The organism is Marinobacter iranensis (genome assembly GCF_029207565.1).
GTDB lineage: Bacteria > Pseudomonadota > Gammaproteobacteria > Pseudomonadales > Oleiphilaceae > Marinobacter > Marinobacter iranensis.
The window spans coordinates 115,091-172,761 of record NZ_JANCMW010000005.1; the positions used below are offsets into that span (position 1 = coordinate 115,091).

At 58.0% G+C, this 57,671-nt stretch carries 45 protein-coding genes and 3 tRNA genes (2 of these 48 running past the window's edge); 20 read left to right on the forward strand and 28 right to left on the reverse strand.

The window, feature by feature from the left end; genetic code table 11:
• Together NLU14_RS10025 and NLU14_RS10030 are read right to left on the reverse strand one after the other, a co-directional pair.
• Positions 1–1,036, reverse strand: the 5' portion of a protein-coding gene (locus NLU14_RS10025) for a phospholipase effector Tle1 domain-containing protein (protein ID WP_275706245.1). It extends 869 nt beyond the left edge of the window; 1,036 of the gene's 1,905 nt are visible here — the first part of the coding sequence; its start codon is at positions 1,034–1,036; its stop codon lies beyond the left edge, outside the window.
• 65 nt (positions 1,037–1,101) lie between these two features.
• Positions 1,102–2,106, reverse strand: coding sequence for a virulence RhuM family protein/type II toxin-antitoxin system death-on-curing family toxin (locus tag NLU14_RS10030; RefSeq protein ID WP_275706100.1), 1,005 nt, complete (start codon positions 2,104–2,106; stop codon positions 1,102–1,104).
• A 168-nt stretch (positions 2,107–2,274) separates the two neighbouring features.
• Here NLU14_RS10030 and NLU14_RS10035 point away from each other — a divergent pair, with 168 nt between their 5' ends.
• Together NLU14_RS10035 and NLU14_RS10040 are read left to right on the forward strand one after the other, a co-directional pair.
• Positions 2,275–3,093 carry an SDR family NAD(P)-dependent oxidoreductase gene (locus NLU14_RS10035; RefSeq protein ID WP_275706101.1) on the forward strand — a complete coding sequence of 273 codons (819 nt, stop codon included), beginning with the start codon at positions 2,275–2,277 and terminating at the stop codon, positions 3,091–3,093.
• Positions 3,094–3,137: 44 nt separating this feature from the next.
• Positions 3,138–4,184, forward strand: a complete 1,047-nt coding sequence (locus NLU14_RS10040; RefSeq protein WP_275706102.1) for a Gfo/Idh/MocA family protein — start codon at positions 3,138–3,140, stop codon at positions 4,182–4,184.
• Positions 4,185–4,267: 83 nt separating this feature from the next.
• Here the strand turns inward: NLU14_RS10040 and NLU14_RS10045 are convergent, their stop codons facing one another.
• From NLU14_RS10045 to NLU14_RS10065, 5 genes are all read right to left on the reverse strand, one after another.
• Entirely contained in the window at positions 4,268–8,116 is a 3,849-nt protein-coding gene (locus tag NLU14_RS10045) for a DUF3427 domain-containing protein (RefSeq protein ID WP_275706103.1), read from the reverse strand.
• A gap of 109 nt (positions 8,117–8,225) precedes the next feature.
• Positions 8,226–11,084, reverse strand: a complete 2,859-nt coding sequence (fdhF, locus tag NLU14_RS10050; protein ID WP_275706104.1) for a formate dehydrogenase subunit alpha — start codon at positions 11,082–11,084, stop codon at positions 8,226–8,228.
• 10 nt (positions 11,085–11,094) lie between these two features.
• The gene (locus NLU14_RS10055) at positions 11,095–12,810 is read right to left on the reverse strand and encodes an NADH-ubiquinone oxidoreductase-F iron-sulfur binding region domain-containing protein (RefSeq protein WP_275706105.1); all 1,716 of its coding nucleotides are present in this window, start codon (positions 12,808–12,810) and stop codon (positions 11,095–11,097) included.
• Positions 12,811–13,081: 271 nt separating this feature from the next.
• A tRNA-Cys gene (locus NLU14_RS10060) sits at positions 13,082–13,155 on the reverse strand.
• 66 nt (positions 13,156–13,221) lie between these two features.
• Positions 13,222–13,297, reverse strand: a tRNA-Gly gene (locus NLU14_RS10065).
• A 183-nt stretch (positions 13,298–13,480) separates the two neighbouring features.
• Here NLU14_RS10065 and NLU14_RS10070 point away from each other — a divergent pair.
• Genes NLU14_RS10070 through NLU14_RS10085 form a run of 4 tightly spaced genes read left to right on the forward strand, consistent with a single transcriptional unit; the run spans position 13,481 to position 16,965 of the window.
• Positions 13,481–14,605 carry an MlaE family ABC transporter permease gene (locus tag NLU14_RS10070; RefSeq protein WP_275706106.1) on the forward strand — a complete coding sequence of 375 codons (1,125 nt, stop codon included), beginning with the start codon at positions 13,481–13,483 and terminating at the stop codon, positions 14,603–14,605.
• A complete protein-coding gene (locus NLU14_RS10075; protein WP_275706107.1) occupies positions 14,602–15,417 on the forward strand; it encodes an ABC transporter ATP-binding protein in 816 nt (271 codons plus the stop codon). The genes NLU14_RS10070 and NLU14_RS10075 overlap by 4 nt, the downstream gene beginning before the upstream one ends.
• 1 nt (position 15,418) lies before the next feature.
• The gene (locus tag NLU14_RS10080; protein WP_275706108.1) at positions 15,419–16,357 is read left to right on the forward strand and encodes an MlaD family protein; all 939 of its coding nucleotides are present in this window, start codon (positions 15,419–15,421) and stop codon (positions 16,355–16,357) included.
• On the forward strand, positions 16,354–16,965 hold the full coding sequence (locus tag NLU14_RS10085; RefSeq protein ID WP_275706109.1) for an ABC-type transport auxiliary lipoprotein family protein: 612 nt from the start codon (positions 16,354–16,356) through the stop codon (positions 16,963–16,965). The genes NLU14_RS10080 and NLU14_RS10085 overlap by 4 nt, the downstream gene beginning before the upstream one ends.
• Before the next feature lie 11 nt (positions 16,966–16,976).
• Here NLU14_RS10085 and pgsA read toward each other — a convergent pair whose 3' ends face one another.
• From pgsA to NLU14_RS10110, 5 genes are all read right to left on the reverse strand, one after another.
• Positions 16,977–17,534 (reverse strand): CDP-diacylglycerol--glycerol-3-phosphate 3-phosphatidyltransferase, encoded by a 558-nt coding sequence (pgsA, locus tag NLU14_RS10090; RefSeq protein ID WP_275706110.1) that lies wholly within the window; start codon positions 17,532–17,534, stop codon positions 16,977–16,979.
• Positions 17,535–17,541: 7 nt separating this feature from the next.
• Positions 17,542–19,419 (reverse strand): excinuclease ABC subunit UvrC, encoded by a 1,878-nt coding sequence (gene uvrC / locus NLU14_RS10095; RefSeq protein ID WP_275706111.1) that lies wholly within the window; start codon positions 19,417–19,419, stop codon positions 17,542–17,544.
• On the reverse strand, positions 19,403–20,068 hold the full coding sequence (gene uvrY, locus NLU14_RS10100; protein WP_275706112.1) for a UvrY/SirA/GacA family response regulator transcription factor: 666 nt from the start codon (positions 20,066–20,068) through the stop codon (positions 19,403–19,405). Before uvrY ends, uvrC begins: the two co-directional genes overlap by 17 nt.
• 103 nt (positions 20,069–20,171) lie before the next feature.
• Complete coding sequence (locus tag NLU14_RS10105; RefSeq protein WP_275706113.1) at positions 20,172–20,432, reverse strand: YheU family protein; 261 nt, start codon at positions 20,430–20,432, stop codon at positions 20,172–20,174.
• 97 nt (positions 20,433–20,529) lie between these two features.
• Positions 20,530–22,137, reverse strand: coding sequence for a methyl-accepting chemotaxis protein (locus NLU14_RS10110; protein WP_275706114.1), 1,608 nt, complete (start codon positions 22,135–22,137; stop codon positions 20,530–20,532).
• Positions 22,138–22,247: 110 nt separating this feature from the next.
• On the opposite strand from NLU14_RS10110, the gene NLU14_RS10115 reads away from it, so the two are divergent.
• From NLU14_RS10115 to NLU14_RS10125, 3 genes are read left to right on the forward strand one after another with little or no spacing between them, the layout of a single operon-like run.
• Complete coding sequence (locus tag NLU14_RS10115) at positions 22,248–22,847, forward strand: DUF938 domain-containing protein (protein ID WP_275706115.1); 600 nt, start codon at positions 22,248–22,250, stop codon at positions 22,845–22,847.
• Between the two features lie 31 nt (positions 22,848–22,878).
• Positions 22,879–23,154 carry an acylphosphatase gene (locus NLU14_RS10120; protein WP_275706116.1) on the forward strand — a complete coding sequence of 92 codons (276 nt, stop codon included), beginning with the start codon at positions 22,879–22,881 and terminating at the stop codon, positions 23,152–23,154.
• 11 nt (positions 23,155–23,165) lie between these two features.
• On the forward strand, positions 23,166–24,113 hold the full coding sequence (locus NLU14_RS10125) for an AEC family transporter (RefSeq protein ID WP_275706117.1): 948 nt from the start codon (positions 23,166–23,168) through the stop codon (positions 24,111–24,113).
• Between the two features lie 12 nt (positions 24,114–24,125).
• Here the strand turns inward: NLU14_RS10125 and NLU14_RS10130 are convergent, their stop codons facing one another.
• Positions 24,126–24,716, reverse strand: a complete 591-nt coding sequence (locus NLU14_RS10130; protein ID WP_420845055.1) for a GNAT family N-acetyltransferase — start codon at positions 24,714–24,716, stop codon at positions 24,126–24,128.
• A 270-nt stretch (positions 24,717–24,986) separates the two neighbouring features.
• Positions 24,987–25,077, reverse strand: a tRNA-Ser gene (locus tag NLU14_RS10135).
• Between the two features lie 215 nt (positions 25,078–25,292).
• Between NLU14_RS10135 and NLU14_RS10140 the strand changes: the two genes are divergently transcribed.
• The 4 genes from NLU14_RS10140 to NLU14_RS10155 all read left to right on the forward strand — a co-directional run bounded on the left by NLU14_RS10140 (position 25,293) and on the right by NLU14_RS10155 (position 32,294).
• Positions 25,293–28,571 carry a carboxyl transferase domain-containing protein gene (locus tag NLU14_RS10140; protein ID WP_275706118.1) on the forward strand — a complete coding sequence of 1,093 codons (3,279 nt, stop codon included), beginning with the start codon at positions 25,293–25,295 and terminating at the stop codon, positions 28,569–28,571.
• Positions 28,572–28,655: 84 nt separating this feature from the next.
• Positions 28,656–29,186 carry an isochorismatase family protein gene (locus tag NLU14_RS10145; protein ID WP_275706119.1) on the forward strand — a complete coding sequence of 177 codons (531 nt, stop codon included), beginning with the start codon at positions 28,656–28,658 and terminating at the stop codon, positions 29,184–29,186.
• A gap of 575 nt (positions 29,187–29,761) precedes the next feature.
• Positions 29,762–30,823 (forward strand): Glu/Leu/Phe/Val family dehydrogenase, encoded by a 1,062-nt coding sequence (locus NLU14_RS10150; protein WP_275706120.1) that lies wholly within the window; start codon positions 29,762–29,764, stop codon positions 30,821–30,823.
• A gap of 64 nt (positions 30,824–30,887) precedes the next feature.
• Positions 30,888–32,294, forward strand: a complete 1,407-nt coding sequence (locus tag NLU14_RS10155; protein WP_275706121.1) for a sodium-dependent transporter — start codon at positions 30,888–30,890, stop codon at positions 32,292–32,294.
• Between the two features lie 54 nt (positions 32,295–32,348).
• Here NLU14_RS10155 and NLU14_RS10160 read toward each other — a convergent pair whose 3' ends face one another.
• Genes NLU14_RS10160 through NLU14_RS10170 form a run of 3 tightly spaced genes read right to left on the reverse strand, consistent with a single transcriptional unit; the run spans position 32,349 to position 35,345 of the window.
• Entirely contained in the window at positions 32,349–33,536 is a 1,188-nt protein-coding gene (locus NLU14_RS10160; RefSeq protein ID WP_275706122.1) for an MFS transporter, read from the reverse strand.
• Between the two features lie 7 nt (positions 33,537–33,543).
• Positions 33,544–34,371 carry a CheR family methyltransferase gene (locus NLU14_RS10165; RefSeq protein WP_275706123.1) on the reverse strand — a complete coding sequence of 276 codons (828 nt, stop codon included), beginning with the start codon at positions 34,369–34,371 and terminating at the stop codon, positions 33,544–33,546.
• A 41-nt stretch (positions 34,372–34,412) separates the two neighbouring features.
• On the reverse strand, positions 34,413–35,345 hold the full coding sequence (locus NLU14_RS10170; RefSeq protein WP_275706124.1) for a chemotaxis protein CheV: 933 nt from the start codon (positions 35,343–35,345) through the stop codon (positions 34,413–34,415).
• Positions 35,346–35,542: 197 nt separating this feature from the next.
• Between NLU14_RS10170 and flgA the strand changes: the two genes are divergently transcribed.
• From flgA to NLU14_RS10185, 3 genes are all read left to right on the forward strand, one after another.
• Entirely contained in the window at positions 35,543–36,247 is a 705-nt protein-coding gene (gene flgA / locus NLU14_RS10175) for a flagellar basal body P-ring formation chaperone FlgA (protein ID WP_275706125.1), read from the forward strand.
• 183 nt (positions 36,248–36,430) lie between these two features.
• The gene (gene flgM / locus NLU14_RS10180; RefSeq protein WP_275706126.1) at positions 36,431–36,757 is read left to right on the forward strand and encodes a flagellar biosynthesis anti-sigma factor FlgM; all 327 of its coding nucleotides are present in this window, start codon (positions 36,431–36,433) and stop codon (positions 36,755–36,757) included.
• A gap of 7 nt (positions 36,758–36,764) precedes the next feature.
• Complete coding sequence (locus NLU14_RS10185) at positions 36,765–37,235, forward strand: flagella synthesis protein FlgN (protein WP_275706127.1); 471 nt, start codon at positions 36,765–36,767, stop codon at positions 37,233–37,235.
• A 43-nt stretch (positions 37,236–37,278) separates the two neighbouring features.
• On the opposite strand, the gene NLU14_RS10190 is transcribed toward NLU14_RS10185, so the two are convergent.
• Positions 37,279–38,016, reverse strand: coding sequence for a cyclic di-GMP-binding domain-containing protein, MshE-related (locus NLU14_RS10190; RefSeq protein ID WP_275706128.1), 738 nt, complete (start codon positions 38,014–38,016; stop codon positions 37,279–37,281).
• Positions 38,017–38,239: 223 nt separating this feature from the next.
• Between NLU14_RS10190 and NLU14_RS10195 the strand changes: the two genes are divergently transcribed.
• From NLU14_RS10195 to NLU14_RS10205, 3 genes are read left to right on the forward strand one after another with little or no spacing between them, the layout of a single operon-like run.
• Positions 38,240–38,857, forward strand: coding sequence for a peptidylprolyl isomerase (locus NLU14_RS10195; protein ID WP_275706129.1), 618 nt, complete (start codon positions 38,240–38,242; stop codon positions 38,855–38,857).
• Between the two features lie 26 nt (positions 38,858–38,883).
• On the forward strand, positions 38,884–40,791 hold the full coding sequence (gene mnmC, locus NLU14_RS10200; RefSeq protein WP_275706130.1) for a bifunctional tRNA (5-methylaminomethyl-2-thiouridine)(34)-methyltransferase MnmC2/FAD-dependent 5-carboxymethylaminomethyl-2-thiouridine(34) oxidoreductase MnmC1: 1,908 nt from the start codon (positions 38,884–38,886) through the stop codon (positions 40,789–40,791).
• A 60-nt stretch (positions 40,792–40,851) separates the two neighbouring features.
• Positions 40,852–41,484: a CBS domain-containing protein gene (locus tag NLU14_RS10205; protein WP_275706131.1), complete on the forward strand. Its 633-nt coding sequence runs from the start codon at positions 40,852–40,854 to the stop codon at positions 41,482–41,484.
• A gap of 22 nt (positions 41,485–41,506) precedes the next feature.
• On the opposite strand, the gene NLU14_RS10210 is transcribed toward NLU14_RS10205, so the two are convergent.
• From NLU14_RS10210 to NLU14_RS10230, 5 genes are all read right to left on the reverse strand, one after another.
• Complete coding sequence (locus NLU14_RS10210; protein ID WP_275706132.1) at positions 41,507–44,248, reverse strand: hypothetical protein; 2,742 nt, start codon at positions 44,246–44,248, stop codon at positions 41,507–41,509.
• Positions 44,249–44,385: 137 nt separating this feature from the next.
• Positions 44,386–46,419, reverse strand: coding sequence for an NAD-dependent DNA ligase LigA (ligA, locus tag NLU14_RS10215; RefSeq protein ID WP_275706133.1), 2,034 nt, complete (start codon positions 46,417–46,419; stop codon positions 44,386–44,388).
• A complete protein-coding gene (gene zipA, locus NLU14_RS10220; RefSeq protein ID WP_275706134.1) occupies positions 46,416–47,468 on the reverse strand; it encodes a cell division protein ZipA in 1,053 nt (350 codons plus the stop codon). The genes ligA and zipA overlap by 4 nt, the downstream gene beginning before the upstream one ends.
• Before the next feature lie 141 nt (positions 47,469–47,609).
• Positions 47,610–51,104: a chromosome segregation protein SMC gene (gene smc / locus NLU14_RS10225; protein ID WP_275706135.1), complete on the reverse strand. Its 3,495-nt coding sequence runs from the start codon at positions 51,102–51,104 to the stop codon at positions 47,610–47,612.
• A gap of 1 nt (position 51,105) precedes the next feature.
• Entirely contained in the window at positions 51,106–51,789 is a 684-nt protein-coding gene (locus NLU14_RS10230) for a GntR family transcriptional regulator (RefSeq protein ID WP_275706136.1), read from the reverse strand.
• Positions 51,790–52,061: 272 nt separating this feature from the next.
• Between NLU14_RS10230 and NLU14_RS10235 the strand changes: the two genes are divergently transcribed.
• Positions 52,062–52,991, forward strand: coding sequence for a GGDEF domain-containing protein (locus NLU14_RS10235; protein ID WP_275706137.1), 930 nt, complete (start codon positions 52,062–52,064; stop codon positions 52,989–52,991).
• On the opposite strand, the gene rluB is transcribed toward NLU14_RS10235, so the two are convergent.
• From rluB to sucD, 5 genes are all read right to left on the reverse strand, one after another.
• Positions 52,992–53,960, reverse strand: coding sequence for a 23S rRNA pseudouridine(2605) synthase RluB (rluB, locus tag NLU14_RS10240; protein WP_275706138.1), 969 nt, complete (start codon positions 53,958–53,960; stop codon positions 52,992–52,994).
• Positions 53,961–53,996: 36 nt separating this feature from the next.
• Positions 53,997–54,659 carry an SMC-Scp complex subunit ScpB gene (scpB, locus tag NLU14_RS10245; protein WP_275706139.1) on the reverse strand — a complete coding sequence of 221 codons (663 nt, stop codon included), beginning with the start codon at positions 54,657–54,659 and terminating at the stop codon, positions 53,997–53,999.
• 39 nt (positions 54,660–54,698) lie between these two features.
• Positions 54,699–55,544: a segregation and condensation protein A gene (locus NLU14_RS10250; RefSeq protein ID WP_275706140.1), complete on the reverse strand. Its 846-nt coding sequence runs from the start codon at positions 55,542–55,544 to the stop codon at positions 54,699–54,701.
• A 29-nt stretch (positions 55,545–55,573) separates the two neighbouring features.
• Positions 55,574–56,788, reverse strand: coding sequence for a tryptophan--tRNA ligase (locus NLU14_RS10255; RefSeq protein WP_275706141.1), 1,215 nt, complete (start codon positions 56,786–56,788; stop codon positions 55,574–55,576).
• Positions 56,789–56,967: 179 nt separating this feature from the next.
• Positions 56,968–57,671, reverse strand: the 3' portion of a protein-coding gene (gene sucD / locus NLU14_RS10260) for a succinate--CoA ligase subunit alpha (RefSeq protein ID WP_275706142.1). The gene runs 169 nt beyond the window's last position; 704 of the gene's 873 nt are visible here — the last part of the coding sequence; the start codon falls outside the window, past its right edge; the stop codon is at positions 56,968–56,970.

A 57,671-nucleotide genomic window follows, 5' to 3' on the forward strand; every position in this document is an offset into this window, starting at 1 on the left:
ACGCTCTGGCCAACGCCCCTTTGTATTCGCCGTGCAAAGAGCCCGTTGTGTTATAAACCTCTCGGCTGACCAAATGCCGTGCTGTTGCCGCGCCCCTGCTAAAACCAAAGACATCCAGAACCAACTCATCTATCGGCTCGTAAACAGAACGAGTAAGTTGCACTACGAGGTCAGCAGCCCCTTCCTCAATTTTTCTGAGAATGCCTTGCTCCCCAAGTCCCAACCCCATACTCAGGCTATCATCCGGCTCACCAAACTTGGTGCCCACCCCCGAAACATAAACAGAGAGTCGGTGAATGGGAGAGCCTTCTTGCTCTACCGTATCCTTGAAGTAAAGCGTTTCCAGCTTCGAGATGTTGGTTTCGGCGTTGAGGTAACTGCCCTCCATGACCTGCGACAGTTCACTGCTGCATTCTTCTTCCGATATGGCTCCGGCGGCATTGGCTGTCAGGCATTTATCAAGCTCCTGCTGGTAAGCGCGGGTGTTGCCGCGATTATTACCTGTACCATCGAAAAATATGCCAGCTTCTACCCGAACTTTGGCACGATCTTCTTCAGCGGGAGAATCATCTGCTGATTCATCAGGCAAGCCTTCGTCAATCAGTGCGCCTTTCTGGGCGGCAAGGCGCACAAATTCCTGCGGGTCTTTGTCCAGCAACGCTTTGGCGCCCGCAGTAAGCTGGCCTTTGTCATCCAACGCACCAGCCATGGCAAAATCCACAACCGGCGCGGCATTAGTGGCAACACCCAAAATCACTCGTGGATTGCCACTGACTATAGAACCGCCGTGACTGGTGGGGCTACCCAGATAGGCGACGGGCATACCATCGGCCAGCGCCAACGGATAACCTTGGGTAATAACAGCACCGCAGCCGGTGACATCACCAACCCGGGCAATGGGTTTACCTTCAACAAGAATGCTGGAGCCGTTTGGCATGACGGGAGAAGAACCGTGCCCTTTGATCGGGCAAACATGCGTATCGCCTACGCAAGCGGCAATGAGATTGCTCATGGTCAGAGTTCCTTTCTGTGGCAGGCAGCTTCCTGGCTACCCGTGATTAAACATCGCTCAAAGTCCCTGAGTGTAGCAATGTTGGGAGGCTAACTCACCTCCCCGGCCAGCATGTTCATGACCAGGCGGATCATGGTGTCTTTGTTTACAGGGTTGGATTCGGCCACCAACAGCGTGAGCGCGGCCAGACCCACATCATTGATCACCGGCTCGCCGCTAGCATTAAACAACCGGTGATTACGATGAAGAAAGTCCACAAATAGAAAAGCCGCACTGCGTTTGTTGCCATCGGAAAACGGGTGATTCTTGATCACAAAGTACAACAAATGTGCCGCCTTTGCTTCCACACTGGGATAGGCCGGTTCACCAAAGACGGACTGGTCCAGATTGCCAAGCAGGGAGGCCAGGCCATCACCCCGGTCACGAGCAAACAGCTCAGTGGCTTCGCCCCGGGTCATTAATTCGCCTTTCAGGCCGTTCAGAGCCGATCGCGCCTCTTTCACCGACGGCAATGTGCCACCGGCTTGCGACTGCGGATCGGTGAGCAAGCCTTCATCGTAACGTTGCAAAAGAAGAAAGGTCTGAGCGTAGCGGCTAACGATATCCACCAGGCCCCGGCCACTGTCTGTATCCAGCGCCGGACTTTGGGCGGCCTTGCGAACAAGAGTCAGAGCCGCTTCCAGTTCCTGGGCGTTTTCTTCGAAGCGCTGGCGGTTCAGGGTCCAGCCTTGGATGAGGTGGTCACGTAGAATGCGGGTGGCCCACTGGCGAAACTTCACTGCGCGGCGCGAATTGACTCGATAGCCAACCGAGATGATTGCGTCTAGGTTGTAGTGTTCGAGTTGCCTCGTGACCTGTCGCTTTCCCTCGATTCGAACCGTTTCCAAAATGGAAACAGTTGCCTCCCGTTCAAGTTCGCCATCTTGATAGATATTTTTCAAGTGCTTGGAGACGGCTGCCTTCTGCACGTCAAAGATCGATGTCATCTGATCCTGGGTCAGCCAGACAGTTTCCTTGTCAGCATCCAGGCGAACCTCGACCACCTGATCGGCGTTTTCGTAGATGACGATGGGGCTGCTGTTTTCTTCACTCATACTATTTCTCCATCCTTGAGGGTCTACAATTGAATTCCTCTGCTGGAACGTTGGCCCATGCCAATGCCGCAATAAACCGACCAACGAGTCTAAGGTCCTGAAGACGTTAATGGTAGCAGCAGGCAATAAGGCACGTTAATTGACTAGAATCCTAATGCGAGTACTGTGATGACGAAACTAGCCCTGATAACCGGTACCAGCGCCGGAATTGGCCGTGAGGCCTGCGCCCTCTTTGCCCGGAAAGGCTATAGGGTTATCGCCCTGTCCCGACAGCCAAGTGGCGTTGAGTTCGCAGATCTGGAGATGGCTCTGGATCTTGAGTCCTTTGACCAGATAGAGGGTCTTGCGGGCGCGCTGGACAACGAAATCGCGAGCGCCGAGCGGGTTATTCTGGTCAACAACTCCGGTTACGGACAGTTTGGGGCACTTCGCAATCTGTCTGAATCCATGTGGCAAAAGCAGTTCAGCACCCACGTATTTGGCCCCATCAAGCTGGCTGCTGTCTGCCTGAGGCTCTGCGAACAACACGCCATACCCTTGCGGGTCATCGCGGTTAGCTCTGTTCTTTCCATCGCGCCCCAGAAAATGAAAGGCGCTTACTGTGCCGCCAAAGCCGCGATGAACACTGCCCATGAAAGCTTCTGGTTTGATGAACAGGGCAGCAAAAGCCTGGAAAGTGTCTCGCTTGTGCTCCCTGGCCCCGTGGTGACCCGGTTCAGAGAACATGCCCTGGCCGCTCTGCAGCCTTTGCTTGGCCGAGCAAGCGCCGTGCACCGGGAAAAGTACAAAGCAATGGAAGCAGCGCTCGCGCCAGGCGCCAGAATCAAGCCCTTTACAGCCAGTGCGTCGGACGTCGCGAAAAAGATTTACAGGGCTGCAGAAGCGGGACGTCCAAAGCCTCGATACCTGGTTACACCCCAGACCTACGCTGCCGAATTTATCACCCGGTTTGTTCCCCGGTCGATCCAGCGCATGCTCTTCAGCTAGTGTTACCACATACTCAAAGCCAATCCTGTTCAAGGAGACCCACCATGGAAGATCGCAAAGTACGCTGGGGTATCATTGGTACCGCCGAAATTGCCACCAAGGTGGTGGCGGGAATGCACGACGCGATAAATGCCGAGGTTGCCGCCGTCGCGAGCCGTTCTCTCGACCGGGCCCAAGCCTGGGCAGACGAGCACGATGTACCTAAGGCTTTCGGCTCCTACGATGAGCTTCTAGCGGATGACAGTATCGACGCCGTTTACATCCCGGTCCCCACTGCCCTTCGCAACGAATGGATCAAGAAGGCCGCTCGCGCCGGGAAGCACGTTTACGCCGAGAAACCTCTTGCCGATGGCATTGAAGAAGCCATCGACGTCTGCAAAGAAAACGGCGTCCAGTTCATGGACGGAACCATGTGGCTGCACAGCACGCGCACCCGGGATATTGAAAAGCGTATTGCAGACGGCGACATTGGCGAAGTCAGACGAGTGACCAGCGCATTCACGTTCAAGGCTCCCTCCACGGAATGGTATGAAGGCGGCAATGGCCGCACAGATAAGTCGCGAGAACCAATGGGCTGTCTTGGTGATCAGGGTTGGTATCCGATCAGTGCTATCCTCTGGAGCTTTGGGTACGAACTGCCCGAAAGAGTCCAGATGAACTTCGTCTCAAAAAACTCGATCGATACCATCGTCGCCTGTGGTGGCACTCTGTGGTTCTCCAACGGGCGGATGGCAACCTTTGATGCGGGATGCGAACTGGCACACCGCTCTCAGGTAGAAACGGTTGGCGACGCCGGCCTCATCCGGATTGACGATCTGGTCGGCGGACAAGGCAGAAGCGGTAATTTCGCAGCCTATGGAGAGCGATTCACCGGAAGCTCTAGGTACATCCTGGGTGATGTGGATGGCAGAGACACCGAACAAGAAGTGGAGCCGTGTGACCACGTGGTGAAGCTCGTCGAGAAATTCTCTGACATTATTCTGACAGGTGATCTAGAGGACGAGTGGCCGAAGCGCAGCCTGGCCTGTTACCGAGTGATGTCGGCGCTTTTTGAGTCGGCAGAGTCAAACGGTTCCATTGTCTCATTGTGAAAATTTTTCAGGGCCCGGCGCTCTGGCGAAGGGGGCTAAGAGTTTTACTTCCGTAGAAGAGCAATGTGCTCAATCATGGGGCGTTAATCCCTCGAACTAAGTCTGAAAGTCACGCTTATTGGACTGCTCCCCTCATGGCTCTGATACTCAACGGGACCAAAATAAGTGAAGGGCGCCGCTTTGCCATTACGCAGCTTATTTTCGCGGACAAATAGGTGCACTGAGAGCTCGAGCTTTTTGTGGTCAATCAATTCCCGTCCGCGCTTGTTCTGGGGCGTGGTCGAGTTCTGACTCTGCCAATGAAAAGTGTGCTCATCAATCCAGTGATCAACGTAGCGGTGCTGAGCGTCTTTACCCTGTTTGTTGAGCGTCACGAGCAAAATATGAGCACTCGCGTCTTTTAGAAATATATGACCGCTTTGCCAATTGCCAGGATTAAAAGTCGCCCCGAATAACTCCGGAATCTCCTCTCTCGGGATTTCCTGTCCGACAGCCATTTCCAATGGATCTATAATCTCGCAAAAGCGTGCGAACGTTCGAAACTGTTCGAGAAGCTCTGGAGTGACAATAATGTCTTCATACTCTGGGTTAGCAGCTTCGAGCCGATATTCACCTATGGGGGATTTGCCAACCGTCCGAAGGAGGTATTGTGTGTCGCCTGTCTCATCCATCCGTTCAATCGCGAGCGTTTTCCCAGTGATCGATCCAGCTTGGTTGGGGTTGATCTGCTCAAGCAACAGATAATCACCATCTTGAATCGGCTGCTTGCCGCCGTTCATGGAGTTTCCCGATGCTCTGGCAATGAAATGACGATTTGGCTCTATTCGCCCGTGTCCCAATCCTATGGATCTGTACTCCGGCTCCTCAGCGTGACTGCTTCTAAAGTGGCCACAAGCGATCTTCAAGGATGGGAAGTAAGGCAACTCCGTTCCAGAAGGAGGGATCGGGACTACATTTTCAGACGACGACTGCTCTTGCTTGGAAGACTGCCGTGCTTCATAGGAGGCCAGGCGATAATCAATCAACTCCTGCACCATCTCCTCGAAAGGCGGAATCTGATCACCTTCCAGCCCAATAACTGGCTTAAACTGATCGTTCTCAATCTCAAAAACAGCTGGAGACTTATTGGTCCAATGATCGACAGGGTTTTTCTTCCAGTATTGCTGCCAGTGCGCCGAGGAACCATCGACGTCCTTTACTGAAGCAGCAATTTCTTGATACAGCCTCGGGCGGCGTTTCAGTGTCTCCCAAGATGCTTGGGCCAGTTTCGAGAGCCTTGGTGGACTACGCCATCCACCTAACTGCTGGAACGCGTCCAGCAGTATCATTTTGAATGATTTGCTCATGGCCGTCGTTTCAACTTCCAGCAAAAACGTTTCGTAGCGGGACAAGAGCTCTGTCTCAATCTCGGTGAGATCGTCCATGTCCCGAACCAATCCAAACCAGCTTCCGTGCAACTTGCGAGTTTTAGCGATACTGGAACCGAAATGATAGTACTCGGTGAGTGTTGGACGACGACCCAAGGTATCTTTCAATACCTGATAGTCCTTTTCAGCGCCCTGATGATCAAGACCTTTCAGGAAGTCGATCACCTCCAGATCGTAATTGATAAAGCATCCGTCTGGCAGGTCCAACTGATTCATTTCAGCTTTCCTGGCAAACTCTGCTAACTGTCGGTGATTCATCGCCTGGCCAATGAGCGCCTGAGGTTTATGCAGGAAACTCTGGTGGTTACCCACAAAATCCAGAATCACAAGCTTGTCTTTCCCAGTGGACACGCTTTTCCGTAGGCCCCGGCCAATTTGTTGAAGAAACAGGATCTTGGACTCCGTCGGGCGCAATAGCAGCACCGTATCAATGGCAGGCAGATCGACACCCTCGTTGAACAGGTCGACAGAAAAAATCACATCGAGCTGACCGTTTTCCAACTTCTCCAAAGCCTCACCACGAGACATCTCAGATTCACCATGAACGGCTGCCGCCCTGATTCCGTTTTTTGCAAACCTGCTCGCCATAAAATCGGCGTGGGCCCGTGAAACGCAAAAGGCCAGGGTCCGGCTTTGCTTCACTTCACTCCATACCTTGAGCACATGTTTGGCGCGCCCATAAGTAGCTAGCTTATTGGCAAGCAAATTGGGATCAAACTTCCCGTTACGCCAAGGGATCTCCGTATAGTCGACCGTCTCGTCGTAGATGCCGTAGTAATGAAACGGCACCAGGAATTGGCCCCTGACGCCCTCAAACAACGGGTATTCGAAAACCAAGTTGTCGTCACACAGCGACAGGATATCCGACCGGTCTGTCCGGTCTGGGGTTGCCGTTAATCCCAGGAGAAATTGCGGCGCAAAGTAACTCAAAAGCCGATGATAGACGGGCGCTGCCGCATGGTGGAATTCATCGACAACAATATAATCAAAATGCCGGGGGTCAAATCGATCGAGATGCGTTTCTTTGCCGAGCGTTTGCACCGATGCACAAAGGATGTCGACCGTTCTATCGCGCTGCTTACCCATGTAAAAGCCAACGCGGCTATTTGGCTTGATCCGCAGATAGGTCTCGGCCGCTTGATAAAGAATTTCTTCGCGGTGGGCGACAAAAAGAATCCGACGGGCGCCCATTTGAACGGCGTCAAAGGCGGAGAGCCAGGTTTTACCTAAACCCGTTGCTAACACCACCAAACCCCTTCGGTAGCCTTCTACGCGAGTAAGATCCAGTGCCTCTAGCGCTTCCTGTTGCACTTCATTAGGTGTTGGTACTTCCTGTTTCTCATCACTGCCCGGTTCCAGTGACTGTTCTGGTGGCTTCCTCCGTTTCTCGTACTCATCGATCCAGTTGTCAGTTAACGGCACAACATTTGGGTGCTGAAACAGTTCATCAAACCTGCTGGCAGCCTCGAGGTACCCAGAGTCGGGCGGGAAATCCACCTGATAATTCCATTCCAACCCGTCCTGAAGCGCTTGTCGGCTGATATTGCTAGAGCCGATAAACGCCCTGCCCCACATTTGCTGATTCTGAACATGGCCAGCGAAGAGGTAAGCTTTCAAATGAAAACTACTCCCCTGGCTTTGGTAAACACGTACCTGAGCTCCATGGTCATGCAACAGGACAAGCTTTCTTAGCGCCTCCGAATCGGTGATGTCCAGATAATCGCTTGTGAGAATGCGGATACGGGCAGGATCAGATTCGCGCTGCAGCGCGCTCACTAAATCTGGGAACAGGAGATTCAAGCCGGTGGTTTTTACAAAGGCCACCGCCATATCTACCTGATCAGCAGCTTTAATCGCCTGGCACAATTTGGGCAGGAAATGATGCTCTTTCCCGCCTGTCGTCAACTTTTTATGTGAAGCCGATGACTTGGTTAAAAGGATATTCAGCCACTGCTCATCTCTATCGGGCCGCTGATCATCAGTACGCCACATACGACAAGCTTCATATTCTTTCAGGTCCTGAATCCACTGCTCGGCAATCGATTCATCAGCATCGGTAAAGTGCCGGCCATTGTGGTTGCGTTCCCCCTGGCCAATCTTGAAACTCATGTAGAAAACGCCATCCGGTTTCAGGGCATTCCACAACCGGCCGATGGCTTCGGGTACCTCGGCAAGTGGCAAGTGAAGGAGGCTTGCACAGGCCCATATACCATCGTAAGTACTGGATTCGCGGATATCCGCGAAATAGCGATGCTGAACCGATAAGCCGGTCTTTTCGCGGGCTAGCGAGACGATGGCGTCTGAACCATCAAAGGCAGAAACACGGTAACCCTTATGATCGAAAAACAACGCATCCCGGCCAGAGCCACAGCCCGCGTCCAGAATGTGTCCACCTTTGGGAACTTGCGGCAGGAACTCCTGGTAAAGCTCTTCCATGCTGACTTGAAACGTTGATTCCCCAAATGCATCGGCATTGTTGTTGTAATAGGCCAGCGTGTCCTTCATTAAATGGTTCTCTTGCGAATAATTAGCCTGAAGTATATCTGGACCAGGCTACCAGGCGGACAAGACGCGGCCAACAGACTTTTGGGTGCTATCTACATCAAGCAGGCTATTAGGCCGGGCTCAATCTACATGCTGCATACTTGAACTCCGGAATCTTCCCGAACGGATCCAGCGCCGGATTGGTGAGCAGGTTGGCTGCTGCCTCCACAAAGGCGAAGGGTACGAACACCATGCCCTCGGGAATAGTCTGGTCGGCCCTCACCGTCAGGTTGATGCTGCCGCGCCGGGTGGCAATCTGAATCGTATCACCCGATGCTACGCCCAGGCGAGCCAGCTCCGCTGGTGACAGAAAAGCGGCAGCTTCGGGCTCCCGCTCGTCCAGAACCAGGCTGCGCCGTGTCATCGCGCCGGTGTGCCAGTGCTCGAGCAGTCGCCCGGTGGTTAATACGATGGGATAGGACTCATCCACCGGCTCGTCCGGCGGCAACGGTCGAGTCGGCGAGAATCTGGCTCGGCCACCGGCGCGCGGGAAAGCATCGGAGAAGACAATGTCCTGCCCTGGCTCGTCGTCGGCGGGACATGGATAGGTCACCGAACCTTCGCGCTCCAGGCGGGACCAGGAGATATGATCGAGTGAGTGCATACCCTGCTTCATCTCGGCGAAAACCTGCTCCGGGCCGGCATAATTCCAACCCAGCCCGAAATGCCGGGCAATTTCCTGAATAATCCACCAATCGGGCTTTGCCTCTCCTGGTGGTGCCAACGCGGCACGGCCCATTTGTACCTGCCGATTGGTGTTGGTGACAGTGCCTGATTTCTCCGACCAAGCGGCGGCAGGCAGGATGACGTCGGCAAACTGGGCAGTCTCCGTAACAAACAGGTCCTGCACCACCAGATGCTCCAGGGCACCGAGCGCGGCCCGGGCATGGGTCAGGTCCGGGTCAGACATCGCGGGGTTTTCGCCAAGGATGTACATACCCTTGATTGTGCCAGCCGTGATCGCGTCCATAATCTCCACAACGGTGAGTCCGGGCTCGGGGTCCAGATCTGTGCTCCAGAGTTCTTCGAACGCGGCGCGCAGTTGGGCATCCCCCACCGGTTGGTAGTCCGGCAATACCATGGGGATCATGCCAGCGTCCGAGGCGCCCTGAACGTTGTTCTGACCCCGCAATGGATGCAGGCCAGTGCCAGGCCGGCCAGTCTGGCCGCATGTCAGGGCCATTGAGATCAGGCAGCGGGCGTTGTCGGTACCGTGCACGTGCTGGGAAATACCCATGCCCCAGAAGATCATCGCCCTGTCGGCACCCGCGTAGGCTCGGGCCACTTCGCGAATGACTTCAGGGGCAACGCCACAAAGCGGGCTCATTACCTCTGGTGTCATATCCACGACACTTGCTGCCAACGCTTCGAAGCCTTCGGTGTGGGCATCAATGTAGGCCTGGTCATAGAGTCCTTCGCTGATGATCACATTGAGCATGGCGTTAAACAGTGCCACGTCCCCTCCCGGCGAGAAACGCAGGCTGCGCCAGGCATAGGCGTCCAGTGCCTGACCACGGGGGTCAATAATGATCAGTTTGGTGCCGTTTCGTGCCGCCTGCTTGAAATAGGTGGCGGCCACAGGGTGGTTAACGGCAGGATTGCAGCCGATGAGGATCACCACATCCGACTGAAGCGCCTGCATAAAGGAGGCGGTCACAGCGCCAGAGCCCAGGCACTCCATCAGCGCCGCCACGGAACTGGCGTGGCAGAGCCGTGTGCAGTGGTCAACATGGTTGGAGCCGAAACCGGTGCGCACCAACTTCTGGAACAGCCAGGCCTCTTCGTTGGAGCATTTGGCGCTGCCGAAGCCGGCGAGCGCGCTCGGGCCGTGCTTGCCTTTGAGTTCAGTCAATCCCGTTGCCGCCTGATCCAGTGCCTCTTCCCAGCTCGCTTCTCTAAAGTGGGTCAAGGGGTTGACCGGATCAAAGTCCGGGTCGAGGCCTTTGGGCACGCCCTCCCGGCGGATCAGAGGCCGGGTAAGCCGTGCCTGGTGCGCGGGGTAATCGAAGCCGAAGCGGCCCTTGACGCAAAGCCGGCCCTGGTTGGAGGGCCCATCCTTGCCTTCAACAAAAAGAATGCGCCCTTGTTGCCCGTTTTCCTCGGCAGGCTCGTCTTTCACGTGATAGGTCAACTGGCAGCCCACCCCGCAATAGGGACACACGGAATCCACCATGCGATCAGCCACCGCCGAGTCTCCACGGCCTTTATCATCGATCAGGGTGGCGGGCATCAGCGCCCCGGTTGGGCAGGCCTGCACGCATTCGCCGCAGGCAACACAGGTGCTGTCTCCCATGGGATCATCAAAGTCGAAGACGACCTTGGACGCCGCGCCACGGTGCGCCAGCCCGATAACGTCGTTGCCCTGCACTTCACGGCAAGCGCGCTCGCATAAACCGCAGGTGATGCAGGCGTCCAGGTTGACGCTCATGGCGGAATGGGTGCTGTCATGGCCCTTGGCGTGCGGCAGCGATTCCAACCGCGCTTCCACATGGTGAACCGTGGGTTCCTCGCGATCTGAACGGGCCGGGAGGCGCTGGCGTACTGCACCGGCATCAATGGCCAGTTGATCCGCCGTTTGCCAAAAATGGCTGGACCGGTCCGGGCTCTGCGCTTGCTCTGGCTGGTCCGCCAACAATAATTCCAGAACCGCTTTACGGGCCGCATGGACACGGCTGGAACCCGCACTGCGCACAACCATGCCGGGCGCCGCCTCGCGAATACAGCTTGCTGCAAGCACCCGCTCACCTTCCACTTCCACCATGCAGGCGCGGCAATTGCCATCCGCCCGGTAGCCTGGCGAGTCTTTAAAGCAGAGGTGCGGGATGGTCTCACCGGCGCGTTTGGCCACCTGCCACAGGGTTTCGCCGGGATAGGCCTGAACTTCAACGTCGTCCAGTGTCAGGGAAAAGCTTGTGTTGGGATTGCTCATGACAGGCTCCCTACCCTTTGGCGATCAGGTTTTGGCTGGCGAGTTCGCTACGGAAATCCCGCAGCAGGCTCAGCACCGGATTGGGAGCGGCCTGGCCCAGGCCGCAGATCGAGGCATCCGTCATCACCCTGGCCAGTTGCTGTAGCGTTTCTTCGTCCCAGGTGTTGCGTTCCAGCAACGTGAGCATTTTTTCGGTGCCCACACGGCAGGGCGTGCACTGCCCGCAGGATTCATCCGCGAAGAAGCCCAGAAGGTTGGCAGCCGCGTCAGCCAGGTTGTCCTGATCCGACAGAATGATCACAGCAGCGGAACCGATAAAACAGCCGTGTTCCTGCAGCGTGTCGAAGTCCAGGGGAATGTCGGCTTTGCTGGCGGGCAGTATACCGCCGGAGGCTCCGCCGGGCAGATAGGCCACAAGGTGATGCCCTTCAGCCATGCCGCCGCAGTATTCCTCGATTAACTCATTGAGAGCGATGCCCGCAGGCGCGACATGAACGCCGGGCCGGGCAACCCGTCCGGAAACCGAAAAGCTGCGAAGACCGCGACGACCATGCCGCCCCTGGCTGGCAAACCATTCGGCGCCCTGTGCATGGATGCGCGGAATCCAGTAAACCGTCTCAACGTTATTCACCAGAGTGGGCCGGCCAAAGAGCCCTTTCTGTGCAACGAAGGGCGGACGATGGCGAGGCTTTCCGGGTTTGCCCTCCAGGGACTCAATCAGGGCGGATTCCTCACCGCAGATATAGGCCCCAGCGCCACGGCGCAGGATGATAAAACCCGGCGCAACAATTTCGACCGCTTCCAGCTCGGCAATAGCTTCGGTCAGCACCCTGTGCAGCCCGGGATACTCGTCCCGCAGATAAATGTACAGGGCCTTCGCCTCAACCGCCCAGGCGCTGACCAGTGCGCCCTCCAGGAATCCATGGGGTTCATATTCCAGGTAATAACGGTCCTTGAAGGTACCCGGCTCGCCTTCGTCGGCGTTAATCACCGCGTAGCGTGGCCCCGGCTCGGCCCGCACAGCCTGCCACTTGCGGAAGGTGGGAAATCCCGCGCCGCCCAGTCCGCGCAGGCCGGCGTGCTCGAGTTCACTGGTGAGCGTTTCAACACTCACCCTGCCCTCCTGGCAATCCATCAGCAGTTGATAACCCCCGGCCGAACGATAATCCGCCAGACGCTGCCAGGCGATTTCCTCCGGCTGAACCTGCCCCTGTTCCACCGCCGCAGCCACACTCATGGCGTTGGCGTACCGAACATGATGATGCCCCACGGCCACCACGGGCGCCGTGTCGCAGCGCCCCATGCAGGGCGCGCGCCGTACCCTCACCTGGGTAGGGTCAGCCCCCGCAACCAGAGCCTCATGCAGCGCCTCCGCTCCGGCCAGGCGACAGGAGAGCGAGTCACACACCCGCAGGGTCAGGGCAGGCGGAGGCGCTTGTTCGTCATGAATAACATCGAAGTGGGCGTAGAAGGTGGCCGTTTCATAAATGGCGGCCATGGGCAGGTTCATGAAAGACGCCAGGGCCCGGAGCCGGGACATGGAGAGGTAACCGTAGGAGTCATGCAGTGCATGCAGGTGTTCAATCAGACGATCGCGCTGGCGCAATGACGAATCACTACGTTCGTCACCGATCAGGCCCCGCAGCTCCGACAGCAAAGCCGGCTCGAGTTGCCGGCCCCGAAGCGCGGACCGCCGGCGTTTTACCACTTCTTCGTCTGTGCTCATTGTTTTTGTCCAGGCCTCAAGGTACCAAAGGCAGCCTGGCTGGCTGACCTGACCACTTAGCATTCATTCAAGCATATCCGGTCGGATTGCCGCCAGCAGCCTGTCGGACTCGCACCGGACTACGTCGTTTTTAGTTGGCCTGTTCATTTGGCTCCCGGCGCTGACCGTTACAACACGGCTCAAGGTCGACGCCGAAAGCGGGCATGTGATGCGCTACGGGTCACCGGTAGGAAAAATTATGGGTTCTGGAAATCAGGAACGAATAAAATAATGGAGGCGCGGGTCGGAATCGAACCGGCGTACACGGAGTTGCAGTCCGCTGCATAACCACTCTGCCACCGCGCCGGTAAAAGTTCGAAGGGGATTCGACACTTTTATGCTCTCAGGTGGGCATTGAGAGACTGTGTTAATTGGAGCGGGAAACGAGATTCGAACTCGCGACCCCAACCTTGGCAAGGTTGTGCTCTACCAACTGAGCTATTCCCGCTTGATCAACGAGGGCGTATTCTACGGATTCGGCCGTTTGCGTCAACCTCTTTTTTCAACTTTCTGTTTTGGTTCAGATTCTGATCGATTTCACATGAAGGCAATGCGGCCTCAATATCATATTTCAGCTAGTATCAGGGGTACGTAATAACCATTTCCTGATCATGAATCACAGGATTCCCAGATGCCCTCACCTGGCAAGCTTGAATTCCAGACCGACGGCCTGATTGTCTCGGGTGACTGGACGCTGGCGCACTACGCCCGCCTCAAGCGTGAAGTGCACACCGGCATGGCAGCGGAAAGCTTGGCCGGGCGCTCCGTTGAACTCACGTCCATTGATGCGCTGGATACGGCCGGAGCGTCGCTGCTGGCGGATCTTCTGGGTGCGCAAAGACTTTATGACCTGACTGATGAGGCACCCGATCTTCCTTCCGAACGCCGGGAGCTGTTGCGCCTCGTTGCCAAAGCCATGTCGAACCCCGACGGAGAGCTGCCCCCCCGTGGCTCTGCCATCACTGAATTCCTCGCAGGTATCGGCCGGCAGGTTGAAGGTTACTGGCAGCAGCAACGCCTGTTGATCGGCTTTACCGGGCAGATACTGGCAACACTGGTCACCATCCTGCCCACGCCCTGGCGGTGGCGGATGACCTCGCTCGTTGCCCATGTCCATCAGACCGGGTTGAATGCCCTGCCCATTGTTGCCCTGCTCACTTTTCTGGTGGGAGCCGTGGTCGCGTTTCTGGGCGCGACAATCCTTGATGATTTCGGCGCCACCATCTACACCGTGAACCTGGTGGCATTCTCTTTCCTGCGGGAATTTGGTGTGTTGCTTGCCGCCATCCTCCTTGCGGGCCGCACGGCCAGTGCCTTTACGGCGCAACTCGGCTCCATGAAAGCCAACGAGGAGATCGACGCCATACGCACCTTCGGGCTAAGCCCGGTTGAGTTGCTGGTGATCCCCCGGGTACTGGCAATGGTGATCTCCCTGCCGATCCTGACGTTTGTGGGAATGATCAGCGGCATTATTGGTGGCTCGCTGGTGTGCGTGATGGCGCTTGATATCTCGATTCCGCAGATTCTGAATATCCTCGAGAACAAGGTCAGGGTTATTCATTTCCTGGTCGGGTTGGGCAAGGCGCCCGTCTTCGCTTTTGTGATTGCCGTCATCGGCTGTCTGGAAGGCTTCAAAGCCAGCGGCAGCGCCCAGTCTGTCGGCGAGCACACCACATCCGCCGTGGTACAGTCCATCTTTATGGTTATCCTTCTGGATTCCGTAGCAGCAATATTCTTCATGGAGATGGGCTGGTGATTCGAAGCACGGCACAACAGGATGTGATCATCAGTGTCAGGGGCCTGTGCAATCGCTTTGGCAGCAATGAGGTCCACAAGCATCTTGACCTGGATGTCTATCGCCGGGAAATACTCGGGGTTGTGGGCGGCTCCGGGACGGGCAAATCGGTACTGTTACGCAGCATAGTGGGGCTCCATACGCCGGACTCCGGCACCATAGAGGTGTTTGGCGAGCAACTGCAGACACTCTCCCAGGAGCAGCGGTCCCGGGTCGAACGACGATTTGGCGTGCTGTTCCAGAGCGGGGCGCTGTTTACCTCGCTGACGCTGGAGGAGAACGTTGCGCTACCGTTGATCGAGCATGCGAAACTGTCGAGGATGGACGCGGAGCATCTGGCGCGGGTCAAGCTTGCGTTGGTGGGGCTTCCCGGCCATGCCTCCGGAAAATACCCGGCGCAGTTGTCAGGCGGCATGGTCAAACGGGCTTCACTGGCTCGGGCCCTGGCGCTGGACCCGGAAGTCCTGTTTCTGGACGAGCCCACCGCCGGGCTCGACCCCATTGGCGCGGCCGCATTCGACCGGTTGATTGTCACGCTACGGGATGCCCTGGGGTTCAGTGTGTTCCTTGTCACCCATGACCTGGACACGCTCTACAGCACCTGTGACCGGGTTGCCGTACTGTCCGCCCAGCGGGTACTGGTTGCCGACAGGCTGGCGGTGGTCGAGGCCACCGACGATCCCTGGATCCGTGATTACTTCCACGGTCCACGGGGCCGTGCGGCCAATCGTGCCAGGCCAACGATGGCGAATGAGCTTGGAGAGGAGCGCTGACATGGAACCCAGAGCACATCATGTCCTGATCGGGCTGTTCACATTGCTTTCGCTCGCCTGTGCACTGGTGTTTGCCCTGTGGCTTGGCAAGGCTTCCACCGACCGCGACTACGCCTGGTACCAGGTGATCTTTGATCGGGGCGTCAGCGGTTTGTCGGAGGGCAGCCCGGTGAAGTACAGCGGCATCGAAGTAGGAGACGTAGCGGAACTGAGGCTGGACCCGGAGGACCCACGCAACGTCAGGGCACTGATCCGGGTTTACGAGGATGTTCCTATCAAGGAGGATACCCGTGCCGGCCTTGCCCTGACCAATATTACCGGCAGCATGAGTATCGATCTCAATGGCGGCACCCCCGGCAGTCGCAAACTTACGGGAAGCCGTGAATCGCCACCGGTGATCCACGCCGAACCGTCAGCCTTCACAACCCTGATGGCAACCAGCGAGAAACTGTTCGCCAAGCTGGACCGGGTTCTAACGAACGCCAACGCCATGGTGTCCGAGGAAAATGCCCGCAACCTGACTCGCAGCCTGAAGAACATTGAAGCCTTGTCTTCCGGCCTGATGGATCAACGCACTGAACTGAGAAACCTGGTAACCAGTTTTGATCAGCTCAGTGAACAGACCGAAACCACGCTGGAGACCTTCCGTCAGTTTGGGCTGACCGCCAACTCCCTGCTGGACAACGAGGGGCGGCAAATGGTTACCACGGCCCAGCGGGCGATGGATTCCCTGGAAACCGCCACCGCCCGTCTTGAGGCGCTGACAGCCCGCAACGAGGGTTCGCTGGACCAGGGGATGCAGGGAATTGGTGAGCTGGCACCGGCCATGCGGGAACTGCGCACCACACTGAGAAACCTGGACAGCCTGATATACCGTTTCGAGGACGATCCTGCCGGGCTGTTGCTGGGCCGCGATCCGATACAGGAGTTCAACCCGTGACACTGACTTTTCCACGCACGCTGCTGTGCATGGCGGTTGCCGCCTCACTGTCTGCCTGTACCCTGTTCCCGGAGCGGCCGGCCAACCGGATATTCCAGTTACCCGCCCCCGCCATCGCGAAGGCAGCAGATGCCAAACAGCAGGAGAGAACATTAAGGGTTGGTACACCCCAGGCCGAAAACCCCATTAATAGCGCCCGCATTCTGGTCAGCCCGGGAGGCAACAGGAGTAATGAGATCCAGGCCTATCAGGGCGTGCGATGGAGTAACAAGGCCCCGGTCCTGGTTCGGAATCATCTTATAGAAGCCTTTCGAAGGGATGGAAGGCTGGCTACTGTCATCACAGATACCAGCCCGGCCAGGAGCGACCTGACCCTGGCCGGTCACCTCACCGCATTCCAGAGCGAGTACCAGGATGGTGCTCCGTTCGCCCTGATACGGCTGGACATCCAGCTTATCGACGAACGCACCCGCAACACCCTCGCCAGCAAGCGCTTTGAGCATAGGCACCCGGCAACGGGCGAAGAGGTTGAAGCGGTGGTGGAGGCTTTTGGCGAGGCCAGCGGGGAGCTGGCCCGGGAAGTGGTTGACTGGACGCTGGAACAGTAGCGCCAGGCCCGTCAGCTCCCGCTCTTCTCCGGAAACAGATCCGGCCAGGCGGCCTTCAGGTAGAGGATCATCGACCAGAACGTCAGCACGGCCGCAAGATACAACAGCACCGTACCGGTATGGGCCCATACAACGCCCGGCGGGAACGCCAACAGCATGACAATGGCCACCATCTGGGCCGTGGTCTTGATTTTGCCGATATAGGAAACAGCAACACTCGCCCTGCTTCCAATCTCCGCCATCCACTCCCGTAGTGCCGAAATCACGATTTCCCGACCGATAATCACCGTGGCGGGAATGGTCAGGACAAAGCTGGCGTGGGCTTCGATCAGCACGGTCAGCGCCACTGCAACCATGAGCTTGTCCGCAACCGGGTCGAGGAAAGCACCGAAGGGGGTGCTCTGGTTCAGCTTCCTCGCCAGGTAACCATCCAGCCAGTCGGTCGCTGCGGCCAGCGCAAAAATACCGGCGCTGACGAGGTAGCTCCACTGTGCCGGCAGGTAATAGATGATCACGAACACCGGAATCATCAGGATGCGGGAAAGTGTGAGAATGTTCGGTAAGTTCATGCTGTCCCTACTCGTCATGCAGTACTGCGTAGATGGTTTCCGCCAGGTTCCTGCTGATTCCCTGAACCTTGGACATTTCGTTAATACTGGCCTTGCGAAGCTCCTGGATACCGCCGAAGTAACGGATCAGGTCCCGGCGACGCTTGGGCCCGACCCCCTCGATGCCTTCGAGGGTAGACTGCCGCCGCTTCTTGTCTCGCCTGGCGCGATGGCCGGTGATGGCAAACCGGTGCGATTCGTCACGGATATGCTGGATCAGGTGTAGGGCCGGGGAGTCCGCGGGTACCCGGTACAGGCCACCTGTCATGGCATCGATCAACTGTTCCATGCCCGCGCGCCGCGTTACACCCTTGGCGACGCCAATCAACGGAATATCCAAAACACCAAGCTCATCAAACACTTCCCGGGCAATGTTCAACTGGCCCTTACCACCGTCGATGAACACCAGGTCCGGGCGCTTGCCCTCACCCGCGACCATACGCTTATAGCGCCGGGTCAGCACCTGGCGCATGGCGCCGTAGTCATCCCCACCGGTAACGCCCTCGATGTTGTAAAGGCGGTAGTCGCTTTTCAGCGGCCCATTCTCGTCGAAAACCACGCAGGATGCGACCGTGTTTTCACCGTGGCTGTGGCTGATGTCGAAACATTCCATGCGGGATGGGGTTTCCGGCAGTTCCAGCAAGTCCCGCAATGCCAGGAGGCGACGATAGACGGTCTCCTTGCTGGCCAGGTGAGTCAACAGCGTCTGCCGGGCGTTGGTCATGGCCAGTTCCAGCCAGCGTCTGCGCTCTCCGCGCACATTTTTGCGCACCCGGGTGTCCCGCCCGGCAGACTCCGTCAGCGCCTGCGACAACAGCTCCTGCTCATCGACATCCACTGGCACCAGCACATCGGGCGGAATTTCCCGGCGTGTACTGCCACCAAAATAGTATTGCCCCAGAAATGCACTCAACAACTCGCCTTCCGACTGCTCGATGCTATAGCGCGGGAAGTAATCCTTGGTGCCCAGCACCCGTCCCCCGCGGACGACGATAACCACGATACAGACCACACCGGCATCCTGGGCAATGGCCACAACATCCGCATCGCCGCCCTCGCCGTCCACGCTCTGCTGTTCCTGCACGTGGCGAAGATGGTTGATCTGGTCCCGGTAGGCGGCCGCTTTCTCGAACTCCAGGTTTTTCGACGCCTTTTCCATGGCCGCCATCAGGTCCTGCAGGATGGCGGGGTTCTTCCCCTCCAGAAACATGGTGGCGTGGCGCACGTCCTCACGGTAATCCTCGGGGGAAATAAACCCGACACATGGGGCCGTACACCGATTGATCTGGTATTGCAGACACGGGCGAGTCCGATTCCTGAAATAGCTTTCGCTACAATTTCTTATACGGAATATCTTCTGTAGAACATTAAGACTTTCCTTGACCGCGCCGGAGCTCGGAAACGGCCCGTACCAGATCCCCCCGCCCTTTTTGGTTCGCCCACGGCGAAACGTCAGGGACGGGTAATCGTCGTGGGAAGACAGGTAGATATAGGGATAGGATTTATCATCCCGCAGCAGGATATTGTAGGGGGGCCGCAGGGATTTGATCAGGTTCTGCTCAAGCAGCAACGCTTCGGTTTCGCTGCCGGTGATGGTGACCTCGATCGACTCTATCCGGGAAACCAGCGCCTCGGTTTTCGGGGCCAGGCCGGTCTTGCGGAAGTAGCTGGTAACCCGTTTCTTGAGGTTGCGTGCCTTACCGACGTACAGTACGTTGCCCGTGGCATCGTACATCCGGTAGACGCCGGGCCGCTCAGTCAGCTGCTGCAGGAAGCTTTTGGTGTCGAACTTCCTGTTGTTTCCTGCCTCGGCAGTGTCCGCCGGGGAGTCAGACCTTGTCGGCATCAAGCAATCCGAGCCTGACCGCCATCAGCGCCAACTCAACGTCACTGGAGATTTCCAGTTTCTCGAAAATCCGATAGCGGTAACTGTTTACGGTTTTGGGGCTAAGGCAGAGCTTGTCGGATATGTCCTGCACTTTCTGGCAGTCCACCACCATCATCGCAATCTGCATTTCCCGCTCGGAGAGTCTGTCGAATAGCGACAACTCACCGTCTTCATCCCTTGCGTCGCCGCCGCCAAGCTGTTTGAGAGCCATTTTCTGGGCGATTTCGGGGCTGATGTATCGTTGGCCGGAGTTAGCCATGCGAATAGCCCGCACCATTTCCTTGATGTCAGCACCCTTGGTGATATACGCCGAGGCGCCAGCCTGCATCACTCGCGTAGGATAGGGATCGTCTGCACAGGCGGTTACAACGATGACCCTGATGGCATCATCAATACGCAGGATACGGCGCGTGGCTTCCAGCCCGCCAATACCCGGCATGCGGATATCCATCAACACGATGTCGGGGCTGTCCTTACGCACGAAATCAATGGCGTCCTCGCCTGAGGAGGCCTCACCGATGACTTCAATATCGGGGTTGTCCGCCAGCATCCGGGTAATACCGGACCTGACCAGTTCATGGTCGTCTACAACCAATACCCTGATCAAAACTCACCTCGCACGCGGCTTCTTATGGGAATTCAGGAATTGTACCGGTTAAGGGTGCCCGGCGGTAGGTGAATCCATCATTACCGGGAACCTGTCCCCGTTATTACGTCATTCTGCCCGGGGTACCCAGGCTTGCGGTATTCTCGACCGGATCGAACCAGACCACCAGATCCCCTCGCCGAACGGCGGACTTGACACGCTCCCGCTCCGCCATGGGATTCTCGGTGTCATTGAGGCCGTGGTAGCGAGTGCAGTACTCATCAACAAGCCCGTCAAGCTGGTCTTCCGAGAGCAGCTCCGCGTCCACCACAAATTTCTCTTCCCGGGGATCGGGCTGGGGCTCCTGGCCCGCGTCGTCGGTCATTATCTGCTCCGCATCAAACCCTCAATGGTAATGGGTTTAATACGATTGTAGAAGGCCGATACCTGTGCTTTTCCACTCAAAGTCCGGGTTATGGCGTTCAGGCTGCCCTGAACCGCGAGATCAGCTGGCGCATGGTCACTGATTCCTGACGCAGGTATTCGCTGATCTGGCGGGTGTTGTCGACGCTGGTGATCAGCGAGCCTGAACTGTCATCAAGGGCCCGAGATCGGCGTTCCACCCGACCAATTTCGTCTCTTTGAACCGCGACCGCATCGCTGATTTCGGAACTCCGGCTTTCCAGTTCGGTGAATTGGCTACCCAGTCGCTGCAGGTGGTCTTTCAGCGCTTCAAGGTTTTCGCGGTTGCTGCCGCCGGCGTTGCGCATTTCATCCAGCAGCCCCTCTACCCCTGAAACGCCTGAAACAAGGTCCGTCACCCACTGTCGGATTTCTTTCGTTGAGTCGGAGGTGCGCCGCGACAGCGTTCGAACCTCGTCCGCCACCACTGCGAAACCACGGCCATGCTCACCGGCCCGAGCTGCCTCGATGGCGGCATTCAATGCCAGCAGGTTGGTTTGCTCGGCAATGTCAGCGATCACACCGATGACGCTCTCGATATTGCCCGACGACTCGCTCAACGCCTGGATTGAGCTCGACACCCGGCCAATGACCTCCACCGTGTGCTCGGCGGCCTGTTCACTGTTTTTGAGTCCATCCTGGACCCCCGCATTGGCAGCGACAGCCTCACGAACCGTGGTCGCCGAATTCTCCGCCGCAGTCTCGATAGCTGATGCCTGGCTGGCAATGGCCGCCATGGAGTGGCTGACATCGTGAATTTGGCGGCGGGTGGTATCGGTGGAGGCCTGTACGTCCTCCGCCTGTGAATCCAGCGAGGTGGATCGATCATTGATGCTGTGCGCGGCGGAGCGAACCTCCCCGATGAACTGTTCGAAACGGCCCACCAACCCAATAAATGCACGGGTCACGCCAGCCACCTCGTCTTCCCCGGTGATGCTGGGGCGCCTGGTAAGGTCGGAGGTTTCATCCATTTCCCGGAGCACATGTTCCAAAGCCTGGAGCCGGCCAATCACCGAACGCCGGAGCCAGAGAGTCATCAATACCACGGACAACAGGAAAACAGCGGACCCGGCCACTAGCCAGACCTGCTGGGTATCGAGGAACGCCAGAAGGTCCTGGCTGCGCAGATTGATCGCCTCGCGGCTCGCCTCCTTTCGGTCATCAATGGCGGCCAACATTGGCTCCAGTGCGGGAAACAGTTCGAAATCCACGACCTGCCCAACTCGATAATAGCTCCTTTCCTGTATCCCTGGCCGCATGGACTCCACCAGTGCCATTACCCCCTGGAACAGCGCCTGGTTCTGCCCTGCCCACTCATTAAGGCCGGCATTGTCCTCAATCGAACGCCAGTGGGCTGGCAGCTGTTCCGACAGCACGGAGAACTCCTGGTCGATCTCGTCCCAGAGCACCAATTGTGCCTTGATCTTATAGGCAAGGTCCTGCAGCCTGCGATGGTCCTGTTCCAGGTCCTCCAGCAACCAGGACTCCGTCAGGTTATCGCGGACCAACTCCTCTGATGCTGCCTCTGCGCGGGTAATGATGCTCCAGGACAGGGCCGCAAGCGCAGCGAGCGCGAATACAGAGAGGAAGGAAAAAAACAGGATGCGGCTGCGGACAGTTCTGAGCATGGTATCTCCACCGGTGGATTGATGCTGTGGAGGTTATGCCTCTTTCATGACGTTTTTATGGCAGGCTATTATAGGCCCTTGCCCAACCGAACCCGATACAGGCGTGAACCATGGTCTCCGAAAAACCCTTCTCCCAGGCCTGCGAGAACAATAAGCAGCCGATCCTGGAATGCATCAGGGATGCATTCACCGCTCCGGGAACGATACTGGAAATCGGTACGGGCACAGGCCAGCATGCGGTGCATTTCGCGGCCGCGATGCCCTACCTCACCTGGCAACCCAGTGACCGGCCGGCCGCCAGCCAGCTATGCCTGGGTTGGATCGAGGAGGCCGCCCTTCCAAACATCCTTCCACCGGTTGAGCTGGACGTTTCTTCGGCAAGCTGGCCGGTGGATCATATTGATGGTGCCTACTCCGCGAATACTGCCCACATCATGGCCTGGGAGGAGGTGGAGGCCATGTTTGCCGGCCTTGGCAACCGACTCGCCACCGGCGGCCTGTTTTGCCTCTATGGCCCATTTAGTTACAGTGGAGCCTATACCAGCGACAGCAATCGCCAGTTTGATCATTATTTGCGCGGTAAGGCCCAGCACATGGGCATCCGCGACCTGGATGACCTGTTGGCACTGGCTGAGCGGGTAAGGTTCGGGCTTGAAAACGACTACGCAATGCCTGCCAACAACCGTTTGCTGGTATGGCGTAAACTCTGAACAACCATTGGATACAGGGAGGGAGCAGGCAATGAGTCACCAGAGACTGACAATGCTGGTCAGCGGCAAGGTTCAGGGTGTCTATTACCGTGCCGCCGCAGCCGAGAAAGCAACGAGCCTTGGCCTCACCGGCTATGCCGAAAACCTGCCGGATGGCCGCGTGAAAGTGGTAGCAGAGGGTTCGCCGGCGTCATTGGTTTCCCTCAGGCAATGGTGCCGGGATGGCCCACCCGCAGCGGTCGTCGACACGATCAACGCAACCGAGGGCTCAGCAACTGGTGAGTTCACCGAGTTTGGAGTTCGGTAACGACCGACTGAATGACGCTACTCGGAACATTTTTTCACACCCTTGAAACCACCCTGCCGGTATTCGCCATGGTGTTTATCGGCCTTGGCCTCAGGCGCCTGGGCTGGATAGACACCGCCTTCATCAATACCGCGTCGGCACTGGTATTCCGTGCCACCCTACCAACCCTGGTGTTCCTCAGCATCGTGCGGGCGGACCTGGACACCACCCTCAATCCCTCATTGCTGGGGTTCTTTATCGTCGCCACTGTGGCCAGCTTCCTGCTTTGCTGGCTATGGGCCTTGCGCGCCGTTCCAGTAATTGATCGAGGTGTTTACGTCCAGGGTGCTTTCCGGGGCAACTGCGGTATTGTCGGCCTGGCCCTGGCAGCCAGCCTGTACGGGGATTATGGTTTGTCCGCCGGTGGCCTCCTGTTGGGCGTGGTCATCATTTCCTACAACGCTCTTTCGGTGATTGTGTTGACCACTTACCAGCCGGGGCAAGCCGCCAGTTGGAACCGAATCCTCGGGGATATCGTTCGCAATCCCCTGATCCTGGCGGTGGTGGTCGCCGTGCCGTTCGCGTGGTCCGGCCTGGAATTGCCCACCTGGCTGATGACCAGTGGCGACTATTTCGCGTCTCTAACCCTGCCCCTGGCACTGATGTGTATCGGTGGCACCCTGTCTTTGAGCGCCATGCGTAACGATCGCAAACTGGCCATCAGCGCCAGCGTCATGAAGATGGTGACCCTACCTGTATTTTGCACACTGGTGGCCTGGTTGGCGGGATTCGAGGGACGGGAACTCGGGCTGATGTTCCTGTTCTTCGCCAGCCCGACCGCGGCGGCCAGTTTTGTCATGGTCAAGGCATTGGGTGGCAACGACCGCCTGGCGGCGAATATCGTGGCTCTGACAACCCTGATGGCAAGCGTGACGGTCACCGCCGGCGTGTTCGTACTGCGTACCGCCGGAATTGCCTGATTGGAAAAAAGCCTACAGCGCTTTCATCCAGAAGGTCATCGGCTTGGCTGTCTCGACATCCTCGCCAACGTCTTTCCAGCGATATTCGGTATTCAGTGCCGGCACCTTCTGGTAGCCCCGCTTTTTCCAGAACTCATCCAGTGGCTGGTAGCTCGCAGGCCGAAGCGGGTGATCGGATGGCCGCTCGACGGCACAGAAACAGCAGTGGGAAAAGCCACCCAGCTCTCTCGCATAACCTTCCCGATGCTCGAAAAACGCAACACCGATACCCTGCCCCCGGTATTCCGGCAATAGCACGGATTCGCCGAAGTAAAAAATGGCCTGCGGATCATAGCTGTGGTTGATGAAGGGTTGCTTGAACGCTTCTGTTTCGTCCGCCATGGGGATACCGGTTGCGGCCCCAACCACCCGGTCGCCATCCCGCGCCAACACAAACTGGCTGCGTGGTGAGCGTGAATAGGTATCGATGTATTTCCGCTCATACGCCATATCGCCGTCGTAGAGGTAGGGGAAACTGCGGAATACTTCGATCCGAAGATGGGCGAGATCGTCAATGTGGGGGCCGATGTCGGGGCCGGTCAGAGTCTGGATTGTCACAGTCATTGGGCCTACCTCACAATTCATCTCTTATGAATGGGCTTTACACTGAAGAATGGTATTGAAATGCTCATCCAGGGCCAAGCCGGAAGCCTTATACCCAGGCTGCGGAGAGGGATTATTCGGGCCTTCGGCCCTCACCCCTTCGGGGCCGTCGTCGCGTTGCTCCGACGTTCCTCAGCCTGCTTTGCAGGCTTCGGTCGAACCCGCGAGGGTTCTTTCTACCCTACCAATCGGCCAATAAAAAACCCCAGCAATTCTGCTGGGGTTTTGTATTGGCGGAGAGGGAGGGATTCGAACCCTCGAAACGCTATTAACGTTTACACACTTTCCAGGCGTGCGCCTTCAGCCACTCGGCCACCTCTCCAAAAACTTTTCAATAAACTGTTCCAAATCAGCAATGTCGTCGCTCATTTGAGGGCGCAAACTCTAATGGTTTTATCCCGCTTTGGCAACTCCAATTTTTGAATCGTTTGCCAAAGACTCTCTCGGCGGCGGCGATCCAGGCTGTGGCGTTGGCTGCTAAGATTAATACTGCAACACCAGACAAGGACAACGCTCCCGAAGAGGAAACCCTGACCCATGCCGTTCCAACGCCTGCTGATTGCCAATCGTGGTGAAATTGCTGTTCGTATTGCGCGCGCTGCCGCTGAGCTGGACATACCGACAGTGGCAGTATACGCAAGGGACGACAGCCAGTCGCTTCATGTACGAAAGGCCGATGCTGCGGTAGCGCTGAACACATCGGGGCCTGCGGCCTACCTGGATGGAGAGCAACTCATTGACATCGCAACGGAATACCGCTGCGATGCCATTCACCCGGGTTACGGATTCCTGAGTGAGAGCCCGGAATTTGCACGCCAGTGCGAAGCGGCGGGGTTGTTCTTCATAGGCCCCTCGCCGGCGGCGCTGGATGTCTTTGGTGACAAGGCCAGCGCCCGGCAGCTGGCCAGGAAGCACGGGGTACCGCTGATTCATGGTACCAATGAGCCAACCAGCCTGGAGTCAGCCCGGTCCTTCATGGAAGCCCTGGGCGAACAAGGCGCTGTCATGCTAAAGGCCGTTTCCGGCGGCGGTGGACGGGGCATGCGGCCGGTCCATTCACTGGCAGAACTGGAACCCGCTTTCCACCGCAGCCAGTCAGAAGCCGCTGCGGCATTTGGGAATGGGGACCTGTATATCGAGCAGTTGCTTCCAGGGGTGCGTCATATTGAGGTCCAGGTGATTGGTGACGGCACCAAAGCCACCCATCTCTGGGAACGGGACTGTACGCTGCAGCGCCGGCACCAGAAGGTGGTCGAAATGGCACCAGCGCCCGGCCTGACAGCCGAATTGCGTGACCAGTTGCTGGGCGACGCGGAAATGCTCACCCGCACAGTCGGCTACCGCGGCCTGTGCACCATAGAGTTCCTGGTGAATACCGAATCCGGCCATTATGTGTTCCTGGAGGCCAACCCCCGCATCCAGGTGGAACATACCGTCACGGAAGCCATCACCGGGCTGGATCTGGTGCAGCTTCAGATTCGTGTCGCAGCCGGTATGACCCTGGCAGAACTTGGGCTGGACAACCCACCGAAGCAAAAGGGCCAGGCGATTCAGCTTCGGATCAATCTGGAAACCATGGAGCGGGACGGCAGCACCAGGCCCGCTGGCGGGAAAATAGTGGCCTATGAACCACCTACCGGCCCAGGAGTTCGTGTTGATGGGTACGGCTACGCCGGTTACACCACAAGCGCTGCCTATGACTCCCTGCTGGCAAAACTGATTGTCCATTCCGAGGGCGACTATCCCGCCCTGCTCCGCCGCGCCTATCGCACCCTGTGTGAATTCCGCCTCGAGGGCGTCCCCAGCAATATCGGGTTCCTTCAGAACCTGCTTCTGCACAGCCAGGTTCTGTCAAACGACCTATCCACCCGTTTTATCGACACCCATGCAGCGGAGTTGGTGCCTGATCCGGCTAAGCCCCATCCAAACCTCTATTTCAGTCATGAAAGCCCAACAGAGTCTACCGACAAGGCCGTTTTTTCCGGCCCGGAAGGGGCAGATCCGATAACCTCCCCGGCCCAGGGCATAGTGGTCCGCATCGACGTGGAACCCGGCCAGGCCGTTGTCGAAGGTCAACCGGTCGCGGTACTGGAGGCCATGAAGATGGAGTTCGTGATCAAAGCCGGCCAAAGCGGGCGCATAGTGGCTCTGGCTGCAAGTGCGGGCGACTCCGTGTACGAGGACCACCCATTGATGTTTATCGAACCCGTGGAGGTGGAAGCTGCTGAGATCTCCACGGAAGAATCCGTTGACCTCGGGCATATCCGCGCCGACCTGCAACAGGTGCTGTCGCTCCACGATCAGTTGGCCGATGAACACCGTCCCGATGCCGTAGCAAAGCGCCGTAAAACCGGCCAGAGAACCGCCCGTGAGAACCTGGCAGACCTACTGGATGATGGCAGCTTCATGGAATATGGTGCCCTGACCCTCGCCGCCCAGCGTACCCGCCGTAGTCCGGAGGAACTTCAGGCACTCAGCCCGGCAGATGGGCTGGTCGCCGGTATCGGTACCGTCAACGGCGAGCTGTTTGGGCCGGAGCTAGCCCGCTGCATGGCCATGAGCTACGACTACACCGTGTTTGCCGGTACCCAGGGCGTAATGAATCACAAGAAGACCGACCGCATGCTGGAACTGGCGGAGAAGCAGCGCCTTCCCCTGGTCTTTTTCACCGAAGGCGGCGGTGGCCGGCCCGGCGATGTGGACTGGGTTGGCGTGGCAGGGCTGGATTGCACCACCTTTATGCGCATGGCACGGCTCAGCGGCACCGTGCCGTTGATTGGCATTGCCTCTGGCCGCTGCTTTGCAGGCAATGCTGCCCTGCTGGGCTGTTGCGACGTGATCATCGCTACCGAGAACGCCACCATCGGCATGGCGGGCCCGGCGATGATCGAAGGTGGCGGGCTGGGCCGGTATATGCCCGAGGAAGTTGGACCGATCTCCACCCAGAGCCGTAATGGTGTGGTTGATATTGTCGCCCGGGACGAAGCGGAAGCCACTCGCATCGCCAAACAATACCTGGCCTGCTTCCAGGGCGACCTTCCTGCCGGTGAAATAGCCGACCAGCGGGAACTGCGGCACCTCGTTCCGGAGAATCGCTTACGGGCCTATGACATCCGCACCGTAATCGAAACCCTAGCCGACCGGCGATCGGTGATTGAGCTGCGCAAACATTTTGCCCCGGGGATGGTTACGGCCCTGATCCGCATCGGGGGGAAGGCCTTCGGGCTGATTGCCAATAACTCCATGCATCTGGGCGGTGCCATTGATGCCGTGGCAGCAGACAAGGCGGCCCGCTTCATGCAACTGTGCGACGCCCACGGCCTGCCACTGCTTTCCCTGTGCGACACGCCGGGCTTTATGGTCGGGCCGGATGCGGAAAAGCAGGCCACCGTACGCCACGTTTCCCGCATGTTCGTCACCGCCGCCAGCATGAAGGTACCCTTTTTCACGGTGGTGTTACGCAAGGGGTATGGTCTTGGCGCCCAGGCCATGGCCGCCGGCAGCTTCCATGCGCCCATGTTCACCATCGGATGGCCCAGCAGCGAGTTCGGGGCGATGGGGCTTGAGGGTGCCGTTCGTCTGGGCTTTGCCAGGGAACTGGCCGCTGTCGAAAACCAGGATGATCGCCAGGCCCTGTTCGACAAACTGGTGGGACAACTCTACGAGCGCGGCAAAGGGGTCAGTATGGCGAGCTTTCTGGAAATCGATGCGGTGATTGATCCCGCTGAAACCCGGGACTGGCTGATCCGGGGGCTGAACGCCATCGATCCGGATTCCCGCCGTGGCGACCATCGACCGATGATTGACACCTGGTAACCGGGCTGTGGCAGCAACGCCTGGAGGGTTTATGCAATACTTGGAGTAAATCCAATAACCGGCCACTGTCGCGAGGAGACCGTTATGCTGATGAATGCCGATCAATCAACCCTGGTGCTGATAGACCTTCAAAAGAAACTGATGCCCGTGATCAGCCACGGCAACCTGGTGCTGGCCGAAAGCGTGAGGCTCGCCCGTATTGCCAGACTCCTGAAGGTTCCTGTTATCGCCACGGAGCAGATCCCCGAAAAGCTGGGGCGCAACGATGAGGAAATAGCGGGGCTCGCCGACCAGACGGTGACGAAGATTCATTTTGACGCCTGCGGTGGCGGCCTGGTGAATGCCATCCCCACCGACCGGAAACAGGTCATCATCGGCGGTTGCGAGGCCCACGTCTGCATGCTGCAAACCGCCCTGTCTCTCCTTGCGGCTGGCTTCGGTGTCTGGGTGGTGGAGAATGCAACCGGCTCTCGCCATGACAACGACCGGGATGCCGCCCTGGAGCGCTTGCAGCAAGCCGGAGCCACCATCGTAACCGTGGAAATGGTTGCATTCGAATGGATGCAGCACTGTGAGCACCCCCATTTCCGGGAGATTCAGAAGCTGATCAAGTAATCAATTCCCTTTGATCGGCGGTTTCTCTTAAATTTACTAAATTTACTAAATTTACGTTTACGTAAGATGTGCCTAGTTTACTGTTCCTGAAGGATTTTTAAAAATCGCTGTCATTTGTGTGATCTTCAGCCATTGACGACGATGTAAAAGCTATCTAGTCTTTTTTCCCGTCGCGCCCCAAAAGGGCGCCGACGCATGAAATCATGCCAGCCGGCCTACCCGCCGGGGCACAACAACAAAATGACCACGAAAGCCGTGATCCGGCCTGGTGGAAGAGGATTTCAGTATGTCACCGGTAATTCAGTCCCCGATCTTGGGCCCATGCGCCCGTGTTCCGCAACTTCCCCTAACATCCTTCCTTTCGCAGACCGCTTTTGCCTCACGATCGTTCCAATCTGATCAACGACCGGACCAACGACGACCTTTAAGCTCAGCGCGATTGCCGCAGCGTCCAGCCGGTATCTGAGCGCGCCCGTCACCCGCTAACGACTCAGTTTCGGCGTTGCCCGCAAGCCAGGCAGGCACCCGCAGCCAGGGTGAACCCTTATGCAAAAACCGTCCAAAGGAACCAGATCATGACTGTATTTACACATCCTGAATTCGACCACCACGAACACCTGACTTTCTGTTGCGACCCTGAAACAGGGCTGCGCGCCATCATTGCCGTTCACAACACATCCCGTGGCCCTGCCCTCGGCGGGTGCCGCATGTTCCCCTATGCCAGCGATGAGGACGCACTCAACGATGTACTGCGCCTGTCACGGGGCATGACCTACAAGTCCGCCCTGGCCAACCTGAACCTTGGTGGCGGTAAATCCGTGATTATTGGCGACCCACGCCAACACAAAACCGAAGCCCTGCTGGAATCCATGGGGCGGTTCCTGGAACAGCTCGGTGGCCTCTATATCGCAGCGGAGGACTCCGGCACCAGCGTTGCTGATCTGAAAGTCATGGGTCGGCAAACGTCCAATGTCGCCGGTATCAGCGACCGGCCCGGCTTTGATGGCAAGCCCAGCAATGGCGACCCATCGCCCGCTACTGCCTGGGGCACGTTCGTGGGGCTTCAGGCAGCGGTAAAACACAAGCTTGGGCGCAGCGATCTGGAAGGGCTCACCGTAGCGGTTCAGGGGATCGGCAATGTGGGCTACCGGCTGGCGCGGCACCTCAAGGAGGCTGGCGCCAAGCTCTGGGTCTACGACATCCACCAGGACCAGATGGACCGTGCCGTGGCGGAGTTAGGGGCCACACCAGCCACCGCCGACGAAATCCTTTACCTGCCCGTCGATGTGGTTGCGCCCTGCGCCATGGGCGCGGTTCTGAATGATCACTCTATCAACAAACTGCAAGCCACCATTGTTGCCGGCGCCGCCAACAACCAGCTTGCCAGCCCCGCACACGACGAAGTGCTTTGGAAACGCAGTGTGCTCTATGCGCCGGATTTCGTGATCAACGCCGGCGGTATCATCGACGTCTATTACGAACGCACCGGCCCGGATCCGGAGGCGGTGCGCCAGCACGTGAACACCATCGGCCACACGCTGGAGGAAATATTCCAGCGTTCAGACCGGGACGGTCTGCCTACCGGACAGATTGCCGATCGACTGGCGGAAGAGCGATTCCGGCGCAAATCCCGTTGAAGGCGGCGAACTCGCAGCCTTCACTCACTCCCCCGAAAACAAAAACAGTAATCAGGAGAATACAATGAGCAATGCTTCTTCTTCCGCCGCGAGCGGTGCCATGGACCCGGTGAGAGCCAAGCGCGGGTTATGGTCCTCACGCCTGGCATTCATACTGGCGGCCACCGGCTCAGCAGTCGGCCTGGGTAACATCTGGAAATTCCCATACATCACCGGTGAGAACGGCGGTGGCGCCTTTGTGTTGGTTTACCTGCTGTGCATTGCAGCGGTGGGGCTGCCCATCATGATGGCGGAAGTCCTGATAGGCCGCCGAGGTGGCCTCAGCCCCGTTAACAGCATGCGGGCGATTACCAGCCACGAAGGCCTTAAACCGGCGTGGCGCTGGCTGGCGGTGATTGGTGTATTGGCAGGGTTCCTGATCCTGTCTTTCTATTCGGTGATCGGGGGTTGGGCCATTTCCTATGTCGGTACCGCCGCCACCGGACAGTTAACCGGCCAGACTGCCGAGTCCATCGGGGCCATTTTCTCCGGCCTGTTGAGCGATCCCCTGACACTGCTGATGTGGCACACCCTGTTCATGGCACTGGTGATGGTTGTGGTTGCCCGTGGCGTTCGTTCCGGGCTTGAACGCGCCGTCAGCATATTGATGCCAGCGCTGTTTGTGTTGCTGCTGGTTGTGGTGGGTTATGCCATGACCACCGGCCATTTTGGTCAGGCAGTGGCGTTTCTGTTCCAGCCCGACTTCTCCAAGCTCACGACTTCCGGTGTGCTGGTCGCCCTGGGCCATGCCTTCTTCACTCTCAGCCTGGGCATGGGTGTCATGATGGCCTACGGCTCCTATCTTCCGAAAGATATATCCATTGCCAAGACGTCCATCACCGTATCAGTGATGGATACCGCGGTGGCATTGCTGGCCGGGCTCGCGATCTTCCCGATTGTCTTCGCCAACGGCCTGGAGCCGGGTGCGGGCCCCGGGCTGATCTTCCAGACCCTGCCACTGGCTTTCGGGCAGATGCCCATGGGCAGCCTTTTCGGCACGCTATTCTTCCTGTTGCTGATCTTTGCAGCCTGGACATCCGGTATTTCCCTGCTGGAGCCGCTGGTGGAGTGGCTTGAAGAGCAGAAAGGGATGAATCGGAAGGTAAGCACCCTTGGCGCTGGTATTGTCTGCTGGCTCTTGGGTATTGCGTCTATTCTGTCCCTGAACCTGTGGTCCGACTTCGCGCCCCTGGGCATGTTTGCGATGTTCGAAGGCAAAACCATCTTTGACCTGCTGGACTTCCTGACTGCCAATATCCTGCTGCCATTGGGCGGGCTGCTGGTCGCAGTGTTTGTCGGCTGGTATATGTCGCGCCAGGCACTGGAAAGTGAGCTGTCCATGTCACCGACCGTGTTCTCCGTCTGGTACCGCGTCCTGCGCTACTTCACTCCGATTGCCGTGGCGGTGGTCTTCGTCTACAACCTGGTTTAACCGGTTACTCAAGGTACCGGCCCTCCCGTGAGAGCCGGTACCTCACCTAACGAACTAGCCGGCCACCCCGGAGGCCGCTGGGCGGCGCATCAGCCAGATCGTCATCAATAGGCCGTGCAGAACCAGGAACGGCACCGCAACCAGTAACAAGCCAGTCCAGTCAAACGCAGCCAGCACTGCTCCGGCACTTAACGCAGCGGTAGCCTGTGATCCGAACACCATCAGGTCGTTCAACCCCTGCACCCGGAAGCGCTCTTCATCGCGGTAACCTTGTGGCAGTAATGTGGTGCCACCCACAAACAGGAAGTTCCAGCCGATACCCAGCAGGATCAATGCGGACAGGTAATGGTGGAAGCTGATACCACTGAAGGCCAGGGCCACACATCCTAGATACGCCAACAGCCCCAACCCCATCATCCGCGGGATGCCCACAACGCGAATCAGCCAACCGCTGATCAGCGACGGCAGGTACATCGCCATGATATGAATCTGGATAACCCATTTGGCATCCTCAAGCGGATGGCTGGCTACTTCCGTCATGCTCAGGGGCGTTGCCGTCATAATAAAACTCATGATCGCATAACCAACGGCCGCAGCACTGATCGCTGCCCAGATGACCGGCTGCCGGAGGATAACGCCCAGCGGGCGACCACCGCCCGTGACAGCCTCTCGTACCCGTTCGCCGCTGGCACGATACCCGAACACCAGCACTACCATGGCAAACACCTGCACCCCGCCCAGTGCAAGCCATCCAGCCATAAACGGGTATTCGGCCTGCCCGCCTCCGCCAACCAAGGCAATTTCCGGCCCCAGCCAGGCAGCCACCAGCCCACCCAGGAGAACCCTGGCGGCGGCAGAGCCAGCCATGTCGGGAGATACTGATTCCATGGCGGCAAAGCGGTACTGATGCACCACTGCCAGCCCGGTTCCACCCACCACGGCTGCCATACACAGTAACGGGAAACTGGCGGTCCACGCGGACAACGCACCAAGCGTGCCAGCGAGGGTGCCGGCCAGCGTACCCAGCAACATAACCGGCTTTCTTCCGAGGCGCTCCATCAGCCAGGTCGCAGGCTTGATGGCCAGCACAGTACCCACAACCACCAGCCCGACTGGCAGGGTGGCCAGTTCAGGCGATGGCGCCAGCAGGCGGCCGTGAATACTTCCAATAAAAACGATGAAAGGCGCTGTACACATGGCAAGCGCCTGGGCTGCAACCAGTATCCATACATTGAGCGGCATGGCGGGCCTACTTTTTCCTGTAAATAATCCCGGGATGGCACTGCACCATCTCATAGAGGTGAGGCAGGCCGTTCAGCGATTCCGATGCTCCCAGTATCAGATAGCCACCGGGATTGAGGGTGGCGTGGATACGGGTCAGGATGTCCTTCTTCAACTCTGCCGAAAAATAGATCAGCACGTTTCGGCACAGCACGATATCAAACTTTCCAAGCATGTAGCGTTCGAGCAGGTTCAGCTCACGGAACTCCACCATGCTCTTGATCTGTGGCCGGATCTGCCAGCTGCCGTTCATGGCGGGGGTGAAAAACTGCTTCTGCCGCTCGGGCGACAGGCCACGGCCAATGGCAATCATCTCATATTCGCCGCGCCTGGCCACCTCCAGCACACTTTTCGAGATATCGGTGGCAGTGATCTTCACATCCCGGAGTTTTCCGGGACGCTGACGACGGAACTCTTCAATGATCATGGCCACCGAATAAGGTTCCTGCCCCGTTGAGCTGGCAGCGGACCAGATACGCAGCGACTGCGCCGATTTTTTGTCGCCAAATTCCGGCAGCAGTTTCTCCTGCAGGATTCGGAACGGATGGTTGTCCCGGAACCACAGGGTTTCATTCGTCGTCATCGCATCGATCACGACTTCCTTCAGGCTGCTGCGGCCGGTTCGCTTCACGCGCTCAAGCAGGTCACCCAGGGTGCTCAGCTTGTTTTCCTCCATGATCCGCCGCAACCGGCTCTTCACCAGGTACTGCTTGTTATCCCCAAGCAAAATGCCACACGCATCCTGCAGGAACGTCTTGAAGGCCTCGTATTCCTGTGGCGTTATTTCAGATTTCATTGGATCTCATTATCGAGTGAGTCGGAAGAGCAACAGCCGCATCACTGCTCGCGATCGACAATTTCCATGACCCTTTCCGCCAGTTCATCCGGGCTGAATTTGGCCATGAAGTCGTCTGCACCTACTTTCTGTACCATTGCCTTGTTAAACACACCACTCAGTGACGTGTGCAACATGATAAATACGTCCTTGATTGCAGGCTCATTTTTACACTTGGTGACCAGAGTGTACCCGTCCATTTCCGGCATTTCGACATCGGATATGATCAGTGAGAGATGGTCTGTCACGCGGGAGCCGTTGGAAATGATCTCCTGGAGATAGTCGTAGGCCTGTTTGCCGTCGTTTTTACTGACAACTTCCATTCCAATCGCGGTAAGACACCGCTCGATCTGGCGTCGTGCAACGGCGGAATCATCCACAACCAGCACCGGCAGATGCCCCGGTACCCTTTCGGCACTACGGGTGCGGACTTCATCGGTGATATCTTCCTCGAACGGCGACACCTCTGCGAGTATCTTTTCAACGTCAATGATCTCGACCAGCTTGTCGTCAATGTGCGTGACCGCTGTCAGGTAGACGTCTTTCCCGGCGCCTTTGGGCGGAGGAAGTATGTTTTCCCAGTTCATATTCACAATACGGTCAACACCGGCCACCAGGAATCCCTGGGTCCTGCGGTTGTATTCGGTAATGATCACGAAGCTTGTGGCCATCTCTTCCTTGGGGATACCAGGAAGGCGGATAGACATACCCAGGTCGATGATGGGAATGGTCTCACCGCGAATATGGGCGACACCCCGCACCATCGGACGGCTATTCGGTAACGACGACAGTTTCGGGCACTGAAGCACTTCCTTGACCTTGAACACGTTGATGCCGTATATCTGTTTGCCACGAAGGCGGAACAACAGAAGCTCCAGGCGATTCTGTCCCACCAGCTGCGTGCGCTGATTTACACTGTCCAATACCCCTGCCATCGTCTTTCTCCCGCTCGAAACAACTCACTGCCGGCACGCATCTTGCTGCGTCATTGTTCAAAGTCGTGCGGCACCGAAAATGTGCCGGTTTATTGACTCCCTGGGTAGGCTTAACGGCCGGTTCCGGGAATCATTAGCACATTCCCGAATAACGGGACCTTGCCCGGTTATTGACAGCATAGGACAAACTGCGGCGTATGCGCATCACCATTTTCATCATCACACTGCTAATGTCTACGTTTGCAGGCGCCGCCCTGGCAACCGGGACCACGGCGGAACAAATACACAGTGGCGCCGAACGCTTTCTGGAGACGTTTGCGCAGGAACAGGCCAAAGAAGGCTTTTCCGTCACCTATGACACAGGCCGGCTCGACGCCCGCCTTTCACTGGCGCCCTGTAAAAACCCTCTCAGCGTGTCCTTCAGCGGCGATCCCTGGACAACCACCCAGCCTTCACTGCTGGTAGCCTGCGAAGGTGGCCGTCCCTGGCGTATGTTTCTACCCGTTTCAGTTACCATTACCGGTGACGCCATGGTGGCAGCCCGTACGCTGGGCCGCGGTGAACGGCTGACAGAGGGTGCCATTCAGACCGATTCCGTCATCGTGAATTCAATCCGTCGTGGCGCAATCACCAGCAAAGACCAACTGATCGGGATGGAAATGCGACGGGGCGTGAACGCCGGAACCGTCTTTACTGCCGATCTGGTGCTGGCCCCGGCCGCCATAGAACGGGGCGATCATGTTATTATCAGCGCTCACAGTGGCAACTTCTCGGTCAATTCCAGAGGCAAGGCATTAGCCAGTGCCGGCATTGGAGAGCAGGTCCTGGTGGAGAACCTGTCATCGTCCAGGACCGTACGCGCCCGTGTGACCGGGCCCGGCCATGTGGAAATTCCCATGTGAAGCGCGGCTCCGGCATCGGCTGGCCGCTGGCGGCAAGCGTTTGCCGGTTACCGGGAGAAGAATGACAGGAATGTAATTCCATTTTTGTAAAAATTTGCTAAAGAAACGTAAAGCCATGCCGATAGACAGGTATGAAATTCGTGGAGCCGCCCAATGCGGCTGATCAGCTAAGCAGGTAACGTTATGTCAGTTGACTTTAATGGAATAGGCCCAGGCCAGGTCAACACCCAGAAAACCACGGCCGACAAGTCTTCCGGGGCTCAGAACACCCAGCCCTCCGCTGCAGAACAGGCGAAGACCCAGGCTCAGGGTGCCCGTGGCGAAAATGTCAATTTGAGCAGCCAGGCAAAAGACCTGAAGCAGCTTGAGCAGAAACTCGGCAATTATCCGGAAATGGACGATGACCGCATCGAACAGATCCGCTCTGCCCTGGAAGACGGCTCCTACAAGATTGACGCTGAGAAACTGGCCCAGAAAATGCTTGAGATGGATGAAAGCATTTTCGGGTGAGTAAATCATGGCCACAATCGATGAATTGAAAGACCTTCTTTCCCAGGATATCCGCCAGCTGGAAACACTGGCGGATATTCTCTATCAGGAAAAAGACTGCCTCTCCACCTCCGACATCCGCAAACTTGAAGCGCTGACCGGCGAGAAGAACACGCTGCTGGAACAAATCCGCGAGCGAGCCAAGCTTAAAATCCGCCTTTTGGTAAACATGGGCTTCCGCCCGGAGAGCGGGGCACCGTCCCGTTTTATCCGCAGCGCCGGCCTGGCGGACGTACATGCCCTGTGGGAAGACGCCGACAAGCGCCTGAAAGCCTGCCAGGAACTGAACCATACCAATAGCAGGGTTGTCAGCCACCTTCAGAAACGTCTTTCCCGGCTCACGGATATCTTCCGAGGCGTAGCCGGGCACCAGAAGCTTTACGGTGCCCAGGGCGAACAGAAAGCGGTGTCTCACAGCACTATTCTTGCCAGCGCCTGACCCCTGATATTCGCAAGCCCGCGCCGGTTTGGCCTGTGCGGGCTCAGCGGGTATAGATCGTCATCTGTGAGTCCGGGTGAAAACGGATGTTGTCGATGGCAATGTTGCCCATGGACGGTCCCTGGCTGCCACTGACCCTGATATTGTCCATGCGGATCTGTTCAATCCTTTCCGGGAAAGCCATTGTCAGCCCCCCATCATCCCGAATGGCGTACCGGGGAACATCGTCCCGGTAGTGCACCCCGGAAATGGTCAGGTCGGAATCCAGGAAATTCAATACCGGCACGAAGATATTCGCCGTCAGCTTCAGACCTTCAACAACGTCCGGTTCCACCTGGCCCGCCCCGCCATCCTCCCCGACCATGGCTGACACATTAGCGAGGCGCTCCATCAGGGTTTGATCACCCTGCCCGGAAACACCAGCCATTTCCTCATCGTTCAGTGGCGCAAACCCGGAACGTTCGTAGAGTTGGCCTGAGTTGCTGGTATCCCGGGAGTCATTTGAGGGGTTGCCCGCCGCGAAACTGATCAACGGCTGGAACGGCAGTACAGCCATGGTAACCAGCGCGGCCGCATTTCGGTATCGGGACTGGTGCTTGAGGACACGGTGAAGCTCGCGTTCGGTAATCCAGCCAGACTGGACAAACACTTCACCCAATCGCTGCCCGGTCTCGCGCTGTAAACGCAAGCCCTCTTCAAGCTGGCTTTCGGAAAGGTAGCCACGGTTTATCAGCAACCGGCCAAGACGGGATTTTTCTTCGAAACCCTGACGGATTTTCACGGTATGCCTCCACTCAGTTCACAGTGATTGCCGTACAACCTGGCCCGGTCAGACTGCATCTGTATCCATGATGCGTTAAAAGGTTAGCTGATAGTCATGAACTTCGCTGTGAATCTGCCCGACTTGACAAGCAATTTCTGCTAACATCCTGTTACATGCAGGAGCCCATGGCGACAGTATCGCAGCAAACATTCCCGGAGCTAACAACGTGAGCCATTGTAGGATGACAAATTCCGTAAAACCGTTTCGTTATGTGATGCAGATCGCCCTATCTGTAACGATCATGCTGGGTTTCAGCTTCTCGGCGGTTGCGGAGGAAAGCCAGAACGAATTACCGCAGGTGATTATTGAAACCAGCGAAGGCGCCATTGAAGTGACCCTGCGCCCCGATATTGCGCCCGAAACCGTGGACAATTTCATCACCTACGCGAAGAGCGGTTTCTACGAAGGCACGCTTTTCCACCGCGTTATCCCCGGCTTCATGATCCAGGGCGGTGGCTTTGACGAAAACCTGAAGCAGAAACAGACCCGAAGCCCAGTCCCTAACGAGGCCAAACCAACGGCCAAGAACCTGAGGGGCACTATCGCCATGGCACGCACAAGCGCACCGGACTCCGCCACTTCCCAGTTCTTTATCAACCTCACCGATAACGGCTTCCTTGACGCTGGAGTTCGCGGGCCAGGCTACGCCGTATTCGGAAAGGTCACCGGCGGTATGGGTGTTGTGGACGCCATCGCCAGTAAGGAAACCGTAAGATCCCGGGGTATGGCGGATGTACCCCGGGAGCCCATCGTCATTCATAGCGTTTCGGTCAGGCAAACCGATACCACTGCTGAATAATCGAGTAACAGACGGGTAGAGAAACAGTGATAACGGATTCAAGGCTTCCATCCATCGAAACCGCCGGCATTGAATGGCATGAGGGTGCTCCCTACTCTCGCCGTTTCAGCGATGTCTACTTCAGCCGCGACAACGGGCTTGAAGAGACGCGCCACGTGTTCGTCAGCCACAACCAGCTCACGGAACGTTTCCCGGAGGTTCCCGCTGCAGGCTCATTCGTTATTGCGGAAACCGGGTTTGGTACCGGGCTGAACTTCCTTGCCGCCTGGCAAGCCTGGGATCAATCTGCTTCGTCAGCCGATGCCTGCCTGCATTTTGTTTCCGCCGAGCGCTACCCGCTCTCCCAGGACGACCTGGCGCGGGCGCTCTCCATGTGGCCGGAGTTGAGCGACTACGCCAATCAACTACTGGAACAGTACCCCGAACCGATTCACGGCGCCCACCGGCTCATCTTCGACGGCGGGCGTGTGAGGCTGACCCTGTTTTTTGGTGACGTGCTTGACGCCTGGCGCGAGCTTGATTTCCGGGCAGACGCCTGGTTCCTGGACGGCTTTTCGCCCGCCAGGAATCCTGACATGTGGACAGAGGCGGCGATTGATGCCATACGCGGCCACAGCAAGCCCGGCACCACGCTTGCCACCTTTACCTCCGTCGGGGAAGTTCGCCGGCTGTTGACCAAACTTGGCTTTACCATGCACAAGGTGCCCGGTTTTGGTAGCAAGCGAGACATGTTGGCCGGTGCACTTGCCGCCCCTGCGGCCCACGCAACACCTGCCGCAGCCAATGACATTGAATCCATCGCCATTATTGGTGCCGGAGTTGCAGGCAGCCTGCTTGCCCGTAACCTCGCCCAACGCGGGCTCCATGTCACCGTGATTGATCAGGCAGAAGAGGCAGGAACAGCCGCTTCCGGCAATCTCCAGGGTGCCCTGTATGTGAAACTGGGGGTAGAGTTCAATGACCAGGCGAGACTCGGTCTCTCGTCGTTGTTATTCAGCCAGCGCTACTATCAACAGTTCGGTGGCGATTGCTGGCACCCGTCCGGGCTTGTGCAGCTCGCCCACAGTGACAGTGAGCAGGAGCGCCAGGCCCGTTTTATCGAGCGCAATGACTATCCGGCAGGTGTACTACGCCGTGTCAGCCCGGAAGAAGCCTCGGAACTGGCGGGCGTTCCCCTGCAACGGGGAGGCTTGTGGTTTCCAGGCAGTGGCTGGCTTGAACCCGGCAGGCTATGCCAGTCTCTTATGGAGCATCCGCGTATACGCCGGTGCTTCGGTTTTGACGTACACCGGCTGACCCCCTGCAATGGCAAATGGCATATCGCCGGCAACGGTGAGCAGGATGTCGTGGTTGACCGGGTGATCATCTGTGCCGGCCATCAAACCCCCGGCCTGATTCCCCTGCACGGCGGCTTCCGCTTCCGCGCCATACGTGGGCAGGTCACCCATGTGCCGGCGGCGTCTTTAAAATGCCCCAACGTTGTCGTATGCGGCTCAGGTTACCTGAACCCTGCCCACAACGGTATTGCGCTGGCCGGCGCCACCTTCGACCTTCACGACCATTCACCGGCGCTCTCCACCAACAGCCACCGGGACAACCTGTCGATGCTCGACTCGATGATTCCCGGCGCCCTGCAGGTACCGGAGTCGGAACCTGACGACTTCGAGGGCAAAGTCGGCTTTCGCTGCACTACCCATGATTACCAACCAGTCGCCGGCCCCCTGATGGACGCACACGGTCATGCGCTTGAAGGCATTGACCTGTTTACCGGCCTGGGCAGCAAAGGGTTGAGTTATGCACCGCTATTGGCGGAATACATTGCCGACCGGATCTCCGGGCAACCTCAGTGCCTTCCGCGTTCTCTGGCGAAGCGTGTGGCGACTCACCGCTGCCATCGTCCGGAAATCGTCCAGCCGGAAACCATTAGCGCCTGAAGAAATCAAATATCCGGCCGATACCCTGAAAAGGCCCTGTTGTTACCGGAGCAAATCGCTATGTCCATTCATGTCAGTGAACCCGGCAGACCTGTCGGAACCCGCCTGCCGGAAATATTCCGGGGCCGCCGCGTGGACGACGTTACAGAATTGACTGAGTCACACAGCATCGACGTGAGGCACAGCGAGACAACCGACGCGGAGTTCCAGTTGGCAGCCAGGTCTGGCAGACAACGTGCCATTGAGGAATACGGTGCTGCGGCTTCCGGTGAACCCAAAGAGAGACGTGCCTACCTGCCGGTATCCCAGATTTGTACGCCGGCCCTCTATTCCCAGCCAGCAACCGCAACCGTCGCCGAGGCACTGGATGCCATGGATGAGAACGGCGTGCATCACATTGTGATTACGGCAGAGGGTAACGTTGCGGGGCTTGTGGATTTGCGCTGGCTTCTGGCATGGCTGCACGAAACCAATGCGGATGCCATGGGCTCAAGCTTCGTGAACATTGAGCTGCCCGCCTTCCTGACCTCGTCTCCCGAGACTGATGCACATCAGCTTGCAAGACTGATGCTGGCTCATCAGTTGAACGCGGCGCTGGTGGTTGATGAAAAAGGCCGCCCGTCCGGAATTGTGACCAGTACGGACTACCTGAGGCTATACGCCGATGCCGGAAGGCATGAAGGTAGCGTATAACCATTGGCACCCACTGCTGAATTTAATGCAGCGGGTGGCCCTCTCCTGTAAACAGCCGAATCTCCCAGCTGTCTGACGTTGCGCCCAGGATTCTGACCAGCGCTGTAATCTCATCATCCCGGTAGTTTTCCAGGCTGACGATGTCGCCCTCGGCGCCCCCTAACGACAACTGCCTTCGCCATTCACGGCTCTCGTTTTCGGTTTCACCATCATCGCTGATAGCATCCTCAAGCCGGATCCGCGCCAGGATGGGATTATCCAGGCTGTTGCCCTCACTCTGTGCAAAATTGCCATTGGTCCTGCCCGCCACCAGTATGTCCCCGTCATAAGGCCTGACAGCGTTCAGGGATTCGGTAGAGACATCATCCTCATCGTTAAAGGTGAAGGCACGGGTGACATCCCCGGCTGTGGTGTAGGACAGGGCAAACCCGGCCTGACTGTTGAGCTGGCTACGCTGTAGGGAACGGGCGGTATTTTCGGATTCAACCCGATAACGACCGTTGCTCTGGCCAACCATCCAGATGTTGTTTGTGCCGTAGATGGCGTTGACGGGGTTCTCATCGCCGCCGGTTCCGCGCTGATTGACGTTAATAGTGCTGTCGGCGCTGGATGCAACGTAGAAGAACAGGTCCCTTCTCCCAAGCTGGGGTTCACCCCTGACAGCGCCGGAGGAGCTGCCGATCAGCAGCGGGCTGCTGGCAGACGTGCTGCCGCCAACAACGGACTCGTCGTGTCCGGCAGAGCCCACCTGTCTTGTCCAGGCAACAACAGGCACCACCGAATTCCCGTCCACAGTGGTGTCAATTCTTTGGAGGAAGCTGTCCACGCCCCCTGCGGCGCTCTCGTTTGGCCATTGGCCGTTGGTCTCACCGGTATTGACCACGTAGCCGCTGCCTTCATCAATGCCCGTCCACCTGGGAATATCATCACCGGATGTGCCAGTGACGATGTCCCATACCAATACATAGCTATCAGGATCCGGGGCCGTGTCGAAGAAGTACAGGAGAGTATGAACGTCCACACCGTTGCCACTGGGGTCACCGGCGGGGGTCTCGTCACTGCCGAAGGAAACCACAAATTCGTAGCGGGTGACATCATCGCCCCCTTCCTCTACCTCCCGTTCCGCGAATCCAATAACAGGCCCGGCTCCGGCAGTAACGGCGGCTTCCGACAACCGTTGCTCGCTCATGTCCCCTTTCTGATTGAAAATACGGACCCAGGGTCGGTTGCCGTCATCAACGCGATAGCCGGCAACGAAAAGGCGGCCATCATGCCCCATCGCTGTATCCGTAGGTACAAAGCCCGCGCTTTCGCCCACCGCGAGCGGCGAGGTCAGCTCATTGATATTGACTCGCAGTTTGTCGGCATCCGCCGTGGCCGCGAAATTCTCCCTTCCGGACTGGTAACGCTCATCCAGGCCCAGCAGGATAAACCGGTCGTTCTCCAGCTGGCCATTGGTGTAGGTGTCGGGAACCCTGATGCGAAAGTGAACCTCCCCGGTACCTTCTTCAAACGTAAGGATCTCCCCATCCGTCCAGTCATCATTCTCGTCCCGAACCTGAACAATAAAATCCTCGCCCAGGATAACCTCGGAATCATCATCCTCACCCAGCTTCACCTTGTAGGCACCGGTGCGCTCGCCGCTGATCAAAGCGACGTATTCCTGAGTATCCCCAACATTGATGGCGTCCCGGGTGCCGCCGGAAGTGGTCTCCAGGCGCACTGACGGCTCGTTGTCCTCAATCCGCAGCAATTCTCTCACCCCGGAATTGGAGCTGCCCAGGCCGGCCAGCCCGGAACGTACCTCGGTCAGCCTGAGGTTCAGGGTTTCCAGTGGCTCTGGCTCGGAATCCTCAATGACTTCCAGCCTTATGTAGCATTCGGTGATTCCAGGCTCCAGCGTGATCACCCCCTTTGACAGGAAGCCCTCGTCACCGGGCTGGTATTCCAGATAGGAGGGCACCGGCAGTGCCCCTTCACTGGCGGTGCCCAAGCCAACAATGTCCTTGCCGATAATCGCTTCATTATTGTTGGCCGCCCCGTTCTCGCAGCGTTGGTGCGGAGGGTCAAAACCTTCGTCGCAGCGTGACGGATTGAAGCTGGAGTCCAGCTCGAAGGCGACGGCCACCCGCGTGACAGAAGGCTGGTCCAGAAGCACGCGGACCAGAACCGGATAAGTGTCGGTCGTACGTTGCTCGGTATCGATCACCGATCCATCGTCGTCGTAGATGTTCACATCGTAGGTCTGGCTGCCGGTCTCACCCAGTTCCGGCGCCTCGCAGCGACTATCCCTTTCCTCGGGCGCTTCGGTTGCCTCTCCCTCGGTGAAATCCTCAATGGCAAGGCTGATAACATTTTCCTGCACTTCAATCTCGAAGGGCTGGGCTCCGGCCGAGCTGCCATCATTAGCAACCAGGGTGATGTTCTCGGTTGTGCCCAGGTCATCCCGGCCCCGTGAGCCACCGGTCAGCCCTGGAACACCCCGCATGATGACGCCCTGGCGCGCCTTGTTGGTGGTGTCTTCCAGTGCCAGCCAGGAAGGGGCGTTGGTGAGCGAGTAATCGAGAATGTCATCACTGTCAAAGGCACCGAAGTTGTAGGCGTATTCAACGCCAAGGTAGGCGTCATTCGGCGGGACACCCAGGATGAACGGGTCGTCGGCATCCTGTTCGGTCTTGCAACCGCCAACAGCAATGACAACAAAGGACAGCAGGGCAAGATACCCGGCTCGGGCAAAGCTGCGAGGTAGCGAATCGGCGCGCATGGAAAAGTCCGTTTCAGAGCATTGTTTTTATGGGTGCGTTACACACCGTTACAGAACAGGCTCATGGTAATCAATTTATAACGGGCGGGATCTGCGCGAGTTCTCAGAATCAGGCCACGGCGGTGGGCGCCGCGGCCTCAGGGTTCAATATTGTGGGTTGCCAGGAAGTCAATAAAGGCCTGTTCGTCCATGACCTGCACACCCAGGCTTTCAGCTTTGGTGAGCTTTGAGCCCGCGGCCTCACCGGCTACAACACAGGAGGTCTTTTTGGATACGCTGCCTGCCACCTTGGCGCCCAGGGACTCAAGCTTTGCCTTGGCGTCGTCCCGGGTCATATCGGACAAGGTGCCCGTCAACACCCAGGTTTCCCCTTTCAGGGGCTTTTCGGCCGCTGTGATTTCCTCGCTTTGCCATTGCACGCCGGCCGCTTTCAGGGCCTGGATGGTTTCCTGGTTGTGGGGCTGATCAAAGAAGCTGCGAATATGACCGGCCACAATGGGACCGACATCCGGTACCGACTGCAGGGCTTCCTCGTCAGCCTCGCTAATGGCTTCCAATGTCCCGAAATGGCTGGCCAGGGCCTTGGCGGTTGCCTCGCCTACTTCCCGGATACCGAGGGCATAGATGAACTTCCAGAGTACCGGGTTGCGGGACCGATCGATGGCGTCGATCAGGTTGCCCGCCGATTTTTCGCCCATTCGCTCAAGGCCGGTCAGGTCCGCTTTCTTGAGCAGGTAGAGATCAGCCACGGTGTTTACCAGTTCCCGATCCACCAGGATATCAATCCACTTGTCCCCCAACCCCTCAATGTCCAGCGCCTTGCGGGATGCGTAGTGGCGGATGGCCTCTTTGCGTTGCGCCGGGCAGAACAGGCCACCGGAGCAACGTGCAACCACTTCGCCTTCAATCTGGACAATGTCGGACTGGCACACCGGGCAAGCATCGGGCAGTTCTACCACCCGGGCGTTTTCCGGACGCCTTTCGGTCACCACCTTGACCACCTGGGGAATGACATCCCCCGCCCGACGGACAAAGACGGTATCCCCAATCCGGGCATCCAGGCGGCGAATTTCGTCCATGTTATGGAGCGTGGCGTTGCTGACAGTAACGCCCCCCACGAATACCGGTTTCAGGCGGGCAACCGGGGTTACCGCGCCGGTGCGCCCCACCTGGAATTCCACGTCTTCAATAACCGTCAGTTCTTCCTGCGCCGGGAACTTCTGGGCAATGGCCCAGCGAGGTGCGCGGGACACAAAACCCAGTTGCCGCTGCAGGGCCAGACTGTTGACCTTGAAAACAATGCCGTCGATCTCGTAGGGAAGGCTGGCGCGCTTGTCCATCAATTCGTCGTAGGCCTGCAGACAGGCGTCCGCGCCGCTCGCCTTGCGCATCTCCGGATTGATCCGGAAACCCCAGTCCTTTACCTGCTGCAACCCCTCCCAGTGGGTGGCGGGCAAAAGGCTTTCATCTTCCAGTGCGACACTGTAGGCGCACATTTCGAGGGGGCGGCGGGCGGTAACAGTGGGTTTTTTCTGGCGCAGGCTTCCGGCAGCAGCGTTGCGGGGGTTTACAAAGGTTTTCTCGCCCCGGTCCGCGAGGCGTTTGTTCAGGGCCTCAAACCCGTCACGAGGCATGTAGACCTCTCCCCTGACCTCCACCAGTTCCGGTACGTTTGTACCGCGAAGCTTTAATGGCACAGATGGAATGGTTCGGATGTTGGCGGTTATGTCCTCGCCGGTGTAGCCGTCGCCGCGGGTGGCAGCGCGGGTCAGGATGCCGCTTTCGTAATGCAGGCTTACCGCAAGCCCGTCCAGTTTGGGCTCGCAGACATACTCAATGTCGTCGGTGGTTTTCAGCCGGTCTTTCACCCGGCGATCAAAATCCCGCAGTTCCTCGTCACTGAATGCGTTGTCCAGGGACAGCATGGGGATTCTGTGCACCACCTCCTCGAAGGTGGTTTCCGCAGAGGCACCTACCCGGCGAGTGGGTGAGTCCGGCGTCACAATGTCGGGATACTGTGCTTCCAGTTCCTGCAGTTCGCGGAACAGGCGGTCGTATTCGGCATCCGGAACCCCGGGGTCATCAAGAACATAGTACTGGTAGTTATGTTCGGTGATGAGGTCCCGGAGCTCTCCGGCCCGGCTGATCACGTCGGGAGAGGCTTTGGTCATTTTTTGGGGGATCGTTGCTTGCGTTCGAATTCACGGATGCGTTGGCGACAGTGCTCGATGGTCTGCGGCGTCATTACACTGCGCCGCTCGTCCTTCAGTTCACCGCCGAGGTTACGCACCACACACTGGGCCGTCTCCAGCATGAACTCGAAAGCCTGCATGGCGTTGGTTGGCCCGGGCATACTCATGAAGAAACTGATGCCAGGTGTGGAAAGCTCTGGCATGTCTTCCGGTTTGAAGGTTCCGGGTTCAACGGCACTGGCCACGCTGAACTGAACGGGGCTGGTGGTGTCTGCCCGTTCGTGGCGGTGGTAGATGTCCATGTCGCCATGCTCCAGGCCACAGGCTTCAAACAGTGCTTTCAGTTGGGTTCCGGTAAAGTTCCGGTCACTCTTTGCCAGCACATTGATAACAATTACCTCCCGCGCCTCCGGGCGGTTGGCCCCGGCCAGGGGCTGCCCAGACTGGCGAGCGATGGACTCTCGCCTTGCAGTGTCTTCCTCAACCTCGGTGGTGACGGTGGGTGGAACCGCCTCTTCCATCTCCTGCTCTGAAGCGGCGCTGGCGTCTTCCCTATCACTCTGGACGGCTCTTGGCTCGCCCACCATGCCTTCGTCCGCGGTCTCGGCTTCAGGCTCGTCATCTACAGCCCCCCATCCCGTGTCGGCCTCGTATCCTTCCTCATCGGATTCGCTGGCTGCCAGTTGCTCAGGCTCTGGCGCCTGCGCCTTCTCCTCCGATGCAGTATCCCGGGTGCTGCTCACCACCGGCCGGGTGGGTTTGGGCTCGGGTTTGGCAAAACGACTCTTCTCCGGCTTCACATAGCCGCGCTCTTCCAGTGTATCGCGGGAGATGGTCCGGGCCCCGCCATTGGGCAGTTCCGGATTGTAATCCTTGTCCAGCGGCGAATCGTCCAGGTCATCCGCCCCCATACCGGAGGAAATTGCGATTGATTCCTTACGGGCGCGCCTCATGCGGCGCAGGCCATCAATCACAATACCAAGGATGACCAGGGTACCGATGGCAATTAACCATTCCCTAAGAGACATAGTGGTGCTGTCCTGTTTGCAGATCAGATATCGTTGCTACTCTAAGAAAAGCCTGTAATGAATACAACGCAAACACAGGCCAGATGGCGTTTTTGTCATCTTTGCACGAAGTTTCATCATTCGAAGCCAGAGCGCGGGAGATCAGGCCTCCGCCAACGCCGCGGCCTCATCCACATCCACCGACACCAGCCGCGAACACCCCGGCTCGTGCATGGTAACGCCCATTAACTGGTCCGCCATTTCCATGGCAATCTTGTTATGGGTAATGTAGATGAACTGCACCTGTTTTGACATTTCCTTCACCATGTTGGCGTAACGACTCACGTTGGCGTCGTCCAGCGGCGCGTCCACCTCGTCCAGCATACAGAACGGGGCCGGGTTGAGCTGGAAAATCGAAAACACCAGTGCGATCGCCGTCAGTGCTTTTTCCCCGCCCGAAAGCAGGTGAATTGTACTGTTTTTCTTGCCCGGTGGCCGCGCCATGATCGCCACGCCTGTTTCCAGCAGATCTTCGCCGGTCAGTTCCAGGTAGGAGTTACCACCCCCGAACACCTTCGGGAACAATGCCTGCAGGCCACCATTCACCTGGTCAAAGGTTTCCTTGAAGCGCTGGCGGGTTTCCCGGTCGATCTTGCGTATGGCGTTGTCCAGGGTTTCCAGGGCTTCCATCAGGTCTTCGTGCTGGCTGTCCAGGTAGGTCTTGCGCTCGCTCTGTACCTGGTATTCCTCAATCGCCGCCAGGTTAATGGCACCCAGACGCTGGATGCGCGAGGCAAGCTTTTCCAGCTCGTCCGCCCACTCTTTTTCACTGGCATTTTCCGGCAGTGTCGAGAGCACTTCCTGCAGGCGGACATCCAGTTCCTCGAGCTGTTCCAGATGATTACCAGCGCGGATTTCCAGCGCCTGTGATTCCATTTTCAACTTTTCGAGGCTGGCCCTGACATCCTGGATGGTGTGCTCTATGCGGCTGCGGCCCTGCTCTTTCTCACGCACTTCCTGGTCAATCTCTTCAAGGGCATCCCGGGCCGCGCCCAGTTTTTCCTCCTCGGCAAGGCGACGGTCCAGCAACCCTTCCAACTGCATCTGCAGGTCTTCAATAGGTTCCTCAGCGCTTTCACGGCTTTCACGGAGGATATCGAGCCGTTCGTCCAGGCGCTCTTTCTGCAGTTGCATCCGGTCGATGGTTTGCCGCAGCCCGTCGCGCTGGCTGTTCAGGGACTGCAACTGAAGCTGCAACTGGTGGGCGTGGTCGCGATCGTGCCGGGCTTCCTGGCGAAGGTTGTCGAGGTTTTCCCGCAGCACATCCCTGCGTTCCAGAAGACGCTCTTTCTCTTCGTCGCTGTCTTCCGTCGAGGCCAGGGCCTGCTGCCATTCTTCCCGGGTTTCCAGCAGTTGTGCCTGCTGTTCCTCCAGGTTCATGGACACGTCCGCGAGGTCGTCACGGATGCGATGCAGGCGAGCATCGATCTGTTCCGCCCGGGCCTTCAGGCCGCTGATCTTTGACGACAGCGTTGCCAACTCCCGGTCCGCGTCCGACAGGCGGGCCTGGGCCTCGTCCCTGGCGGCCTCCGCGCGCTCAGACTGCTCCAGCAAACGGTCGAGGTTATCGGTGGCGGCTTCCAGGGCCGCTTCCGCCTGCTCCAGTTCACTGGCCAATGCGGTGACCTTTTTCTGACGTTCGATCACGCCAATCTGGGCGGCATCGGAATCCGGCATCAGAATCCAGTCAGAGGACAACCAGGCACCCTCGGGAGTAATAACGCTTTTACCGGGTGCCAACGTACCCTGGCGCTCAAGCGCCTCTGTCATGGACTCTGCGGTATCGACAAGGGCAAGGACGGAAGCCATGCCGCCAGCACCGGTGACCTTGCCGGCGAGCCCATCTGACGGGCTGTTGCCGTTTGGCTCACTGCTAACCAGGGCCAGGCCCCGAGGAGCACCGGCCATGGCCGATTGTACCGAGCCCAGGCCGGGAACACTGAGCCCCTGGCTGAAACGCCCGATCACCTGCTCCACGGCAAATTCCCAGCCGTCCTCAATCCGGAGCTGCTTCGCCAGCCGCGGGCTGTTGCTCAGGCCCCGATCATTCAGCCATGCCTGCAGGGTATCGTCCTGGCCGCCCATCTGTTCGTCCAGCAGGGCCTGCTGGGACTCGAGCGATGCCCTGAGGCTCTGGACCTGCTGACGGGCATCCGTTACCGTCTGCTCCGCGTCCCGCTGCTGGTGACGCGCTTCCTGAAGCTCGTCCTGAACAATATTGATTCGCTCTGATGCTTCTTCCCGCTGCAGCTCCAGGGTTTCCTGTTGCTCCAGCAAATCGTTCAGTTCCGCACGGTCAAGCTGGCCTTCCAACAGTTCCTGCTCGTCCTGAAGCCGTTGTTGGCGGGTACGGAGTTGCTCAATGGCATTCTCCAGGGAGCGGATACGGGACTGGGCCAATTCCGCCTGCCGACGGGCATCCGCGGAGCGGGAGCTGAAGTCCTCCCAAGTGTGCTGCCATTCACTCATGGCGTCCTCGGCACCCTGAAGTTTTTCCCCGGATTCCTCGGATTTCAGTGCCAGGGCCTCCTGTTCCGGCTCCAGCATGTCCAGTTCTTCCTGAATACCCGCCAGCTTTTCTTCGTCCTGCTCCAGTTCCCGGGCCAGTTCGCGCTGGTTTGCCATGGACTGGTCCAGTTCCGCGGCTGTCTGCCGGCTACGTTCACGCTGGTGCTCAAGGCTCTGTTCGATCCGGGCGATATCGGCGCCGGCTTCGTAATAGCGGGCCTGGGCCTTGTTGAAATGTTCGTTGCGGTCCTGGTGGCTGTCCCGCAGGGACTCCAGGGAGGTTTCCAGGCTGACACGCTCGGACAACTGCTTTTCCAGCTCCAGCTCGGTATCACGGATGCGGGTGCGCCAGGTCTGAAGGTCGGTGTCCAGGGACTGCCAGCGCAGCACCGTCAATTCGGCCTTCTTCTGGCGCTCCTCCTGTTTGTAGGCCTTGTACTTTTCCGCCGCCTGGGCCTGTCGCTCCAGGTGCTGCAACTGGCGCCCCAGTTCTTCCCTCAGGTCCGTCAGGCGCTCGAGGTTCTCCTGGGTCCGGCGGATGCGGCTTTCGGTTTCCTTACGGCGCTCCTTGTACTTGGAGATGCCCGCTGCCTCTTCGATATACATCCGCAGTTCTTCCGGCTTGGCTTCGATCAAGCGGGAGATCATACCCTGTTCGATAATAGCGTAGCTGCGGGGGCCAAGGCCGGTACCCAGGAACAGGTCGGTAATATCACGACGGCGGCATTTGGACCCGTTGAGGAAGTATTCTGACTGCCCCTCGCGGGACACCCGGCGCCGGACAGAGATTTCATTGAACCGCACAAATTCACCAGGTGCGGAACCGTCGCTGTTATCGAAGACCAGTTCAATGGACGCCTGGCCAACCGGTTTGCGGGCGGTGGAGCCGTTAAAAATGACGTCGGACATGGATTCGCCACGGAGGTACTTGGCGGAACTCTCACCCATGACCCAACGCACGGCATCGATGATATTGGACTTGCCGCAACCGTTAGGGCCCACAACCGCGGTCATGTTGGAAGGGAACGGCACCGTGGTCGGGTCCACGAACGATTTGAAACCGGATAGCTTGATGGATTTCAGGCGCATATCAGGCGCTCACCTCTTCCCTGAGAATGCTCAGTACCTGCTCGCGCTGGTGCTCACCGAACTCGCTGATTGCCTTCTCGAGGCCGGCCGCATCGTCACGGATGGCGGCCTCCGCCAGTTGCCGGAAAAAGCGCCCGGTTTCTTCCAGTTCATCGCGGAAGTTTTCCAGTGCCACAAAATAGGTTCGGCTGATCGCTGGGCGGAAATTCTCCAGAGTCTCTTCCAGGAACGGATTCTCCACCAGGCCGTAGGCATAACGCATAACCCCGAAACCCGCGTCGATTACCTGTTCGGCCGCATCACCGCCGGATGAGTTGAGGGCGTCGATAACCGCCTGCAGTTCGCGAACCTGCCCCATGACACCGGAGAGTTCGTTGCCGGACCAGCGCTCAAGTACCTTGCGGCCGAGCATGCACAACAAATCAATGTAGATATCGTAGAGACTGTTGACCAGTTCCGGTGTCAGGCGGGAAACAACGGCGCCACGGCGTGGGAAGATATCCACCAGATGACGGCGCTGGAGTATCAGCAGCGACTCCCGAACGGAGCCGCGACTGACATTGAGTTCCCCGGCAACCTTGAGTTCCTGGATCCGCTCGCCCGGCTTCAGGTCACCGGTAACGATACGCTGCCCCAGATGCTGGGCTATCTGCTCGGAAAGACTTTCGGGGGCCTGAAACCTCATAAAGTTGATCGCTCACTCGCTACTGGCCGCAAAGAATAAGCGCAGAAGTTTACCACAGGCACGAGCAAGCCCAATCCCCTTGTCCGACATTTTAACGATCCTGTCATGCCGGCAAACTCCTGCCGAAAATTTGACACGACCGAAAGCCTGGATGTCCAATATTCTCGAAGTCACTCAATGATTACGTTTTATCATGCTGTTTTATATTTATTTTTAATTAGTGGCTCGAAATATGCACTATGCGGGAAAAATACCTTTACAGGCCGCTTTGAGTGAAACACGTTCCCACTATCAACAAATCCGGACCGCAGCCCCAGAAACTCGCCGCCCTCAGGCAGGCGCACCGGGAGTGGAATGAGTCGCCGGATGTTCTTACGCGACTGACCCGCAGGCTTTCCACGACCCTCAATCTGGAAACCCAACTGGCCATACTGGCAGACGAAATTGGTCAGGTTGTTCCCTATGATCACCTGACCTATCGACATCAGATTACCTCCAGGGATTTTGTCTATGCCACGGGCATGGGTGGCCCTCACCGCTGCGATTATCGACTGAATCTCGAGGGCAGCTTTTACGGCACGCTCTCGCTCAGCCGGCGACAGAAATTCACCGAACAGGAACTGGAAGGTCTGGAGTTGATGCTTGCCGCGGCCATATGCCCTATTCGCAATGCCTGTCATTTTATTGCCATTGAGCAGGCAGCGCTGACCGACTCTCTGACCGGCGTTCCCAACAAGCGCGCCATGGACGAGGCGCTGACCAGGGCCAGCTGCCTTGGTGAGCGGCATGGCGAGGAGTATTCACTGATCCTGTGTGACCTGGACCATTTCAAGCAGGTGAACGACCGCCATGGCCATGTGGTGGGTGATCACATCCTGAAACTGGCTGCTGTGGAACTTGAGAGGGCTGTGCGGAATTCCGACTGCGTGTACCGTTTCGGCGGTGAGGAGTTCGCCATCCTGTTACCCCATACCGACGAGGCACACGCCCGGGTTGTCGGTGACCGGATCCGCGAATTCATTAACACCATTACCGTGAACTGCGGGGATACCGATGTCAGTGTCACCGCCAGTTGTGGCGTGGCCATGCGCCTTCCAGAGGAGACTGCCGACCAGTGGGTGGCGCGGGCAGACGAAGCACTGTACCGGGCGAAGGACCATGGCCGGAACTGCACAAGGGTATTCGCCGCAATCGGTATCTGACTATCGTTTACCTGACTTGCCGGGTGATTTGGCCGCTGGCTTTTTCGCAGGCCCGGTGCTGTCAACCTGCCATCGTGCGCCACCGGATTTACGGGGCGCAGCGCCGGGCTGCTTACGCCGTTTGCGATCATGGACTTTCTGCTCGGATGGCGTTTTGGCCGGAATCTCAACCGGTTTCAGGTCAACGGCCTTGCTCAGTGAATCCACCGCCTTCTGGTCAAGCTCTTCCCACTTACCGACGGTCAAGCGGCTGGGCAGGAAAACAGGCCCATAACGAACCCGCTTGAGGCGACTGACCCGCACACCCTGGGACTCCCACAGGCGGCGCACTTCCCGGTTCCGTCCTTCCAGCAGGGTCACGTGAAACCACTGGTTTATGCCCTTGCCACCGGCCTCGGAGATGTCGGAAAACTTCGCCATACCATCATCCAGCAGCACACCTTCAGACAGCCGCTGAATCATCGCCTCGTCCACTTCACCAAACACCCGTACCGCGTATTCGCGATCAATCTGCCGTGACGGGTGCATCAACCGGTTGGCGAGTTCGCCGTCGGTGGTGAAAAGCACCAGGCCGGTGGTGTTGATATCCAGCCGGCCAATGGCAATCCAGCGATGATCACGCAGCCGCGGCAGGCGATCAAACACCGTTGGGCGCCCTTCCGGATCACGTCGCGTGGTTACCTCGCCTTCAGGCTTGTTGTAGATGAGCACTCGCCGGACCACTTCGGCACCTGCGGTGATATCAAGGCGTTTGCCGTCCAGTTCAATGCGGTCATCGACGGTGGCCTTCTGGCCTGGTTCCACGGGCTGGCCATTAATAACCAGGCGGCCGGCTTCTATCCAGCCTTCGACCTCCCGGCGTGACCCGACACCGGCACGAGCCAACAGCTTCTGGATGCGTTCCGGGCCGCCAACGGGGGCGTCTTCCGGCTTTTTGTGTTCCGGTTTGCGGGGGCGATCTGCCGCCATGAATCTGTCCTTAACGAGTGTCCGATGCCGGCGGCATCAGTGAAGTGTCTGTCCTGGCGTGGGTTCGGAGGGTTCCTCCGCCTCCGGTTCGCCAGCGTCTCTGGCCGGAGATTCGAATTCGATCTCTGCCTGCATGTTCTTTTCGATTTCCCGCCCGATCTCTTCCAGATCGCGGATTTCTGAAAGCGGAGGCAACTGGTCCAGGCCCTGGAGATTGAAGTAATCCAGGAACTGCCTGGTGGTAGCGTACATGGCGGGCCGGCCGGGAACATCGCGATGCCCGACAACCCGCACCCATTCCCGCTCGAGCAGCGTGCGAACGATGTTACTGCTGACAGTTACACCGCGAATATCCTCGATTTCGCTGCGGGTGATGGGCTGGCGATAAGCCACCAGGGCCAGGGTTTCCAGCAATGCCCGTGAATACCGCTGGGGTTTTTCCTCGAACAGCCGCCCGACCCAGGGCGCATACTCTTCCCGTACCTGCAATCGGTAGCCGCTGGCTACCTTCTTCAGCTCGAACCCCCGCCCATGACAGGACTGCTCAAGCAAGACAAGCACATGCTCCATCACCTGGCGGGCCGGGCGCTCCTCTTCCCCGAACAGGTCCCGCAACTGGTCCACAGACAACGGTTTGCCCGCGGCAAGCAGGGCTGCTTCGGTAATGGCCTGAATTTTTCGGAGGTTCTCTTCGTTCATAAATCCGCTACCGGAGTTAGGGTGTGCAACAACAATCGCTTATCTGGACGCCCTGGCCCTGACGTGAATCGGGCCCAATACTTCTGCCTGCACCACTTCGATCAATTGTTCCTTGACCAGCTCAAGGGTCGCCAGAAAACTCACCACAACCCCAAGCCGCCCCTCATCCGGCGTAAACAGGCTTTCGAAGGTGACGAACTGGTCGTCCCGCAAAACCGACAGTATCGCCGACATACGCTCCCGGGTGGACAGACGCTCCCTTTCCACATGATGGCTGGTGAACAGGTCCGCGCGCTTCAGCACCCCCTGCAAGGCGAACAATATTTCCTTCAAGTCCACATCGGGATGGGGGTGGCTGGAGGGCATCCGGGGCAACGCGGCTGAGGCCGAAAAGGTATCCCGCTCCTGCCGGGGCATTTCGTCAATGTCTTCGGCGGCCTGCTTGAAGCGTTCATATTGCTGCAGTCGGCGGATCAGTTCCGCCCGGGGATCAATGTCTTCTTCATCCTCGGTTTCCTGTCGTGGCAGTAACATCCGGGACTTGATCTCTGCCAGGGTTGCCGCCATCACCAGGTATTCCGCTGCCAGTTCAAAACGCATCGCTTCAACTGCACCGATGTAGTCCATGTACTGTTTGGTGATTTCACTGACATCGATATCCAGAATGTCCATGTTCTGGCGCCGGATCAGGTACAGAAGCAGGTCCAGCGGGCCCTCAAAGGCCTCCAGGAACACCGCCAGGGCATCGGGGGGTATATAAAGGTCCCGGGGCAGATCAACCATCGGTTTACCGGAGACCCGTGCGAGCGGTGCCTGCTCAGCGGCCGGAACAGGTACCTCTGCACCCTCCTCTGCCGCTGCCTTGCCTGCGCTATCGTCCGTCATGGTATCTCCAGAATCGTCATCGCCAGGGCTCAACGATAGCTCAGCCCCATCGCCGCCCGGACTTCCTCCAGCGTATCCCTTGCGGCATCCCTGGCGTGCTCACAGCCTTCCTCAATAATGGCGTGAACCAGGTCTGGATTGCCTTCATACTCGCGGGCGCGCTCTTGCAGGGGGCGCTGCTCTTCAATAATCGCGTCTATCAGCGGCTTCTTGCACTCCAGGCAACCGATACCCGCGGTGCGACATCCAGTTTGCACCCATTCCTGGGTATCCGCATCGGAATAGACCTGGTGAAGCCCCCACACCGGGCACTTCTCCGGCTCACCCGGGTCGGTCCTTCGCACCCGCTGCGGGTCGGTCTGCATGGTGCGGATTTTCTGGGCAACACTGTCAGGATCTTCCCGCAGGCCGATGTAATTGTTGTAGGATTTGGACATTTTCTGGCCATCCAGCCCCGGCATCTTCGATTCCGGTGTTAACAACGGCTGGGGCTCCGGCAGGATCACCTTGCCACCACCTTCGATGTAACCATAGAGTCGCTCACGATCGCCCAGGGAGATGTTCTGCTGCTCCTTGAGCAATGCCCGGGCCGTTTCCAGGGCTTCCAGGTCGCCCTCTTCCTGATAGCGCTTCTTCAGTGTGCGGTAGAGCTTGGCGTTTTTCTTGCCCATCTTGACGATGGCCCCCTCCGCCTGCTCTTCAAATCCCGGCTCACGGCCATAAATGTGATTGAAGCGCCGGGCAACTTCCCGGGTGATCTCGACGTGAGACACCTGGTCCGCGCCCACGGGCACGCGCCCGGCCCGATACATGAGGATGTCCGCGCTTTGCAGTAACGGGTAGCCCAGAAAGCCATAGGTGGCCAGATCCTTCTCACGCAGTTTTTCCTGCTGATCCTTGTACGTGGGTACGCGCTCCAGCCAGCCCAGAGGTGTAATCATCGACAACAACAGGTGCAGTTCGGCGTGTTCCGGCACTTTGGACTGGATAAACATCGTGGAGGAACCAGGGTTAACCCCGGCCGCCAGCCAGTCGATCACCATATCCCAGACACTTTCCTGGATACCGCTGGGGTCATCATAGTTCGTGGTAAGCGCGTGCCAGTCGGCAACGAAGAAGAAACACTCGAATTCATGCTGGAGTTTTACCCAGTTCTTCAGAACACCATGATAATGGCCAAGGTGCAACTTGCCGGTGGGACGCATGCCGGACAATATCCGTTGCTGGGATTCGACAGAACTCAAAGCATGAACTCCTTCTATTTATAGGGAACAGCCATCATATTGCAGGCTGACCGGGCATTATAGTCTTATGTGTGGCCCGCGTTAAGAAGCCATTGAAAAACCTGCCCCGGTGCCCGAAAACAAAAAGCCCCCGGCAGTCCGCAAGGCAGACCCGGGGGCTTTCATTCACCGGCGATGATTTACCAGCCAGTCACTTCCTTCAGCGCCTTGCCGATCTCGGCCAGGCTGCGCACGGTTTTGACACCGGCGTCGTTCAGGGCGGCAAATTTCTCGTCCGCCGTGCCCTTGCCACCGGAAATAATGGCGCCGGCGTGGCCCATACGCTTGCCCGGAGGTGCCGTGACACCGGCAATGTAAGAAACCACTGGCTTGGTAACGTTCTCTTTGATGAACGCTGCCGCTTCTTCCTCAGCCGTACCGCCGATCTCGCCAATCATCACGATGGCTTCAGTCTTCGGATCGTCCTGCAGCAATTTCAGGATATCGATGAAGCTGGAGCCCGGGATCGGGTCACCACCAATACCGACACAAGTGGACTGGCCGTAGCCGAAGTCCGTGGTCTGCTTGACCGCTTCGTACGTCAGGGTACCTGAGCGGGATACGATACCCACCCTGCCCGGCTTGTGGATGTGGCCCGGCATGATACCGATCTTGCTCTCGCCCGGAGTGATCACACCCGGACAGTTCGGCCCAATCATGCGAACGCCCTTGCGATCGACGTACTCTTTTGCGTAGAGCATGTCGATGGTCGGGATGCCTTCAGTGATGCACACGATCAGCTGGATGCCAGCGTCCGCGGCTTCAATGATGGCGTCCTTGCAGAACGGAGCCGGTACGTAGATAACGGTGGCTTCCGCGCCGGTCTTCTCAACCGCTTCACGAA

Bases quoted from the DNA above. Each gene is read 5' to 3' on its own strand.
- NLU14_RS10030 (WP_275706100.1), bottom strand. From the start codon at position 2,106: ATGAGTGAAGAAAACAGCAGCCCCATCGTCATCTACGAAAACGCCGAT.
- NLU14_RS10035 (WP_275706101.1), top strand. From the start codon at position 2,275: ATGACGAAACTAGCCCTGATAACCGGTACCAGCGCCGGAATTGGCCGT.
- NLU14_RS10040 (WP_275706102.1), top strand. From the start codon at position 3,138: ATGGAAGATCGCAAAGTACGCTGGGGTATCATTGGTACCGCCGAAATT.
- NLU14_RS10045 (WP_275706103.1), bottom strand. From the start codon at position 8,116: ATGAAGGACACGCTGGCCTATTACAACAACAATGCCGATGCATTTGGG.
- fdhF (WP_275706104.1), bottom strand. From the start codon at position 11,084: ATGAGCAATCCCAACACAAGCTTTTCCCTGACACTGGACGACGTTGAA.
- NLU14_RS10055 (WP_275706105.1), bottom strand. From the start codon at position 12,810: ATGAGCACAGACGAAGAAGTGGTAAAACGCCGGCGGTCCGCGCTTCGG.
- NLU14_RS10070 (WP_275706106.1), top strand. From the start codon at position 13,481: ATGCCCTCACCTGGCAAGCTTGAATTCCAGACCGACGGCCTGATTGTC.
- NLU14_RS10080 (WP_275706108.1), top strand. From the start codon at position 15,419: ATGGAACCCAGAGCACATCATGTCCTGATCGGGCTGTTCACATTGCTT.
- pgsA (WP_275706110.1), bottom strand. From the start codon at position 17,534: ATGAACTTACCGAACATTCTCACACTTTCCCGCATCCTGATGATTCCG.
- uvrC (WP_275706111.1), bottom strand. From the start codon at position 19,419: ATGCCGACAAGGTCTGACTCCCCGGCGGACACTGCCGAGGCAGGAAAC.
- NLU14_RS10105 (WP_275706113.1), bottom strand. From the start codon at position 20,432: ATGACCGACGACGCGGGCCAGGAGCCCCAGCCCGATCCCCGGGAAGAG.
- NLU14_RS10110 (WP_275706114.1), bottom strand. From the start codon at position 22,137: ATGCTCAGAACTGTCCGCAGCCGCATCCTGTTTTTTTCCTTCCTCTCT.
- NLU14_RS10115 (WP_275706115.1), top strand. From the start codon at position 22,248: ATGGTCTCCGAAAAACCCTTCTCCCAGGCCTGCGAGAACAATAAGCAG.
- NLU14_RS10120 (WP_275706116.1), top strand. From the start codon at position 22,879: ATGAGTCACCAGAGACTGACAATGCTGGTCAGCGGCAAGGTTCAGGGT.
- NLU14_RS10125 (WP_275706117.1), top strand. From the start codon at position 23,166: ATGACGCTACTCGGAACATTTTTTCACACCCTTGAAACCACCCTGCCG.
- NLU14_RS10130 (WP_420845055.1), bottom strand. From the start codon at position 24,716: ATGACTGTGACAATCCAGACTCTGACCGGCCCCGACATCGGCCCCCAC.
- NLU14_RS10140 (WP_275706118.1), top strand. From the start codon at position 25,293: ATGCCGTTCCAACGCCTGCTGATTGCCAATCGTGGTGAAATTGCTGTT.
- NLU14_RS10145 (WP_275706119.1), top strand. From the start codon at position 28,656: ATGCTGATGAATGCCGATCAATCAACCCTGGTGCTGATAGACCTTCAA.
- NLU14_RS10150 (WP_275706120.1), top strand. From the start codon at position 29,762: ATGACTGTATTTACACATCCTGAATTCGACCACCACGAACACCTGACT.
- NLU14_RS10155 (WP_275706121.1), top strand. From the start codon at position 30,888: ATGAGCAATGCTTCTTCTTCCGCCGCGAGCGGTGCCATGGACCCGGTG.
- NLU14_RS10160 (WP_275706122.1), bottom strand. From the start codon at position 33,536: ATGCCGCTCAATGTATGGATACTGGTTGCAGCCCAGGCGCTTGCCATG.
- NLU14_RS10165 (WP_275706123.1), bottom strand. From the start codon at position 34,371: ATGAAATCTGAAATAACGCCACAGGAATACGAGGCCTTCAAGACGTTC.
- NLU14_RS10170 (WP_275706124.1), bottom strand. From the start codon at position 35,345: ATGGCAGGGGTATTGGACAGTGTAAATCAGCGCACGCAGCTGGTGGGA.
- flgA (WP_275706125.1), top strand. From the start codon at position 35,543: ATGCGCATCACCATTTTCATCATCACACTGCTAATGTCTACGTTTGCA.
- flgM (WP_275706126.1), top strand. From the start codon at position 36,431: ATGTCAGTTGACTTTAATGGAATAGGCCCAGGCCAGGTCAACACCCAG.
- NLU14_RS10185 (WP_275706127.1), top strand. From the start codon at position 36,765: ATGGCCACAATCGATGAATTGAAAGACCTTCTTTCCCAGGATATCCGC.
- NLU14_RS10195 (WP_275706129.1), top strand. From the start codon at position 38,240: ATGACAAATTCCGTAAAACCGTTTCGTTATGTGATGCAGATCGCCCTA.
- NLU14_RS10205 (WP_275706131.1), top strand. From the start codon at position 40,852: ATGTCCATTCATGTCAGTGAACCCGGCAGACCTGTCGGAACCCGCCTG.
- NLU14_RS10210 (WP_275706132.1), bottom strand. From the start codon at position 44,248: ATGCGCGCCGATTCGCTACCTCGCAGCTTTGCCCGAGCCGGGTATCTT.
- ligA (WP_275706133.1), bottom strand. From the start codon at position 46,419: ATGACCAAAGCCTCTCCCGACGTGATCAGCCGGGCCGGAGAGCTCCGG.
- zipA (WP_275706134.1), bottom strand. From the start codon at position 47,468: ATGTCTCTTAGGGAATGGTTAATTGCCATCGGTACCCTGGTCATCCTT.
- smc (WP_275706135.1), bottom strand. From the start codon at position 51,104: ATGCGCCTGAAATCCATCAAGCTATCCGGTTTCAAATCGTTCGTGGAC.
- NLU14_RS10230 (WP_275706136.1), bottom strand. From the start codon at position 51,789: ATGAGGTTTCAGGCCCCCGAAAGTCTTTCCGAGCAGATAGCCCAGCAT.
- rluB (WP_275706138.1), bottom strand. From the start codon at position 53,960: ATGGCGGCAGATCGCCCCCGCAAACCGGAACACAAAAAGCCGGAAGAC.
- scpB (WP_275706139.1), bottom strand. From the start codon at position 54,659: ATGAACGAAGAGAACCTCCGAAAAATTCAGGCCATTACCGAAGCAGCC.
- NLU14_RS10250 (WP_275706140.1), bottom strand. From the start codon at position 55,544: ATGACGGACGATAGCGCAGGCAAGGCAGCGGCAGAGGAGGGTGCAGAG.